The organism is Leisingera sp. ABD4_442, assembly GCF_056160905.1.
The window spans coordinates 112,143-167,602 of record NZ_JBSWYB010000001.1 but is presented as its reverse complement, the minus strand read 5'-3'; the positions used below and the strand labels follow the sequence as shown (position 1 = coordinate 167,602).

The window sequence follows — 55,460 nt, the reverse complement described above, 5'->3', positions numbered from 1 at the left end:
CGGCAGTGGGCTCGGTTGAGGCGATCAACCCGGCGCTGCAGGGCAATATCGGCGGCCTGGGCCTGCCGGTGCTGCTGGCCTGGCCTGCGGGCGGGCTGCTGGCGGCGGGTGCGGCCTGGCTGATCGGCAAGACTGCACTGGGCCTGCGCTCTGACTACCTGGCGATTGCCACGCTGGGCATTGCCGAGATCATCCTGGCGGTCTTGAAGAACGAGGACTGGCTGTCGCGCGGCGTGAAAAACGTGGTCGGCCTGCCCCGTCCGCTGCCCTATGAGGTCGATCTGCAAAACGATCCCGCCTTTGTGGAAAGCGCTGCGGGCTTTGGCCTGGATCCGGTTTTGGCCTCCACTATCTATGTCAAGGCGGGCTATGCGCTGTTGTTCACTGCGGTTCTGCTGGCCTTCTTGTGGATGGCGCAGATGGCCCTCAAAAGCCCCTGGGGCCGGATGATGCGTGCGATCCGCGACAATGAAACCGCGGCTGAGGCGATGGGCAAGGACGTGACCCGCCGCCATCTGCAGATTTTTGTGCTGGGCTCTGCTATCTGCGGCATTGCCGGTGCGATGATGACCACGCTGGACAGTCAGCTGACACCGGGCACCTACAACCCGCTGCGCTTTACCTTCCTCATTTGGGTGATGGTGATTGTCGGCGGTTCCGGCAACAACTTTGGCGCTGTGCTGGGCGGCATGCTGATCTGGTTCTTCTGGATCAAGGTGGAGCCGATGGGCATTCTGCTGATGGAGGCAGTCACCTCCGGCATGGCAGAAGGCAGCGCTCTGAAGGCGCATCTGCTGGAAAGCGCCTCGCATATGCGGCTGTTCACCATGGGGCTGATATTGCTTCTGGTGCTCAGGTTCAGCCCGCGCGGCCTGATCCCTGAAAAGTAACCTAAGACGCCGCCCTGACCGGGCGGCGTTTTTGCTTCTTTCTGGTGGAAAATACTCCTGCCGGAGGCACGGGGCTGGCTGCTGCCAGCCCCGTTTTGGATTCAGCGCCCCTTGAACAGGCTGCCGAGGATTCCGCGCACGATGCGGCGGCCGGTGGTGCCTTTCAGCTCCTTGATCACCGCTTCGGACATGGCAGAGGTGAACGTGTCCTTTTTGCGGTAGGTCCTGGAGGACGACCGGCTGACCCGCGAGCCGGAGAAACGCCGCGCCGCATTGAATTCCCGCGCCATCGGCTGCGGTGCGTCCTCTGCCGCAGCCTCGGATGCCTCCGCCTGCTGCGCTGCAGTCTGCGTGCGTTGCGCCAGAATCTCATAGGCTGAGCGCCTGTCCACGGGTGTGTCGTATTTTCCCGCCATGTCAGAAGATTTCAGGATGGCCGCGCGGTCCTGCGCGGTGAGCGGCCCAAGCTGGGAACTGGGCGGACGGATCAATGTCCGCTCCACAATGCCCGGCACCCCCTTCTTCTGCAGCATCGAGGTCACGGCTTCGCCAACCCCAACCTCGCGGATGGCATCCCCAGTCGAGAACCGCGGGTTTTCGCGGTAGGTCTCGGCGGCCAGTTTCAGGTTTTTGCGGTCCTTGGCGGTAAAGGCCCGCAGCGCGTGCTGAATGCGGTTGCCCAGCTGGCCAAGGATATCCTCAGGCACATCGGCAGGGTTCTGGGTAATAAAATAGATACCCACCCCCTTGGAGCGGATCAGACGGGCGACTTGCTCAACCTTGTCGATCAGGGCTTTGGGTGCGTCCTCAAATAAAAGATGGGCTTCGTCGAAGAAGAAGACCAATCTAGGTTTGTCTGGATCGCCGACTTCCGGAAGTTCCTCGAACAGCTCGCTGAGGAGCCACAAAAGGAAGGTGGAGTAAAGCCCCGGCGCGGCCATCAGTTTGTCCGCTGCCAGGATATTGACCATCCCCCTGCCTTGGGCGTCGCAGCGCATCAGGTCGCTCAGCGCCAGCGCCGGCTCGCCGAACAGGCCGGCGCCGCCCTGGTTTTCCAGCACCAGCAAACGGCGCTGAATGGCTCCGATGGACGCAGGCGACACATTGCCATACCGCAAGGACAGCTGGCTGCGGTTCTCGCCGATCCAAACCAGCAGCGCCTGCAGGTCCTTGAGGTCCAAAAGCGGCAGGCCTTCCTCATCCGCGAGCCGGAACGCGATATTCAATATACCTTCCTGCGCTTCACTCAGCTCCAGCAGCCGCGACAGCAAGAGCGGGCCCATTTCGGCCACCGTGGTTCGCACAGGATGCCCCTGCTGGCCGTAAAGGTCCCAGAATGTGACCGGACAGGAATGATAGCGGTAGTCCGTGAATCCGATTTTCCGCGCCCGTGCCGTGAAGGCCTCATGCAGCTTGTGGCTTTCGCTGCCAGGTTTTGCCAGGCCGGAAAGGTCCCCTTTGACGTCGGCCAAAATCACCGGGACGCCCGCGTTGGAAAACCCTTCCGCCAGGATCTGCAGCGTGACCGTCTTGCCTGTGCCCGTGGCCCCGGCAATCAGCCCGTGCCGGTTTGCATATTTCAAATCCAGTGCTTGCGGCGCGCCGTAGCCTTCGCCGCCGCCGCCCAAAAAAATGCTGTCTGCCATATCCGCCCCTGCCTTTATTTCCTGTGGATAACAATACAACGTTAACTTTTGCGTGCGATAGTCAAACTTGCCCGCCCCTGCAAATGCGGTTGCCGTGGCGGACATTTCCTCCCTGTCAGACTGGCCGTGCCTTGTGCACGGCCTTCTTTTTGCCGCAGCCGCCCGAAGAACGGGCGTTCTGCCCCGGCCCCTGCCCTGAACCACGCCAATTTTCCTTAAAATCCCGCCTCATTGCATTTTTTTGAACTTGCATGTTGACCGATGGCCAACCCTTTCGTAACGTCCTACGCAATAACTAAGTCGGCCAGTCCGACGGGGAGACGCAAACACGAAAAAGGGAACCATCGGGTTCCCTTTTTTGGTTTTATTCCAGCAACTTCAGGGATTGAACCCTTTTGCGCGGAATTCCCCGCCAATCATTTGTTATTGACCTGACAGTGACCCAGCGCCGTGGTACACGCCATAACAGCGTCTTTAGATAAATGAGGCATTCATGTTGAAGTCCCTGACCCCGATCACGCTTGCCGCTGTGCTCGCCATGACCGCGCCCCTGGCTGCGCAGGAAACCGCAGCAGAAGAGGCCGCCGGGGAAGAAACCTCAGAGCAGGCAGGCTCCACCGCGGATCAGCTGCTGGACCTTGGCGAACCGGTTGCTGACGGCCCGCAGCTGGGCGAGCGGTATTCCAAGGAAACCCATGGCGACTGGGATCTGGCCTGCATCCGCACCGAAGGCGGCACCGACCCCTGTTCGCTGCTGCAGGTCTTGTCCGGCCCGCAGGGCAATCCGATCGCCGAAGTCTCGCTGTTCCGCATTGACCAGCAGGGCGGCCAGGCTGTTGCCGGCGCCACTGTGATTGTGCCGCTGGAAACGCTGCTGCCCGCAGCGCTGACCATCTCCATTGATGGCGCGCCGGCCAAACGGTACAACTATTCCTTCTGCAACCAGCTGGGCTGCGTGGCGCAGATCGGCCTGACCCAAGGCGACATTGATGCCTTCAAAAAGGGCAACGAAGCGGTTCTGTCGCTGCGCCCGGCTCCGGCTCCGGATCAGGTTGTGCAGATGAAACTGTCTCTCAGCGGTTTCACCGCAGGCTATGACGTGGTGGACGTCGTCAAACAGTAACCGCAGGCTGAAGTCTGTAGATAAAACGCCGCGGCCGTTTAGCGCCGCGGCGTTTTTCTTTCCAGTGTCAGACTTTGCGCAGCGCAAGCACGGCGTTCAGCCCGCCGAAGGCGAAGGCGTTGGACAGCGCGACATCAACCCGGGCTTCCCGGGCTTCGTTCGGCACCACGTCCAGCGCGCATTCCGGGTCCGGTTCCTGATAGCCGATTGTCGGGGCGATCACGCCGTCGCGCAGCGCCATGATGCAGGCCAGCAGCTCCACCGCCCCGGTGCCGCCGATCAGATGGCCGTGCATCGATTTGGTGGAGGAGATCATCAGGCTGTCGGCATGCGGCCCGAAGACATCCGCCACCGCGGCGCATTCGGTTTTGTCATTTGCGGCCGTACCGGTGCCATGGGCATTGATATAGCCTACTTCAGAGCCGTCTATGCGCGCATCCCGCAGCGCACCGGAGATGGCCCGCGCCGCGCCTTGCTTGCTGGGCATCACGATATCTGCCGCATCGGAGGACATGGCAAATCCGATCACTTCACAGAGGATCTCTGCGCCGCGGGCCCTGGCGTGCTCGTATTCCTCGAAAACGAAAACGCCGGCCCCTTCGCCCTGCACCATCCCGTTGCGATTGGCGCTGAAGGGGCGGCAGGCATCCTTGGACATGACCCTCAGGCCTTCCCAGGCCTTCACGCCGCCAAAGCACAGCATGGACTCTGAGCCGCCGGTGATCATCACCGGGCTCATGCCGGAACGCACCATCTGGAACGCCTGGGCCATGGCGTGGTTCGAAGAGGCGCAAGCCGTCGAGACGGTAAAGCTTGGCCCCTTGAGGTTGAACTGCATGGAAACATGGCCGGCAGCTGCATTGTTCATCAGCTTGGGAACCACAAAGGGGTGCACCCGGTTTTTGCCGTCCTCATAGACGCTGCGGTAATTCTCATCCAGCGTCTGCATACCGCCGCCGGAGTTGCCCAGCACAACGCCGGCCTTGGCTGACAGCTCACCATGGAATTCCAGTCCGGACTGATCTATCGCCTCCTTGGCGGCGGTCAGGGTGAACTGGGTGAAGCGGTCGTAGAGGCTCATTTGCTGGCGGTTGAACCGGCCTTCGGCCTCGAAGCCGCGGACCTGGCCGCCAATGCGGATCGCCAGCCGTTCCACGTCGCGGAACTCCAGCTCCCCGATCCCGCAACGCCCTTCGCGCATGGCCTCCAGCGTCGCAGGCACCGAATGGCCCAGGGCGTTGATGGTTCCCGCCCCGGTTATCACGACTCGTTTCATTGCAGATTACGCTTTTTCCGAAACCAGCTTGCTGATGCCGTCCACGATTGCAGCAACATTGGCGATGCTGAAATCGCTCTTTTCCGGTTCGTTGGCATTGAAAGGGACCGAGATGTCGAACTCTTCCTCAATGGCAAAGATGCTCTCGACCAGCCCCAGGCTGTCGATCCCAAGGTCTTCCAGCGTGCTGTCGAGGGTCACATCCGACGGTTCCAGAACCGCCTGTTCGGCAATGATTGCGATGACCTTGTCCTGAATGCTCATGTAGCGATCCCCGATCGTTTAGGCTGAGGCAGATGTAGTAACTCGTCGGTTACTTGAAAACAGCCTTTTTTAACAATTCGATGTCACGCATCAACCGCGGCAGGCGGCGCTGCGCCTTATACATCTCGGTGTGGGTTTCCATCTTGACGCCCGGGTATCCCATGATGACGCGGCCTGCGGGCACGTTGGACAGAATCTTGGTGCCGCCGCCAGCAATCACCCCGTCACCGATAAAGATGTTGTCCACCACGCCGCACTGGCCGCCCAGAACCACATTGTTTCCGATATCCACAGAACCGGAGACGCCGGTCTGACCGCACAGCAGGCAATCGTTTCCGACGCGGGTGTTGTGGCCGACATGAACAAGGTTGTCGAGCTTGGTCCCGTTGCCGATCACCGTATTGCGGATTGTGCCGTTATCAATGGTGCAATTGGAGCCGATCTCAACATCATCGCTGATGGTAACGGCGCCCAAGGAGTGGATCCGGACCCAGGATTGCGCCTGCGCGCCGCCCTGATCCCCCATGGTTTTGCGGGCGTTTTCGGCACCGGAAACTTCTGGGGTCACATAGGAAAATCCATCGCCGCCGACACGTGCGCCGGGCTGTGCCCGGAACCGGTTTCCGATAACGGCCCTGGCACCGATTGAAACCATTTCCCGCAGTAATGCGCCTTCACCGATTTCAGCATCCGCGCCGATATAGCAATGCGGGCCGATCACCGAGCCCGCACCGATTTTTGCGCCTGCCGCAATTACCGTCAGCGGCCCCACTGAGACGCCTTCGCCCAGAACAGCCGCCGGATCGACAACAGCGGAAGGGTGAATGCCCTGGGAATACCCTTGCCCCTTGTCCAGCATCGCGGTTACGCCGGACATGGTCATGCGCGGGCGCGGCGCAAAAATGGCTGCTTTCAATCCAAAGGACTGCCAGTCCGCCCCTTCCCACAGGATGGCGGCCTGCGCCAGGCCGGACTGCAACCCGTCAGCGTACTTGGGCGCCATAGCCATAGCGATCTGGCTGGCGTCAGCATCCTGCGGCTCGGCCGCGCCCGCGATCTGCAGGTCCAGGTCGCCCTGGGCTTCTGCACCCAGGGACTCGGCGATCTGGCGGATTGTGAACATGGCAGGCCCTTTCAGAATTATCCTGTATGGGCCTGATATTTACCCCTGAACGCTGGGCAGCACCACCCCTGCCCGTTCCAGCGCAGCCCAGACCTTGGCGTCGCGGCCATAGACATCGCGGCGGAACTCCGCGCGGCCTTTGCCCGAGACAACCGCGGTCCGGTAGATGATATGCACCGGCACCTTCTGCTCCAGCTCAACCTTGGTCTCCTTGCCGGAGTTCAAGATTCGGTGGAAGAAATCCTTGGGGTTCTCGGTCTGTTTGGCCAGCAGCGCATAGGCAAACTCAAACGGTTGCGCCAGGCGGATGCAGCCATGCGAGAAAGCGCGCACCTCGCGGGCAAACAGGCTCTTTTGCGGGGTGTCGTGCAGGTAGATGTTGTATTTGTTCGGGAACATGAACTTGACCAGTCCCAGCGCGTTGCGGCTGCTGGGGGGCTGGCGCATGGAATAGGGGAAGTTGCGCGCAGTATATTGCGAAAAGTCGGCAGAACTGCGGTTTACCACCCGGCCGCGCCGGTCGGTGATCTGGATATGGCCGACCGCATTCGGGTTATTGCGCAGCTTGGGCAGGTATTCCTTGGTGATGATCGAGCGCGGCACGTACCAGCTCGGATTGATCACCATATGCTCCATCTCGTCAGAAAATTCCGGGCTGCGGCGGTCGTGGGTGTTCTTGCCGATCACCGAGCGGGTCTCAAACGTCACATCGCCGTTGTCGACGATTTTGGCGGTGAAATCGGTCTGGTTGACCAGAACATGGCGTTCGCCCCGGTCCGGGGTCAGCCAGCGCTCCCGCTCCATCGCGATGATGATGGATTTGAGCCGCTCGCTCACTGGTTTGTTGATTTCTGCAATCGTGCCGGCACCGGCAACGCCATCAGTTTCCAGCCCATGGTCCGATTGGAAATTCTGAACCGCCGTTTCCATGGCAGCGTCATAGCTGCCAGAGGCGCTGCGCTGGAGATAACCCATCGCCATCAGACGGTTCCGCAGCGCAACCACCGCTGCCCCCTGGTCACCCGGTTCCAGCTTTTTGGCCGTTACAACCGGCCCCCAGCCGCCGCCGGCCAGGATTTTTTCAAGCCGCAGTTTTTCCCGCATCAGGCCCCGGTATTGGGCCGAGGCCGGCACGAGGCTGCGCATATATGCATGGGGCTGCGCGTCCCGGATCCCCGCCAGGAAAGCGGAGCCATCGACGGTGTGCTTCTTGCGCACCATGCCATCGTCGATCCGCGACGGCACCAGCAAACCGGTCTGCAAGTCGGTGGCGTATTCGACCATCGCCTGGCTGAGCGCGGCCTCGACCGTGCCAACGTCGCGGGTAGTGCGTGCATCGCGCATCTGCTGCATAAGCGCGCCGACCTGGGCAGAGCGGTCCGGCAGGCCGTGGGCCTGGGTCTCGCTCAGCGCCGCGAGCAGCGCGCTGCGGCGTTGCCGTGCCGCCTCATCACTGCCGGTCCAGATCGCCTCATAGCCGGTTTCCCGGTAAAACCGGGCCACCGCATCGCTGGTGGAGGCTGCCTCAGCCACGGCCTGGCGGAAAGCTGCCGATACTTCGGCCTGGGCGGAACCGGCACCTGCCCCGGCGGTCAGGCTGCTCAATGCCAAGGCAAACAGGCCTGCTTTTAGTCCTGGCAAAAAAGGAGCTGCAGAAGCGCGCGTCATAATATCCGGTCCTCGAGACGATTTTTTCAATTTTGGCAGTGCCTACCTGAAATTCTGGTAAATGCCAGCCTTCGTTGTCCATTCACAATCGCGAAAAGTTAACTTTGATGCACTGTTGCCGCGTCTATGAAACCCGGTTGCAACAGTCGCGGGGAAAAGCACCGTCCGCCTCCCCTTTTGCGCAAGAAATTGCCGAAAAACGCCCCTAACGTTACAGAGCGGCAAAGAAATGTTGGAACCTGATTCAGGCTATGCCATACAAGCCGCACGTCAACTAGGACAGTTGGCGAGCCCGTAACATCGGGCGCTCAGGCAGGACTAAAAGCGTACGGGACGGCGCAGTGACAATGGCAAAAACCGCGGGCACGGGGATCTCCCGGCGTTCTATTTTGGGTGTATTTGCTGCAACCGCAGTGGCAGCGGCCCCGACTTTCTCCAATGCAGCAGGTTTCTTGCGCGGGGGCGGTGATATCCGCCGGATCCGCATGTATTCCGGCCGCACCGGCGAGCGTCTGGATATGGTGTATTGGATCGACGGCGACTACATCAAGGACGCGGTCAAGGAAATCAACCACTTCATGCGGGACTGGCGGACCGATCAGGTCAAGGACATGGACCTGCGCACCATCGACATCATGGCTGCCTCGCACAATCTGCTGGACGTGAACGAACCCTATATGCTGCTGTCCGGCTACCGCAGCCCCAAAACCAACGCCATGCTGCGCAGCCGCTCGCGCGGGGTTGCCAAGAACTCGCTCCACATGCGCGGCCAGGCGGCGGATCTGCGTCTTGCGTCACGCTCAGTCTCGCAGATGGCCAAGGCAGCCGAAGCCTGCCGTGCTGGCGGTGTCGGCAAATATCACCGGTCGAATTTCGTCCATATGGACTGCGGTGTTGTCCGCACCTGGCGAGGATAAACCTGCCAGCCATTGCAAGAATGCAAGCCTGCACGTCCCGGTGCAGGCTTTTTTGTTCTGAGACAGCTTCTGCCCGTTCAATCGCGCATGCGGGCATGAAATTGGAAACAGCCGGTTTTTTCCCGTTGCAGCGGTGGCAAACCACGGTTATACCCCGCTGTAACAACGCACCTGTAGCTCAGCTGGATAGAGCGCTGCCCTCCGAAGGCAGAGGCCAGAGGTTCGAATCCTCTCAGGTGCGCCATTTCTCTTATGTTTCAGCCCCTTACTGCATCAGGCAGCTGCTGTCTGATGACGTCCGCAAGGGCGTTCAGCAGGGCCATCTGGCGCGGCGTTTTGCCCAGGCTTGGCGGCCAGGTCAGCCAGTAGCCGTCAATGTTCACAAGCTCAGCAGCCGGCAGGCAGATCAATTGCCTGGATTGCAGCAGATTGGCGGCCAGGGCCTGAGATCCTAGAACGGCGCCCATTCCCAGCCGGGCCGCCCGCAGGGCATGGGCCATGGAATCCACCGAAACCGGCCCGGTCTCTGGCGGAGCCTCTCCCGTGACCCGCGCCCATTCGGCCCAGCCCGGGCGTTCGCCACGCAGTTCGATAGCTGGCAGGTTGCGCCAGTCAGCAGCAGTTTCGGGGGCGGCCATGGGCTGAAGCACCTCATTGGCCAGAAGAATGCCCTCCCGTCCTTGCCAGCCGCCGCGCCCGTAGCGGATGTGCAATGCTCCGTCCGCAGCCTCAAAATCCAGCCGCTTTGGCACGGTTTCCGTGACCAGCCTCAACTCGGGGTGAGCCTCGGAAAATGCTGCAAGCTGCGGCAGCAGCAGCATTTCCAGGTGCGAAGGCTGGGCCGCAATCCGCAGTTCCCGGACGCTGTGGCCGAACAGGTTCTCAGTGCCCTGCTCCAATGCCCGCAAGGAATCGTGAACCAGCGGCAGATAGCTTTCCCCCTCCACTGTCAGCGACACGCCACGCGCAGACCGGATGAACAATTGCCGGCCAAGCCAGGATTCAAGATTGCGAATCCGCTGGCTGACCGCGGCCTGTGTGGCGCCGAATTCCTCTGCGGCCGCGGTAAAGCTGCCATGCCGACCCGCGGCTTCGAAGACCTTGAGCCAATCGAGCGGCGGCAGGCCTTTCCGCGTGATTTTCCTGGACATTAGAAAACCTAACTCTCTTACCCCGATTTCCGTCGTTCTCTTGATGGCTCAGCCGCGATAGCAAGGCAAGCAAGAACCAGGCCAACCGGAGAGACCCCTATGCCCCGTTCCGTATCCGCCGACGCATCCGGCAGCTTTCTGACCCTGACATTCGAAGACGGCAGCGACAGCCGCTTTCACGCGATCTGGCTGCGTGACAACGCGCTGGACCCTGAGACCCGCTCGCCCGGTAACGGCCAGCGTCTGATTACCATCGGTGACATTCCGGCAGACACCAGGATCAGCACCGCACTGGTGGAAAACGGCGCGCTGACCGTTACCTTTGCGCCGGAAGGCAAGACCGTCACCTTCCCGGGAGACTGGTTGAAGGCACACGCCTATGACGTTGATCAGGCGTCTGAATTCGGCCGCATGGCGCCGGGTATCGAGACCTGGAACAGCAGCCAGCCCGCCCCCGCCTTTGACTGGAACGACGTTAAATCCGACCCGAAGGTCAAACGTGACTGGCTGGACGCGATTGCCCGCCTCGGCTTTGCCAAACTGGTGAACGGCCCGGTGACAGAAGGCGCGCTGATTGAGAACGCCGAAATGTTCGGCTTTGTCCGCGAAACCAACTACGGCAAGTATTTTGAGGTCCGCACCGAGGTGAACCCGACCAACCTCGCCTATACCGGCCTGGGCCTGCAGGCGCATACCGACAACCCCTACCGGGATCCGGTGCCGTCGCTGCAGATCCTCTATTGCCTGGAAAACTCGGCAGAAGGCGGCGAGAGCATCGTGGTCGACGGCTTTCGCGCGGCTGAGCGCCTGAAGGCGGAAAACCCCGAAGGGTTTGCCCTGCTGGCAGGCTACCCGGCGCGGTTCGAATACAAGGGCTCCGACGGCGTGCACCTGAAATCGCGCCGCCCGATGATCGAGCTGTCGCCGGATGGCGAGATGGTCGGCATGCGCTTCAACAACCGCTCCTCGGCGCCTTTTGTCGACATTCCGTTCGACAAGATGGAGGCCTATTACGCGGCCTACCGCCGCCTGGGTGAGTTCATCGACGATCCGGACATGGGCGTCTCCTTTAAGCTGGAGCCGGGCGAAAGCTTTATCGTCGACAACACCCGTGTGATGCACGCGCGCCTTGGGTATTCCGGGTCCGGTTCGCGCTGGCTGCAGGGCTGCTACGCCGACAAGGACGGGCTGCTTTCGACCCTGAACGTGCTGAACGCCCAACTGGAGGGCTGAGCCATGAGCAAGCCGGATTTCAGCAAGCTGACCCAAGAAAACATTGTTGCCTTCATCGGCGACATCTTCGACCGCCGCGGTGATGAGGAATACCTGGGCGAGCCGGTCACCATGACCGAACACATGCTGCAGGGCGCCACCATTGCCGAGCAGAACAAGCAGCCGGAAGAGATCATCGTGGGGGCGCTTCTGCACGATATCGGCCATTTCACCAGCGAGTTCGGCACTTTCAGCATGGATGACACCGAGGACCGGTTTCATGAGGAGGCCGGCGCCGAGGTTCTGGAACAGTTCTTCCCCTCGGTTATCACCGATTGCGTGCGCTACCACGTGGCGGCGAAACGCTATCTCTGCGCCACCAAACCGGAATATTTCAACCGTTTATCAGAGGCTTCCATCCATTCGTTGAACCTGCAAGGCGGACCGATGAACGCCGAAGAAGTGGCTGAGATGGAGAAGAACCCAAACCTCAAGCAGATCATCGCGGTGCGCTATCTGGATGAGGCCGGAAAGCGGGCTGATATGCAAACGCCGGACTATTGGCATTTTGCACCGATGGTGCAACGCATGGTCGACAAGCATATGGCTGCGGGGGATTCCGCAAAATGAGCGCGCCCGAGTATATCTTTGAAGCCAGCAGCAAACCTTCGCTGCCCTGGCACGAGGTGCCGCTGATCCGGGCCACCGAGGAAAGCGTCAGGGGCTACGGCTGCCTGGTGGATGATCCGGAGAACTTCGAGATCGAGATCGTGCAATGGCCCGCGCAAGGCTGGCGCCCGATCGACGATGGCACCGGGGACGAGGCAGGCTGGGTCGAGGGCACCTTCCGCGGCGACTGGCGCGGAGATGTTCTGTATGGCGAGAACGAAGCGGTCAACGGCAACTATGTGCTGGGCTGGTCCACCGACCCGCAGAATGCGCAGGTGGAGGCGCAGAGTGCACCGCGGGATCAGGTGCTGCTGTGGCACATGAACTACCACCCCGACGGCGGCCAGCTGTTCTATCCGCTGGACAACAAACCCTTCATCATTCCCGCGGCGCTGCCCGGGGATGATCTGAAACCGGAGAAGGTTGTGGCCTTCTGGTGCGATGGCTCCAAGGGGCTCTATATCCATCCGAACATCTGGCACGAAGGCATCTTTCCGGTGGAGGACAGCCAGCGGTTCCTGGACCGCCAGGGCAAAGTGCACGCGCGGGTCAGCTGCGATGTGGGGCAGGAGTTCGGAGTTTACCTGTCCTGCCCGATGCGGGCGGACAAGATCCAGGGCTAACGCACTGTACAAAAACAAAAAACGGCGCCCTCGAGGCGCCGTTTTCCTTTTGGCTGCTGTCCAGGATCAGGCGAACAATTCGTGCGCCAGTTCCAGCGCATCAATCAGCGTGTCGACTTCATCCTTGGTGTTGTAGAGGCCAAAGGACGCGCGGCAGGTGGCGGAGACCCCCAAATGGTCCATCAGCGGCCCGGCACAGTGATGCCCAGCCCGCACCGCCACGCCTTTTTTGTCAAGGATCGTCGAGATGTCATGCGCATGTGCGGCACCTTCCATGGTAAAGCTGAAAATCGCTGCTTTGCCAGGCGCTTGCCCCTGAACATTGATCCAGTTCAGGCCGGTCAGCCGCTCCAGTGCATAGTCGCGCAGGCCGCCTTCGTGCTTGGCGATGTTGTCCATGCCAAGATCCATCATGTATTCCAGCGCGACACCCAGACCGATGGTCTGCACGATGCCCGGCGTGCCGGCCTCGAATTTCATCGGCGGATCGTTGTAGATGATCCCCTCCTTGGAGACCTCCTTAATCATGTCGCCGCCACCGATGAAGGGGCGCATCTCGGCCATCCGCTCGGGCTTGATGTAGATCGCGCCAGAGCCAGAGGGGCCATAGAGCTTGTGGCCGGTGATCGCGTAGAAGTCGCAGCCGATGTCCTGAACGTCGACCGGCATATGCACGGCACCCTGCGAGCCGTCGACCATCACCGGCACGCCCTTGGCATGGGCGCCTTGGGTGATTGCCTTGACGTCCACCACGGTGCCCAGCACGTTGGAGCACTGGGTGACGGCCACCAGCTTGGTCTTGGGCCCAATCGCGTCGATCACCTTCTGCGGATCCAGGCTGCCGTCATCGGCCACATCGACCCATTTCAGTACCACGCCCTGGCGTTCGCGCAGGAAGTGCCAGGGCACGATGTTGGCGTGGTGCTCCATCACCGACAGGACAATCTCGTCGCCTGCTTCAAATCGTGGCATCGCCCAGCCATAGGCAACCAGATTGATGCCCTCGGTGGTGCCGGAGTTCAGCACGATGGTGTTTTCATCCCCGGCATTCAAGAAGCGCGCAATAATGCCGCGCACCGCCTCATACTTCTCCGTTGCGAGATTGGAAAGAAAGTGCAAGCCGCGGTGAACGTTGGAATATTCCTCAGCATACGCCTTGGTCACCGCATCAATCACCACCTGCGGTTTCTGGGCCGAGGCGCCGCTGTCGAGATAGGTCAGCGGCTTGCCGTTCACCTCCCGCGACAGGATCGGAAAGTCAGCGCGGATTTTGTCCAGGTCATACATTTTCGGGAAGTCCCAGATTGGCTGGGCCGATCAGACCCACGATAAAGAGAAGGGCGAACACCAGGATCATACTGGCCATTAAGACCACGCCAAGCGACCGCCATACGGAACCGAACCTGTGCGCCGCGTTGACAAAGTGCAAGAGGATAAAGAACACCAGGATGTTCGCTGCAATGTTGAGCAGGCCAGCCAGGGACGGCAGGATAAGGAACATCCCCACAATGGCGCCGTTCAACCCGGCTTGCAGCAATTGCAGCCAGGTGACAAGCGCAAGCAGCGATGCCAGGCTGCCTTGGCCGCCCAGCCAGCGGCCCGTTGTGGCCAGCATGGCGATGAACCCGATCTGCAATACCAGCACCACTGCAAAATAGGCGCCGGGCGAGAACCGCGGCAGCAGCACCTCTGGCGGCAGAGGAAACAGCACCTGCTGCAAAGTGTAGACGCAAGTGTTCAGCACCACAGACAGCAGGAAGGCAGTCCACAGCGCTTCGCGCGGCCAGTCGCGCGCCAGAATCTGCATCGCGGCATCGCGCGGCGATTTCACCGTAAGAAGGGCAAAGGCAGCCAATGCGTTCATGGTTTTGCCCAATATCCTTGGATCATGCCGGACAGCCAGAACCAAAAGAAAACGGCGCACCAAAGTGCCCCCACCAGGTTCAATGCCGCGCCGGGGCCAATGAAACCAGCGACCAGGCCATTCAGCAGCATCAGCGGGCTGGCGGCCAGGAACGCCCAGAACAGGGCCAGCCGCGCCCGGTAGGCATCGCCCTGTCCGCCAACGGCCCGGGCGATCCAATGCGACACCAGGGCCAGCACATACAGCAAAAGCGGCGCGATGAAGACCAGCGCCAGCAGCGATCCGCCCAGCAGCATGTTCAGCTCCTGGCCGGTCAGATGCGCCTCGCGCGCCAATTTTGGCATCTGCGCGACAAAGGTCAGCACACAACCGCTGAGCAGAAACACCAGCAGCCTGTCTTCGCGGGCACCCATGCTCAGAAGCCGCGCAAACACCTTGCGCGGCCCCTTGTAGGTTGCCGGGATATCCGTGGTAACGGACATCAGCGGCGCCGGGCCAGCCAGCCTTCGAGGCGGGAGACGATATCAGCGGCGATCTCCGCGTCCTCGATCTCATCCACCGCTTCGGCCAGGAAGGCCAGCGTCATCAGGTCGGTTGCCTCTGCGTGCGGGACACCGCGGGAGCGCAGGTAGAACAGGCCTTCCTCGTCGATCGCGCCGGAAGTGGAGCCATGCGAGCAAGCCACGTCGTCGGCGTAGATTTCCAGCTCAGGCTTGGCCAGGAACTGGCTGTCCTCATCCAGCAGCAGCGACTGGGAAATCTGATATCCGTCAGTCTTTTGCGCGCCTTCCTTCACCAGGATTTTGCCCTGAAACACACCAGTGGCCCCGTTGCGCAGCACCTTCTTGAACACCTGGCGGCTTTCGCAGTTCACCGCGTCATGGGTGATGAACACGGTGTCGTCGTGGTGGAAGTCGCCATCCCCCACGCAGGCGCCTGCGATATGGGCCACAGCGTCGTCGCCGGTCAGTTCAATCACCGCCTCGTTGCGGGTCAGCACGCCGTTCACGGTCAAGGTGAAGGACTTGAACACCGACTCGGTGCCCAGGCGGGCAAACAGATGGGTGGCGGCGCGGCGCTCGTGGTCGCGGCCCTGGGCGCGCACCAAATGCAGCTTGCCGCCGTCTGCAACGTCGATTTCCATGCATTTGTTAAAACGGGACGCAGCCGGGCCGTTTTCCAGAATGGTGGCCTCGGCGCCGGTTTCGACACGGATCACGTGGTGCAGGATCGCGTCGGAGTTTTCATCCGAATGCACATAGGTGAAGTTGATCGGCTTGGCGACCTTGCCAGTCACCCGGATCGCCACGCCATCACTAGCAAAGGCGGTGTTCAGCGCTGCCAGCGGACGTTCCACCGGGGTCTGGCCGCGCGCTTCAAGAACGCCGTACAAGTCCTTGGCCCAATGAATATCCTTGCAGCAGATATCCTCAATCCGGTCGATGGTCACACCTTCCAGAGTCAGATCGTCCGACGCCTCGGCATCAAACACGCCATCGACGAACACGATGTTCAAACGCTCAAACGCGTTGAACATAGGCGCCTCATCCGCTGCAAAAACCGCGGCCTTGGGGGCCTCAGCCTGCACCAGTGTGTCGGGGCGCGTGTATTTCCAGTATTCGTCGCGGCGCGACGGCAGGCCCATTGTCTGGACCCGCGACAGCGCGGCCTGACGGGCCGCCTTTAGGCAGCCGCCCTCGGGCAGCGCAAGGCCGGACAACCGCGCCTCGGTTGCGGTCAGTTTCGCTTCGGGCAGAGCCATTTACGCCTCCTCTGCCAGGATGCCGGCGTAACCGTTGTTCTCAACTTCCAGCGCCAGCTCGGGGCCGCCGGTCTTGACGATGCGGCCGTTTGCCAGGATGTGCACCACGTCCGGTTTGATGTGGTCCAGCAGGCGCTGGTAGTGGGTGATCACCAGGAAGCCGCGGCCTTCGTCGCGCAGGGCGTTTACGCCATCGGCCACCAGCTTCATCGCGTCCACATCGAGGCCGGAGTCGGTTTCGTCCAGGATGCACAGCTTCGGCTCCAGCATCGCCATCTGCAGGATCTCGTTACGCTTCTTCTCACCGCCGGAAAAGCCGACGTTGACCGGACGTTTCAGCATGTCGGCGTCGATCTTCAGCGTCTTGGCCTTGGCGCGCACTTCCTTCAGGAAGTCAGACGCGGACAGCTCCTCTTCGCCGCGGGCCTTGCGCTGTGCATTCACTGCAGTGCGCAGGAAGGTCATGTTGCCGACACCGGGGATTTCAACCGGGTACTGGAATGCAAGGAACATGCCCGCCGCGGCGCGCTCTTCCGGCTCCAGCTCCAGAATGTCTTCGCCTTCCAGGGTGGCGGAGCCTTCGGTCACTTCATAACCGTCACGGCCCGACAGCACATAAGACAGGGTCGACTTGCCCGAGCCGTTCGGCCCCATGATGGCATGCACCTTGCCAGCCTCGACCTTCAGGTCCAGACCTTTCAGGATCTGCTTGTCTTCATCTTCAAGTTTGACTTGCAGGTTTTTGATTTCGAGCATTTTTTCCTCGTCTCACATGTCTTGCAGGCCTGCGGCCCGCGATATTCCCATGGCCCTTCGGGGCCGTTTCATTCCTATCCCAGCACCACCGCGGTGCCGCTGGCCGAGACCATCAGCATGGACTGCCCGACCACTTCGTAATCCAGATCAACGCCCACAACGGCGTTTGCACCCTTGGCCCGGGCGCGGTCTTCCAGCTCTGCCAGCGCGGTTTCGCGCGCGTCCTGCAACTTGCTTTCATAGGCTCCGGAGCGGCCGCCGACGATGTCGGTGATGGAGGCAAAGACATCGCGCACCACATTGGCGCCCATGATCGCCTCACCCACCACGATTCCCTTGTATTCGGCAATCTGGTAGCCTTCGACAGAGTTTGTGGTTGTGACGATCATGCTCTTGCCCCTGATTTAACCTGCACAAACTTCGACAGACGCATTCCTTTGCGAACTTCAGTTCCGTAGGATCGCTTTCCCGTTCCAAGTTCCGCAACATCATTGGCGGAATGCCCTTCAAGTTCGGCTGCAAATTCAATTCCGAACAAGTGGATGGCCGTAACCATTTCACGCTGTTCGGCATTTTGGTAGCGATCTTTGAGGATTTCCGCCAACTGATCGGTCGTCATGATTACCCCACAGACCCTTCCAGCGAGATCGCAACCAGCTGCTGGGCTTCCATGGCGAACTCCATCGGCAGCGCCTGCAGAACGTCCTTGCAGAAGCCGTTGACCACCAGGGCCACCGCCTCTTCCTCGTCCATGCCGCGCTGGCGGCAGTAGAACAGCTGGTCGTCGTCCACCTTGGAAGTGGTCGCCTCATGCTCCACGCGGGAGGAGTTGTTCTTGACCTCGATGTAGGGAACCGTGTGCGCCCCGCATTTGTCGCCGATCAGCAAGCTGTCGCACTGGGTGTAGTTGCGCGAATTCTTGGCCTTCGGGTGCATCGACACCAAACCGCGGTAGGTGTTCTGCGCCTTGCCGGCCGAGATGCCCTTGGACACGATGCGCGACTTGGTGTTTTTGCCCAGGTGCACCATCTTGGTGCCGGTGTCGGCCTGTTGCATGTTGTTTGCAATGGCGATCGAGTAGAACTCGCCCTGGCTTTCCTCGCCGCGCAGGATGCAGGAGGGATATTTCCAGGTCACGGCAGAGCCGGTTTCCACCTGGGTCCACATCACCTTGGCGCGGTCGCCGCGGCAGTCGGCGCGCTTGGTCACGAAGTTGTAGATGCCGCCCTTGCCATTCTCGTCGCCCGGATACCAGTTCTGGACCGTCGAGTACTTCACCTCGGCGTCTTCCTCGATGATGATCTCCACCACGGCGGCATGCAGCTGCGCAGTGTCACGCTGCGGTGCGGTGCAGCCTTCGAGGTAAGAGACGTAGGAGCCTTTGTCCGCGATGATCAGGGTGCGTTCGAACTGGCCGGTGTTTTCCGCGTTGATGCGGAAATAGGTCGACAGCTCCATCGGGCAGCGCACGCCCGGCGGCACGTAGACAAATGAGCCGTCAGAGAACACGGCGGAGTTCAGCGTCGCATAGAAGTTGTCGGAGACCGGAACGACGGAGCCGAGGTATTTCTTCACCAGCTCGGGATGCTCGCGGATCGCTTCCGAGATCGAGCAGAAGATGACGCCCGCCTCTTTCAGCTCCTTCTGGAACGTGGTTCCGACGGAAACGGAGTCGAACACCGCGTCCACGGCAACCTTGCGGCCTTCTTCCGGGGTTTCACCCGCGCCTTCGACGCCAGCCAAAATCATCTGTTCTTTCAGCGGGATACCGAGCTTTTCGTAGGTGGCCAGCAGCTTGGGGTCGACCTCATCCAGCGACTTCGGCTTCACTTCCATCGACTTGGGACGGGCATAGTAATACTGGTCCTGGAAGTCGATTTCCGGGTAGCTGACCATCGCCCAGTTCGGCTCGTCCATCTGCTCCCAGCGTTCAAAGGCCTGCAGGCGCCATTCGGTCATCCACTCAGGCTCTTCGTTCTTTTCCGAGATCAGCCGGACAATATCGGGGTTCACGCCCTTGGGCGCGTATTCCATCTCGATATCGGTTTCCCAGCCGTATTTATAAGCACCGCCAACCTCGCGGACGGCGTCCACGGTTTCCTGGTCAACACCTTCTTTGACTTGGGTCTGGTCCAAAGCGGCCATTGTCATCTCCTCATTCACGCCGCGCGGGCGCGATGTTTCTTTTCTTTTTGCAGCCACGCCTCGGCAAAGCGCAGCACATCTTCTTCTGTCGTCTCAGGCCCCAGCGACACACGCACTGCGCCTTGGGCTGTAGCCTCGTCATATCCCATGGCGGTCAGCACCGCGCTGGCACGCACCTTGCCGCTGGAACAGGCGCTGCCCGCACTGATGGCAAACCCCGCAAGGTCCATCTGCATGACCTGGGTTTCGCCCTTCCAGCCCGGTGTCGCAAAACACAAAGTGTTCGGCAGCCGCTTCTGATCCTTCCCGACAAAAATAGTATGGCTTGCGCCAGACACAAGCGCCTTTTCTAGAATATTTCTAAGTTCCGCAACCCTATCCCAGACACCATTTGCCAGATCCTTGGCCGCAGCTTCAGCTGCGGCGCCGAAGCCCACGATTCCAATAACATTTTCGGTTCCGGAGCGGCGCCCCATTTCCTGGCCGCCGCCCTTGATCTGGGCCGGCAGATCGGTTCCGCGTTTCATAACCACAGCGCCGATACCCTTGGGGCCGCCCAATTTGTGGGCCGAAATCAGCGCGATTTCGGCGCCCAGCCAGTTGAAGGCCACCGGCAGTTTGCCAAAGGCCTGGGTGGCATCTGTTACCGCCAGCCCCTCCGGCAGTTTCTGCACAATGCCCGTTTCTGAGTTGGCCAGCTGCACAGCAGAACGCCCCGGTTCGGGTATGCCTACTACGCCGTCACTGGTCACGGCCAAGTCCTCAACCGTCCAGGCCCGCACCGCATCATGCTCCACCGGAGCCCCGTGCAAGCTGCGTCCCGATAACGCCAGCGCCGCGCCTTCAGTAGAACCGGAGGTAAACACGATGTCCGCACCATCCGCGCCAAAAGCCGCTGCAACCTGCGCCCGCGCCTTCTCAACCAGAGACTTGGCAGCCCGCCCCTCGGCATGTACCGACGACGGGTTGCCGCAGACGTCCATCGCCGCAATCATCGCATCCCGGGCTTCAGGACGCAGCAGCGCAGTGGCGTTGTGATCGAGGTAAACGCGTTTCATAGAGTCATCTTTTCGCGGGCAGCTGCCGCGTCATAATGCGTTTTGTACAAATCTGCAAAGGCTTCGGCGTAATCAAGACGAAGCCAATACTTGAAGCCAGATTGCAGGAAATACGGCGCCTGTCCGGCGGTGTCTTCAAACATCCGAATAAGCAGGTGACCGGGCACCTCGATGTGAGGCTTCGCCGGTCCAGTCAAGAAGTTGCAAAATTTACCCCAAAAATGACGCGACCGCGCCCAGGATTCCCTGGCTGAGGCAGTTGCCCGAAAAAGGAAAACGTAAACTTCGCTGGCAGTCATGCCTGCAAAGGCCAGCCGCTCAATCCAGGCGCCCCGCTTCGCTCGATCGCTTCCCTGGACAAGGTGCCGGTCCACAGAAGCCACGGACCCGAGCTTGGGTGCCAGCGCACCAAAAGCTTCGAAAGCTTCTGGGCTTTGTACGGACAGATCGATTCCATCCAATCCGCAGATAGCGGGATATTCAGAGAATTCCGGGTACACTCTCAGTCGTCCACGACCGCAAACAGGCTCGGCACTGCCGGGCATGGCGCCAGATCGTTCTTGATCACATCCGACAGGCGGGTCTGATGCAAGAACACATAGACATGCGCGCTCAGGCTCTCCCAAAGTCGGTTGGTCAGCGATTGCGCCCGGCTGCCGGACAGCGCCCCGGAAGCCCCTGCGCCCTTGTGCATCGCATCCACAGTTTCATCTACGGCAGACAGCACATCCACCACCCTGATTTCAGAAGGCACTATCGCTAGCCGGTAACCGCCGCCAGGCCCGCGCACCGACTCGACCAGCCCGGCGCGGCGCAGCTTGACAAACAACTGCTCAAGATACGGCAGCGAGATATCCTGCCGCTTGGAAATGTCTCCCAGCGGCACCAGATCGCCCTCTGGCTGCAGCGCAATATCCGCCAGCGCAACCATCGCATAGCGCCCTTTGGTGGAAAGCTTCATAATTTACCCCTCGAAACCAGGGCGCGAGTGCGAAAACATTGACCTTCCCCGCGACTGTGCGTATCTCAGCCTGACGGTGTGTGGCTTGGCCAGCGCCCTTGATTAGAACTGTTCTAAGATGCCTGACGGAACCCGTCAAGTATTCTGGGGGCAGCCCCGAAAACGAGAGTAGGATTTTAACCGCCCATGCCCGAGGTCATCTTTCCTGGACCCGAAGGCCGCCTCGAAGGCCGCTATCACCCGCAAAAAGAAAAAGACGCCCCGATCGCCATCGTCCTGCACCCGCATCCGCAGTTCGGCGGCACCATGAACAACAAGGTGGTCTACAACCTCCACTATGCGTTCTACAACATGGGCTTTACCGTCCTGCGGTTCAATTTCCGCGGCGTCGGCCGCAGCCAGGGCGAATACGACCAGGGCGTGGGTGAATTGTCCGATGCCGCTTCGGCGCTGGATTACCTGCAGTCGATGAACTCCAACTCCAAGCATTGCTGGGTTGCGGGATTCTCCTTTGGCGCCTGGATCGGCATGCAGCTCTTGATGCGCCGCCCGGAAATCACCGGTTTCATCTCTGTTGCGCCGCCCGCCAATATGTATGACTTCTCCTTCCTGGCGCCCTGCCCGTCCTCGGGCCTGATCATCAACGGCACCGCCGACCGCGTGGCACCGCCCGCGGACACCGCCAGCCTGGTGGGCAAGCTGCATGAGCAGAAGGGCATCACCATCACCCACACTGAGGTGGAAGGTGCGGATCACTTCTTCCAGGAGCCGCATATGGACACAATGATCGGCACAGTTTCCGATTACGTGAAGCGCCGCCTGACGGAGAACACCCGCTGATGAGCAATACTATCGAGGCGCTGGCCCAGAAACTGGCGGTCGATACACTCAAGGTGCAGGACGCTTCCGGCGAGGAGCGTCTGTATGTGGAGGTGGGCCAGGTTCTTGGCGCCGCCTCCCAATCGCTCGAGGAAGCCTTCCTGACGGAAATGCGCGTGCGCCTGGCAGAACGCAAGGCGCGCGACTTTCTCAACAAAAAAGTTGCCGGGCTGCAGGCCCAGCTTGGCGCCAAAGGTGAGGCGTGAGCGCCCGACTGCAAGCCCAGTTTGCCTTTCTGCTGGAAGCTGACAAGCTGCGCGGTGTTGAGCGGCAAAACCTGATCCTCGATTGCAGCCGCTGCGAAAACTCAGCTGAACACAGCTGGCATCTGGCGCTGTATGCGCTGGTTCTGGCCCCTTTTGCAGCGCCGGACGTGGATGTGTTCCGCGTTATCCGGATGCTGCTGCTGCACGACCTCGTTGAAATCGACGCAGGCGACCACCCGATTACCGATGAGGTCGACTGGAACGCGGTGGCCAAGGCCGAGCAGGCGGCGGCCCAGCGGCTGTTCGGTCTACTGCCAGCGGATCAGAGCGCAGAGTTTCTGTCCCTATGGCGGGAATTTGAGGCATCCGAGAGCCCGGACGCGCAGTTTGCCAAGCGGGTGGACCACTGTCAGCCGATTTTTCAAACGCTCTACGGCGTCAACCCGCTCGACTGGCATGTCGATGTGGTCCGGCAGAACCTGTTTGGCGGACGGGCAGCGGCTCTGGAACAGCACTTGCCGGAGGCATTCCACCAAGCGCTGTCGCTGCTGGGTGAGGATACAGAGTATGACTGCAGCCGGCTGACCGCCCGCCTGCCCTTCCTGAATGAGGCCGACAAGCTGAAGCTGATCAACCGCGCCTCCAAGCTTGGGGACGGTTCGCGGCACGAAAACTCGGCCGAGCACAGCTGGCACATCATGCTTTACGCTTGGGTGTTGTCAGAGCACAGCGCTGTGCCAGTGAACACAGACCGGGTGCTGCAGATGCTGCTGTTGCACGACTTGGTTGAGATCGACGCAGGTGACGCCCCGATCCACGGTGTGATTGCCCCCGCAGCGCTTGCTGCCCTGGCGGCCAAGGAACTGGCTGCTGCGGACCGGCTGTTCGGATTGCTTCCCGCAGAACAAGGACAGCCTATGCGCGCGGTCTGGGAAGAGTTCGAGGCAGCCGAAAGCCCGGATGCAGTCTTTGCCAAATCCATCGACCGGGTGCAGCCAGTGCTGTTGAACCTGCTGAACGGCGGTGGCAGCTGGGTCGATTATGACGTGAGCCTGCCGCAGCTCGACTCCCGCGTCGGCGGCAAGGTCGCCCGAGGCGCGCCTGACGTCTGGACCTATGTTCGAGCGCAGATTGAGCCCTGGTTCCGCGAAGCAGGCCGCTTGTAGACATTTTAGCGGCCCCGCCGCGGGGCTGCCTTTCACCCCAGAAACGGTTGAAACGGCTGAGTTTCCGCGCCTTTCGGTTTCAGCGTCAAAAACTCGCCCGGCTTCAGTTCGTTCCAGGCCTCTCCAGTGTCTTCCAGCGGCTCCGACACCACCGCCCAGCCTTGCATGCTTTGGCTCCAGCGATAGTAGACCGACGGCGCGATGCTGTCGGAAGAATAACGCGCGGCATACAATGTCTGCCCATCCGACATCGCCACCGACAGCCGCATGTGCGGCGTTGTGCCCCGCGCCCGCGACAAGCCTTCCATCCGGGCCACAGCCTGTTCCAGCGCCCCTTTAGGGTCCGCATCCAGCCCCTCCCGCAGGGCCAGCAGGAACAGAACCTCGCTGTCGGTTGCGCCCCTGCGGTGCTCATACAGCTCATCCGGGATGCACATGTCCGCGTGGCGGCGGAACCTCTCGAACCCCCCGACCTGGCCGTTGTGCATGAAGCTCCACTTCCCGGCCGTGAACGGGTGGCAGTTGTTGCGGCTGGTGGCGGACCCGGTTGAGGCCCGCACATGAGCCAGAAACAACCCGGATTGCACCTGATGCACCAGCGCCCGCAGGTTGCAATCCGACCAGGCCGGGTAGACATCACGGTACAGCCCCGGCTCAGTCCGCTGCCCGTACCAGGCAATCCCGAAGCCATCGCCATTGGTGGCTGTCTTGCATTCCACCGCCTTTTGGCTTTGCGCAATCAGCGAATGCGCAGGTGTTGATATGATGTCCTCCAAGAAGACGTCGGCACCCGTGTAGGCAGCCCAGCGGCACATGTGGAAATCCCCATTCCGTTTCCGGGAATCAGACCATTATTTCAATCTGACCACCATTATTAGGATGTTCTCCTAATTATTCTCCAATTCACAGTCCAGTGTGCCTGCGCACATTGACGTGTTCACATCAGGCGGCATGCGGATTCCGCCCTGACGATGCCGCTTCGGGACTTCCCCGGCCTTCATAGATCGGATAGGCGGGAGTTAGAGCTGCGGGTTTGCCCGCGGCAAGTGCTTGAGGGAGGCTGAGATGCCGGTTCACTACGTCTACCTGATCATTGCGGTGGCAGCAGAGACCATCGGCACCACGGCACTGCAGGCCAGCCAGCAGTTCAGCAAGCTTGGCCCGTCGCTGATCGTGCTGGTTGCCTATGCTTTCTCTTTCTACATGATGGGCCTGACCCTCAAGTTCATGCCGGTTGGTATAGTCTACGCCATCTGGTCCGGCCTTGGCATTCTGCTGATCGCGGTCATTGCCTTCATTGTCTTCGGCCAGAAGCTGGATTTCCCCGCCGTCATTGGCATGGTGCTGATCATGTCCGGCATCGTCATCATCCACCTGTTTTCCAAGTCTTCCGGCCACTGATCCGCATTTGCGGGGCTTTGCGGCGGTTTTCCTCTGGCCTTTGTGCGGGGTTCGGGCTATGCGCGGCCCAACTTCCTTACAAAGGCGAACGTCATGGACTTGCGCAACATTGCGATCATTGCTCACGTTGACCACGGCAAAACCACCCTGGTCGACGAGCTGCTGAAACAATCTGGCGCCTTCCGCGAAAACCAGGCTGTGGCGGAACGCGCCATGGACAGCAACGATCTGGAGCGCGAGCGCGGCATCACCATTTTTGCCAAGCCGACCTCGGTCGAGTGGAACGGCACCCGTATCAACATCGTCGACACCCCCGGCCACGCCGATTTCGGCGGCGAGGTGGAGCGGATCCTGTCGATGGTCGACGGCGTGGTGCTGCTGGTGGACGCGGCTGAAGGCCCGATGCCGCAGACCAAATTCGTGACCTCCAAGGCGCTGGCCCTGGGCTTGCGCCCGATCGTGGTGCTGAACAAGGTCGACAAGCCGGACGCCGAACCCGACCGGGCGCTGGACGAGTGTTTTGACCTCTTTGCCTCGCTGGACGCCACCGAGGACCAGCTGGACTTCCCGCATATGTATGCCTCGGGCCGCAACGGCTGGGCCGACAATGAGCTGGACGGCCCCCGCAAGGACCTGAGCGCGCTGTTCAACCTGATCGTGAACCACGTGCCCGAGCCCAAGCAGGTCAAGAAGCAGGACGACGATTTCCGCATGCTGGCCACGACCCTGGGCAGCGACCCGTTTGTTGGCCGCCTGCTGACCGGCCGGGTTGAAACCGGCACGCTCAAGGTCGGCGCCACCGTGCAGGCGATCTCCCGCATCGGCCAGAAGATCGAACAGTTCCGCGTCACCCGGATCCAGGCGTTCCGCGGCCTGGCCCAGCAGGACATCGAAGAGGCCCAGGCAGGCGACATCGTTTCCATCGCCGGCATGTCCAAGGCCACCGTGGCCGACACCATCTGCGCCCTGGCCGTGGATGAGCCGCTGGACGCACAGCCGATCGACCCGCCGACCATCACCGTCACCTTCGGAATCAACGACAGCCCGCTGGCCGGGCGCGACGGCAAAAAGGTGCAGTCCCGCGTGATCCGCGACCGCCTGATGAAGGAAGCCGAATCCAACGTCGCCATCAAGATCGCCGACACCCCTGGCGGTGAAGCGTTCGAGGTTTCCGGCCGCGGCGAACTGCAGATGGGCGTTCTGATCGAAAACATGCGCCGCGAAGGCTTCGAGCTGTCGATCTCCCGCCCGCAGGTGATCATGCGCGAAGAGAACGGCCAGAAGATGGAGCCGATCGAAGAAGCCACCATTGACGTCGATGACGAATACTCCGGCGCGGTGATCGAAAAACTGACCGGCGCCCGTAAGGGTGAGCTGGTTGAGATGAAGCCCGCAGGTGCAGGCAAGACCCGCATCATTGCTCACGTCCCCTCGCGCGGTCTGATCGGCTACCACGGCGAGTTCCTGACCGACACCCGCGGCACCGGCGTTCTGAACCGCGTCTTCCACGGCTGGGCACCGCACAAGGGCGCGATCCCGGGCCGCCGTGCGGGCGTTCTGATCTCGATGGAGAACGGCCAGTCGGTGGCTTACGCGCTGTGGAACCTGGAAGACCGCGGCAAAATGATGATCGGTGCCCAGGCCGACATCTACACCGGCATGATCATCGGTGAGCACTCCCGCGACAACGACCTTGAAGTGAACCCGCTGAAAGGCAAGAAGCTGACCAACGTGCGCGCCTCCGGCTCGGACGAGGCAGTGCGCCTGACCACCCCGATGACCCTGTCGCTGGAAGAGGCGATTGCCTATATCAACGACGACGAATTGGTCGAGGTTACGCCGAACAACGTGCGCCTGCGCAAACGCTACCTGGACCCGCATGAACGCAAGCGGATGTCCAAGGCCAGCGCCTGACGAACAGAAAACGGCGGCAGAGATTTCTGCCGCCGTTTTTCATTCTGGATCCGTCAAATGGGTGACGCTGCCGCCCAGGGCCACCCTGCCCGGCTGCAGCACTTCAGCGTACCAGCCGCCATGGCCGCGCATCGCGTTGTATCCTCCATGGCCCAGCACCTCCTCCATCCGCGAACAGGGCGGACAAGGGCCGGAAACCTGCAAAACCACGCCGCCGATTTGCAGCTTGGCTTTGCGCAAAGCAGCCAGGTTGATCCCAGAAATCACGAAATTCCGGCGCAATTGTTCCGGCTGCACTGCCTCCAGACGGGCAAGAGAGGCAATCACCGGCAGATGTTCTGCCTGGATCAAGGTGACTGCGCGTTTACCTTCCTTGCCGTGATCTCCGTCGAGACCGGCAAGCGAAACATCAACCGCTTCAGGCGTCAGCACATCCTCGCGCCGGCCGGGGCGCAAACCAATCCACGCCACCCGGCCCGTGGCCGCGTGACGTTTCAGCATTTCCGCAAAGGCGGTGACCATTATTCGGAGGTTTCCACCACCATCAGTTCACGTTCAGAGGCACCGCGCGCGTGGCTCAGCGCTTCCTGGTATTCCGGGCTGTGGTAGCAATCGACGGCGGCATCAACACTGGGGAACTTGGCGACTACATTGCGCGGGCGCTCTTTGCCTTCCAGCTGAACAAACCGGCCGCCGCGGGCAATGAAGGTCCCGCCATGCTTGGCGATGGCCGGGCCGGCCAATTCGGCATATTTGCCATAGGCATCGGCGTCGGTAACGGTCACATGAGCAATCCAAAGTGCGGGCATCAGAGCCTCCCCGTATTATGGTCTTTCCGGCAGCCTACGGTTTTTGCCGGAAAGACCAAGTGTTTTTTGACCAAATGGTCAGCCAGCCAGCAGCGCCTCTGCCGCCTTGATGGCTTCCTCGGCGCCGGAGAAATCCTTGCCGCCGCCCTGGGCCATATCCGGACGGCCGCCACCGCCCTTGCCGCCAACGGCGGGAACTGCGGCCTTCAGCACGTCAACGGCAGAAATGTCGCCCGTCAGATCGTCGGTGACACCAGCAGCCACAGCCACCTTGCCGTCGTCCTCTGCGATCAGCAGGATCACACCGGAGCCAAGGTTCTGCTTGTGTTTATCAATCAGACCGCGCAGGTCCTTGCCCGAAACCCCCTGCAGCGCCTGGGCCAGGAATTGCTTGCCATTGACGTCCTTGGCTTCGGCACCGCCACCAGAGCCACCGCCCATAGCGATCTGCTGCTTGAGATTGGAAATCTCGTTTTGCAGCGCTTTGCGCTCGTCCATCATCGCCTTAAGGCGGTCCAGCACTTCTGCAGGCTGCGCCTTCAGCGCGCCTGCGACCTCCGCCATCCGGCCTGCTTCGCGTTCCAGATGCTCAACCGCCGCCGCTCCGGTCAGCGCCTCGATCCGGCGCACACCGGCAGAGGATGCACTGTCGCCCAGGATAACAAAGGTGCCGATGTCGCCAGTCTGCTTCACATGGGTGCCACCGCACAGCTCGATCGAGTAGGTGTCACCATCGTGGCCCTTGCCAGTGGCTGCGCGGCCCATGGAGACAACACGGACCTCTTCGCCGTATTTCTCGCCGAACAGCGCCTGGGCACCGAGCTCGCGCGCGTCATCAGGAGTCATGATCCGGGTGGAGACCGGCGTGTTCTGACGGATGAAATCATTCACTTCCGAGCCGACCTTGGCCAGTTCATCCGTGCTCATCGCCTTGTTGTGGCTGAAGTCGAACCGCAGGCGGTCTTCAGCATTGAGCGAGCCCTTCTGCGCTACATGCTCCCCCAGCGCGTTGCGCAGTGCTTCGTGCAGCAGGTGGGTGGCGGAGTGGTTGGCGCGGATCTTGCTGCGGCGTGCGTGATCCACTTCCATCGCCGCGCCTTTGCCGACGGCAATCTCGCCCTCGGTCACTTCGGCGATGTGCAGGAACAGGCCCTCCACCTTCTTGGTATCGGTGATGCTGGCCGCGCCGCCTTCAACGGTCAGCACACCGGTGTCGCCCACCTGGCCGCCGCTTTCGCCGTAGAACGGCGTCTGGTTCAGGATGACCTGCACCGTGTCGCCCTTGGCCGCAGACTGCAGCTGCGCACCGTCCTTGACGATGGCCACGATCTGGCCCTCGGCCTTCTCGGTTTCATAGCCCAGGAAGTCAGTGGTGCCGGCTGCGTCGACGATGTCGAAGTAGACTTTCACATCCGCTGCTTCACCCAGACCAATGCCACCCGCACGGGACTTCTCTTTCTGCTCTTTCATCGCAGCGTCGAACCCATCGGTGTCGACCTCGATCTCCTTGGCGCGCAGGGCGTCCTGGGTCAGGTCGAGCGGGAAGCCGTAGGTATCATAGAGCTTGAACGCGGTTTCACCCGGCAGCACATCGCCCTTGCCCAGATCCGAGGAAGCTTCGTCCAGCAGTTTCAGGCCGCGATCCAGGGTCTTGAGGAAGCGGGTTTCTTCCTGCTCGAAGGTCTCCTCGATCAGGGCCTGGCCTTGGCCAAGCTCCGGATAGGCCGCGCCCATCTTTTGGACCAGCGACGGCACCAGCTTGTGCATCACCGGATCGGTGGCACCCAGCAGCGAGGCATGACGCATCGCGCGGCGCATGATCCGGCGCAGCACATAACCGCGGCCTTCGTTCGACGGCAGAACGCCCTCAGCGATCAGGAAGGAGCAGGAGCGCAGGTGATCGGCGATCACCCGGTGATGCACGTTCTGGTCGCCGAACGGATCGGTGTTGGTAACGTTGGCCGAGGCTTCGATCAGCGATTTGAACAGGTCGGTCTCATAGTTGTCGTGGGTGCCCTGCAGCAGTGCTGCAATCCGCTCCAGCCCCATGCCGGTGTCGATGGACTGCATCTCCAGATCTACCATCGAGCCGTCCGCGAACTTCTCGTTCTGCATGAAGACGAGGTTCCAGATCTCGATGAACCGGTCGCCATCTTCCTCCGGCGAGCCCGGAGGGCCGCCCCAGATGTGGTCGCCGTGGTCATAGAAGATCTCGGTGCAGGGGCCGCAAGGGCCGGTGTCGCCCATCTGCCAGAAATTATCAGAGGTGGCGATACGGATGATCCGCTCCTCCGGCACGCCCAGTTTCTTCCAGATTTCAAAGGCCTCGTCGTCAGTGTGATAGACGGTCGTATACAGCCGGTCCTTCGGAATATCGAATTCCTTGGTAATCAGCTCCCAGGCAAAAGGGATCGCCTCGTGCTTGAAGTAGTCGCCAAAGGAGAAATTGCCGAGCATCTCAAAGAAAGTGTGGTGGCGTGCGGTATAGCCGACGTTGTCAAGGTCGTTGTGCTTGCCGCCGGCGCGGACGCATTTCTGCGAGGTGGTGGCGCGCTTGTAGTCGCGGGTTTCCACCCCGGTAAAGCAGTTCTTGAACTGAACCATGCCCGAGTTGGTGAACATCAAGGTCGGGTCGTTGCGCGGCACCAGCGGGCTGGAGTCAACGACTTCATGCCCCTGTTTGGCAAAGTAATTCAGAAAGGTAGAGCGGATATCGTTGAGCGTCGGCATATGCGGGATCTCTTGCGGGCTTAAAACAAGCGTTCCGGGCAGGTTTACCCCCGCACCCGGGCGCTGTCCACAGCGGGAAGCGGCATCACCTGCGAAAAAGGGCGCAGCCTTCGCCACGCCCTTTCAATTTCAAAATTTGATCAGATTATCTGGCGCTTAAGCTTCCAGGATGTCATCCGCATCGCCCGTATCCGGACGTTCGAACTCAAGCCCGTGCGCGGCGCGGATCTTGTCTTCGATATCATAGGCAACCGATGGGTTCTCGCGCAGGAACACCTTGGCATTTTCACGCCCCTGACCGATCCGCTCATCCCCGTAGGAGAACCAGGCGCCCGACTTGTTCACGACCCCCGCCGCCACGCCAAGGTCCAGCAGTTCGCCCATTTTTGAGATGCCTTCGCCATACATGATGTCGAATTCAACCTGCTTGAAGGGCGGCGCCACCTTGTTTTTCACAACCTTCACGCGGGTCGAGTTGCCGACCACCTCATCCCGGTCCTTGATCGCGCCGATGCGGCGGATGTCCAGACGGACGGAGGAGTAGAATTTCAGTGCGTTGCCGCCAGTTGTGGTTTCAGGCGAGCCGAACATTACGCCGATCTTCATTCGGATCTGGTTGATGAAGATCACCATGCATTTGGAGCGGCTGATGGAGCCGGTCAGCTTGCGCATTGCCTGGCTCATCAGGCGGGCCTGCACGCCGACGTTGCTGTCGCCCATGTCGCCTTCAAGCTCCGATTTCGGGGTCAGTGCTGCCACCGAGTCAACGATCACCATGTTGACCGCGCCGGACCGCACCAGCGTGTCGGTGATTTCCAACGCCTGTTCGCCAGTGTCGGGCTGCGAAATCAGCAGCTCATCCAGATCGACGCCCAGCTTGGCCGCATACTGCGGGTCCAGCGCGTGTTCTGCGTCGACAAACGCGCAGACGCCGCCCTTTTTCTGCTGTTCCGCAATGCAATGCAGGGTCAGAGTCGTTTTACCGGAGCTTTCCGGGCCATAGATTTCAATGATCCGCCCCATCGGCAGGCCGCCGATCCCCAGCGCGATGTCGAGCCCCAGAGAGCCGGTCGAGCTCGCCTCAATCTCCTGCAGAGCAGTACCATCGCCGAGCTTCATGATCGAACCCTTGCCGAACTGCCGCTCAATCTGGGCAAGCGCGCTGTCGAGCGCCTTTTGCTTGTCACCGCTTACTTTATTTTTCATGGTCAAAAGATCCGCCATAGTCCCTTGTCCTTTTCTATGTGTCACACACCGGGGCGCGCGGCAATCACTGCTTTGTTCACCTCTTGTTCCTTATGAGATCAAAAAGAGAACATTGCAACAAGTTTCTGGTGTACCCACTTCGGGAGCTGGATGTTAATGAGTGGTTTATGGTTAAGAACAAGCAAGCATTTTTACCGGGCAGTTAACGGAATGATGATATTTTTCAAGGAACGGCTGGCACTTCTCTCCGTTCCCAAAACCGGCACCACAGCCTTGAACGCCGCGCTCAGGGACCGGGCCGACCTTGTGATCTCAGGACCTCCGGAGCTCAAGCATTCGCCAGTCTACCGCTACAACCGCTGGATCCGGCCCATGTTCGACAAGGTTTGCAGCGCCGAGCTGGAGCTTGCCGCAGTGATGCGGGAGCCGGTCAGCTGGCTGGGAAGCTGGCACAGATACCGCCAGCGTTCCGCCCTGGATGGCAAGCCGAACTCGACCAAGGGCATCGGGTTTGACGAATTCATTCACGCCTATTGCAAGGGCAAGCCGCCAGCGTTTGCAAACGTTGGCAGCCAGGCCAAATTCCTGAAAGGACAGCCGAATGGCTGTAAAGTCAGCCATTTGTTCCGCTATGAGGATCAATCCGCGCTCATCAGCTTTCTGGAACAGCGCCTGAACACTGAGATCCAGCTGGAGCGCAGGAATGTCAGCCCCCGTGCGGAGGCCGCATTCAGCCCGAAGGCAGAGACCCACCTGCGGCGCAAGCGCCCGGAAGAGTTCGCTCTGTACGAGTCGATACCGGTCAGGTGAGCCCGGCCGCCGCCAGGGCCTGTCAGTGCAGTTGCGCGTGGACCGTTTCTGTCAGCTGGTTCAGTGAAAACGGCTTCGGCAGGAATACCGAATTCGGCACATCCGGCTCCGCCTCGCCAAAGGCGCCCTCAGCATAGCCCGACACGAACACAACGCGGGTGTCCGGGCGCTCCTTGAGCGCTTCGCGCACCCAGCTGGGGCCATCCATGCCTGGCATCACCACGTCGGTCACAAAGACATCTACTGTCAGGCCCGGGTCTTCCAGCGTGCGCAGCGCGTCCTCAGCCGATTCAGCTTCCAGCACCGTATAGCCGCGCATTCTTAACGCCCGGGAGGCAAAAGCCCGCACTGGAGCCTCGTCCTCGACCAGCAGAACCACGCCTTCGCCGTGCTGCGTGGCGACCGGCTTTTCCGCGGTCCCGGCAGGCTGTTCTGCCGCGACCTGTTCTGCCTGCTGTTTGAAGACCGGGAAGAACAGGGTGAATTGGGTTCCGTGACCCTTGACCGAGTCGACGAAAATATAGCCGCCGGTTTGTTTGATGATGCCATAGGCCGTCGACAGCCCCAGGCCGGTCCCCTCGCCGGTCCGCTTGGTTGTATAAAAGGGTTCGAATACTTTCTGCAGCTTATCCGGGGCAATCCCGATACCTTCGTCAGAGACCTTGACCGTCACCCAATCGCCGGCAGGCACCGTGGCCCGGTCGCGTTCCAGCGGTTTGTCCAGTGACACCACTTCGGTTTCAACACGGATTTCACCGCCTTGCGGCATTGCATCCCGTGCGTTCACAACCAGGTTCATCAGCACCTGTTCCAGCTGGCGCTTATCGGCGCGGATCGCCTTCATTACCGGATCGTGGCTGAGTGTCAGCGTCACTTTTTCACCAACCAGGCGGTTCAGAAGATGTGTCAGGTCAGACAGCGTTTCCCGCACATCCAGGGTTTCCGGCTGCAGAGTCTGCTTGCGCGAGAACGCCAGCAGCTGGCTGACCAGCGAGGCCGCGCGGTTGGCGTTCTCATGGATCTGAATAAGATCACCATAGTCCTGATCCCCCTGATCGTGGCGCAACAGCAGCAAATCGCAATGGCCGGAAATCGCTGTGAGCAGATTGTTAAAATCATGCGCCACACCGCCCGCCAGCTGGCCGATCGCCTGCATCTTCTGGCTTTGCACGAATTGCGCTTCCAGGGTCTTCAACTCTGTCGCATCATTCAGAACGGCAATCAGAACCGGCGCGCCCTCTTCGACCACCCGGGTCAGCGTCACCTGCACAAAAACCTCTTTGTCGGCGCGCGACAGCCTCAGGAATTCGGACTTGTTCGGCGCCAGCCCGTCCGCGGTGTCGCGCAGCCAGTCCGACATCGGGCGGCCAAGCCCCTCCATCAGCTGACCAAGCTTCAGATTGGCGCAGCTTTTCACCCCCAGAAGGCGCAGAGCCATGCGGTTGCTGGTCAGGATCTCCCCGGTCGGCGCCACTTTGAGGAAGGGGACAGGCAGCGCTTCCAGCCCGGCCTGCGCGGAGTCAAAGCTGCCTTCATCCATCTCCATCAGGAACAGCTCGCTGCGGCCCTGGGTGCGGTTCTTTTCACTGACCAGAACCTGAACCGGCCCTTTCCTGGTGCTGAGCGTGTTGATCTGCCCCGGCATAACCGGGAGCGCAGGGAACAGCCGGTCGGTGGACTTCACCCGTTCGCCGATCAGGCTGCGGGCAGCTTCGTTCATGAACAGGACGGCGCCCGTCCGGCCGACGGTGATCATCGGAACCGGCATGGTCTCCGCGCCGCGGCCGTTGCCGCCGCGGTCCAGGATATCCTCAACACGCCACAAGAAACTGCCGCCATTCATCTGGTGAACCGCCAGCCGGACATGGCCGCGGCGCGTCACGATGTCCTCGCGCGCGGCGCCATCCAGGCGGGCGCGGCTTTGCATCCGGTAGAGAACCGCAGACGGGTTGGCCAGGATCGACCGCAATGTGCCTGCCAGCGTCTCCCGGCTGCCGTCCTGGAAGCGTTTCACGGCCGCACCGTTACAGGCGTGGATTGTACCGTCTTCATCGGCCACAAAGCTGGGCGTTGCGTCTTTCTCGATAAAACCAGTCAGCAGGTCGGCGGCCATCGCCCGGGCATTCAGCCGCATCCGGGTCTGGATCAGCATCAGAACGGCGACAGCTGCCAGTGTCAAACCAACCATAAGGAAGCCGCGCCCCATCCAATCCGGCAGAGGCAAGAGCCAGGGACCGAACATCAGGACAACCGACAGCAGCAGCGTTGCCGCCAGCCGGGCGTGCTCAGGGGCGTAAACGCGCAGTTCCGGAACGGAAGTTTCTTGGCGACCGGACATTACGGCTCCATGGACAGTGCAAAGTGCCGCCATAACGCGGCGGTTTAGGTTAAAACCACGTTAAGAAAAACAAAGGTTTTCCGGCGGCGACCCTAACAACCGTGCTTTGCGTGCGTCAACACGGCAACAAAGAAACCGTCGGTTCCGTCCTGCACCTGCCAGCCTTTTTGATCCGCCAGGTGCCAGTCGGGGTTTTCATCAGTAAACCGTTGAACCTGCGCGTTGTTTTCTCCATCCAGCATAGAGCAAGTGGCATAGGCCAGCACGCCGCCCGGCGCCGTCAACCGGGCGGCATTACGCAGGATTTCACCCTGAACCCGTTGCAGACCGGCCAGCCCTTCCGCGGTCAAACGCCATTTACCTTCGGGGGCACGCCGCCAGGAGCCGGAGCCTGAACAGGGCACATCGCACAACACCAGGTCAAACGGCCCGCTGCGGGCCAGGTCCGCCGTGTCAAGCAGCCTGACATTAGCCCCCGCCCGCGCGGCGCGCTCCGGCAGGTCCTTCATCCGCCGGGGGTCAGCGTCATGGGCGAAACTCCGGATTCCGGCCTTCGCCGCCATTGCAAGCGTCTTGCCGCCACCGCCGGCGCAGTAATCCAGAACCTTCATGCCATCCCGAAGGGGCAACCGCAAAACGACCGCTTGGCTTGCCGCATCTTGAAGCTCCACCAAGCCGTCCCGATACGGTTTGGTGTTGCGCAGCTTCCGCGCGCCGTCTGTCACTTCCAACGCCGTTGCCGCCGCCGGATGCGGCACGGTGGCAATTCCCTCGCCAGCCAAGGCCTGCGCTGCCTGTTCAACGGATCCGCGCGCGGTATTCACCCGCAGATGCACTGGTGCCCTGCTGCGCATCGCCATTGCCGCCGCTTCGGCCTGATCTCCCAGGCTGGCGCTGAAGTCCGGCCACAGCCAATCAGGAATATCCAGCGCCTCCGCCCCAGCAGGCGCGGACGGCAGCTCCCGTTCCCCGTCCGTCAAAAGCGCAGGCGCATGGCCCTGTCCGGTAAAGAACTGTTCCTGGTCCTGCCCCGCCTCGCGCAGCGCACCCAGGATCAGGCCGCGGCCGCTGCGGCAACCGCCCAAGGCCGCATGGGACCTCAGGCAGCGCACTGCGTCAAAAACGTGATCACGCACCGCCGCGCGATCCTTGGAACCGGCAAAGCGGCTGCGGCGCCCCCAAGAGGTCAGCGCCTTCTCTGCGGGTTCCCCCGCCAGCACCCGGTCCAGGATTTCGATGGCCGCCTGCAGGCGGGCGGCGGGGGTCATGCCCCTGCCCCATTCTTACGAGCAGCCATCATGGTTCTTAGCCCACCCGGTAGTTCGGCGCTTCGCGGGTGATCTGAACGTCGTGCACGTGGCTTTCCTTCAGCCCGGCGCCGGTGATGCGGACAAAGTTGCAGTTCTTGCGCATCTCATCGACGGTTGCACAGCCGGTGTAGCCCATCGCCGCCCGCAGGCCGCCTACCAGCTGGTGGATCACTGCGTTTGCACCGCCTTTATAGGGCACCTGACCTTCGATCCCTTCCGGCACCAGTTTGTCGCTGGCCGCATCTTTCTGGAAGTACCGGTCAGCTGAGCCGCGCGCCATTGCACCCATTGAGCCCATACCGCGGTAGGATTTGAAGGAGCGGCCCTGATAGAGGATCACCTCGCCCGGGCTTTCGTCAGTGCCGGCAATCATCGAGCCGACCATGGCGCAGGATGCGCCCGCCGCAATCGCTTTGGCAAAGTCGCCAGAGAACTTGATACCGCCATCCGCGATAACCGGCACATCGCCCGCAGCTCCGGCGCAGTCCATGATCGCAGTCAGCTGAGGCACGCCGACGCCTGCCACCATGCGGGTGGTGCAAATGGAGCCCGGACCGATGCCAACCTTGACCGCATCGGCGCCTGCGTCGATCAGCGCGCGGGTTGCTTCACCGGTGGCCACGTTACCAGCAATCACCTGGATGTTGCTGTACTGCGCCTTGATCCGCTTCACTGCGTCGATCACGCCTGCGGAATGGCCGTGCGCGGTGTCCACCACCACAACGTCCACGCCTGCGTCGATCAGCGCTTCCGAGCGCTCATACCCGCTATCGCCGACAGAGCTGGCGGCCGCAACGCGCAGGCGGCCCAGCTCATCCTTACAGGCGGTGGGGTTCAGAACCGCCTGTTCGGTGTCCTTGAGGGTCAGCAGGCCGGTCAGCTTGCCATCCTTGTCAGACACCAGCAGTTTCTCGATCCGGCGCGCCTTCATCAGGGACTTGGCCTCTTCCAGATCAGCCGGTTCCTGCAGCATCGCCAGATTGTCCGAGGTCATCATCACTGAAACAGGCGTGCTGGCGTCGGTGGCAAAGCGCATGTCGCGGTTGGTCACGATGCCAACGACACGGCCGGATCCATCAACAACCGGGAAGCCGGTGACGCGGTAACGCTCCTGCAGCGCCTGGGCATCGGCCAGGGTCTGGTCCGGGGTCAGCGTAATGGGGTTGTAAACAATACCGGACACGAACCGCTTGACCCGGCGCACTTCGCGGGCCTGCTCTTCGGTGTTCAGGTTCTTGTGAATGACGCCCATGCCGCCGGCCTGCGCCATCGCAATAGCCATCCGCGCCTCGGTCACGGTATCCATCGCCGAGCTCAAGAGCGGGATATTGAGGGCGATTGACTGGGTCACCCGTGTGCGCGTATCCGCAGTGTTGGGCAGAACGCTCGACGCGCCTGGCACCAGTAGAACATCATCAAAGGTGAGAGCCTCACGAATCTGCATTGGTCGTCCTCATGCATAACCCCGTTTGGCGGTGACCCTATGGCACAGAAGCATGCGGGTGGAAAGAGGCTGGCGCCAAGAATTCCTGCAGCGCAGCAATTCTTTGGCAGCAGGCTGATCTGGGTCAATGCGAAGCGCGCTGCCGCGGCTATCAGTAAAGCTGCAGCAATGATGCAGGATTTTGCCATGCCCGGCCCCTTGGAAAACATCACCATTCTGGACCTGACCCATGTTCTGGCAGGCCCCTACTGCTCGATGATCCTGTCGGACCTCGGTGCCAGGGTGATCAAGGTTGAACGGCCCGGCACAGGCGACGACACCCGCGCCTTCCCGCCTTTCAAAAACGGCAGCAGCGCCTATTTCGCCACCATCAACCATGGCAAGCAAAGCATCGCGCTGGATCTGAAAGCAACTGAGGACCGGCAGGTGTTCGAACGCCTGCTGGGCCAGGCTGATGTGCTCCTGGAAAACTACCGCCCCGGCGTGATGCAGCGGCTTGGCTACGGCTGGGACGACCTGCACGCCCGGTTCCCCCGGCTGATCTACGGTGCGGTCTCAGGTTTCGGCCACACCGGCCCCGACGCCCTGAAACCCGCCTATGACATGGTGGTTCAGGCGCGCGGCGGCGTGATGTCGATCACCGGAGAGAAAAACCGCGAGCCTGTGCGGGTCGGCGCCTCCATCGGGGACATCGTTGCGGGCATGTTCCTCGGCCATGGCATCCTCGCCGCGCTTTTGGACGTCCAGAAAACGGGCAAGGGCCGGTTCATCGACGTTGCGATGCTGGACAGCCAGCTGGCCCTCTTGGAACACGCCATCGCCATCACCTCCGTCACCGGCGAAGCGCCGCAGCCCTCCGGCGCGCGGCATCCGTCAATCACTCCGTTTGAAACCTTCCACGCTGCGGACGGGCTGTTCGTGATCGCGGCCGGCAATGACGCCCTGTTTGCCCGGCTCTGCGATGCCTTGCTGCTGCCGCTGGCCGCCGACCCGCGCTTTGCCACCAACCCGGCCCGCTGCGAAAACGCGCGCCTTCTAAAGCGCTTGATCGAAGCGGCGACATTGGATCAGCCTAAGGCCCATTGGATCGCCCTGCTGAGCGAGGCCGGCGTTCCGACCGGCCCGATCCAAACCGTGGATCAGGTGCTGCAAGACCCGCAGATCCTGGCCCGCAATATGGTTGTCGATGTGCTGGACGAGGACGGCTGCCCGGAAAATTTATCGGCCGGCAACCCGATCAAGATGAGCGGCCTGCCGGACCCGGATACCCGCCGCCCCGCCCCTCAGCTCGACGGCAACCGGGCAGAGATTCTGGCGTGGCTTGAGGAAGTTGAGGCACAGGCGGACGGCTGACCGTTCGCCAGGCCTTAAACCGCATTTCAAATTCATCAATTCTTCAAAAATGGCGCCAGCAGGCGGGAAAATGCCGCCCATTGCCTTTCGCTTGCCGCAAAAGCCCATATGCTCCGCCTAAATTGCGGAATGAGAAGGCCACAGGCATGACTGACGAACCCCTCGTTGTGTTTACCCCCTCCGGCAAGCGCGGGCGTTTCCCCGCGGGCACGCCGATCCTGACAGCCGCGCGGCAGCTTGGCGTCGACCTCGACTCGGTCTGCGGCGGCCGCGGGATCTGCTCCAAATGCCAGATCACACCCTCATACGGCGAATTCCCCAAGCATGGTGTCACCGTTGAAGACGGCGCGCTAAGCGAGTGGAACAAGGTCGAACAGCGCTACAAAGACAAGCGCGGCCTGATCGACGGCCGCCGCCTCGGCTGCCAGGCCACCGTGCAGGGCGACGTTGTGATCGACGTGCCGCCGGAAAGCCAGGTCCACCGCCAGGTGGTGCGCAAGCGCGCCGAGGCCCGCGACATTACCATGAACCCTTCCACCCGGCTGTATTACGTCGAGGTGGAAGAGCCCGACATGCACAAGCCCACCGGCGATATGGAGCGGCTGATTGAAGCGCTGGACGCCCAGTGGGACTTGAAGGGCGTCAAGACCGACCTCCATATCCTGAACGTGCTGCAGCCTGCCCTGCGCAAGGGCGGCTGGAAGGTCACCGTCGCAGTGCATCTGGGAGACGAGAACCACCCGCCCAAGATCATGCATATCTGGCCCGGCTACTACGAAGGCTCGATCTACGGGCTGGCGGTCGATCTCGGCTCCACCACCATTGCCGCGCATCTGTGCGACTTGAAATCTGGAGAGGTCGTTGCCTCCTCCGGCATCATGAACCCGCAGATCCGCTTTGGCGAAGACCTGATGAGCCGGGTCTCATATTCGATGATGAACAAGGGCGGCGACCAGGAGATGACCCGCGCCGTGCGCGAGGGCATGAACGCGCTGTTCACCCAGATTGCGGCTGAGGCGGAGATCGACAAGGCGCTGATCGTGGATGCAGTGTTTGTCTGCAACCCGGTGATGCACCACCTGTTCCTGGGCATCGACCCGTTCGAGCTGGGCCAGGCCCCGTTTGCGCTGGCGACCTCCAACGCGCTGGCACTGCGCGCAGCGGAACTGGACCTGAATATCCACCCGGCTGCCCGCGTCTACCTGCTGCCCTGTATCGCGGGCCATGTCGGCGCCGATGCCGCTGCGGTGGCTCTGTCGGAGGCCCCCGACAAATCCGAAGACTTGGTGCTGGTCGTCGACGTCGGCACCAACGCAGAGATCCTGCTGGGCAACAAGGAGAAGGTGCTGGCCTGCTCCTCCCCCACCGGCCCGGCGTTTGAGGGCGCCCAGATCTCCAGCGGTCAGCGCGCTGCCCCAGGCGCCATTGAACGCGTCGAAATCAACCCAGAGACCAAGGAACCCCGCTTCCGGGTGATCGGCTCCGAGATCTGGTCGGATGAGGTCGGATTTGCCGAATCCATCGCCACCACCGGCATCACCGGCATCTGCGGCTCCGGCATCATCGAGGCGATTGCGGAAATGCGTCTGGCAGGCGTGCTGGACGCCTCCGGCCTGATCGGCTCGGCGGAGCAGACCGGATCCGCCCGCTGCATCCAGGACGGGCGCACCAATGCCTATCTGCTGTGGGACGGCTCCGCCGAGGGCGGCCCGACGATCACCGTCACCAACCCGGACATCCGTGCGATCCAGATGGCCAAGGCGGCGCTCTACTCCGGTGCGCGCCTCTTGATGGACAAATTCGGAGTCGATACCGTGGACCGCGTGGTCCTGGCCGGCGCCTTTGGCGCGCATATCTCTGCCAAGCACGCCATGGTGCTGGGCATGATTCCCGACTGCGTGCTGGATAAGGTCACCTCGGCCGGCAACGCCGCAGGCACCGGTGCCCGCATTGCGCTTTTGAACACCGAGGCGCGCGGCGAGATTGAGGAAACCGTGCGCCGGATCGAGAAAATCGAGACCGCGGTTGAGCCCCGCTTCCAGGAGCATTTCGTGAATGCCTCGGCGATTCCGAACTCGGCTGAACCCTTCCCGATCCTGGAAACCGTCGTCACTCTGCCGCAGGTGAACTTCAACACCGGCGGCGGTGAAGGCGAAGGCGCCGGAGGCGGCCGCCGCCGGCGCCGCCGGGGCTGATCCGGAACCGGCAAGAATTTCGCTGCGGCGCCCTTGACCTTGGCGCCGCAGCGGCATACTCCTGCCTGCACAAGCGGGTATGGTGAAATGGTATCATGCGAGCTTCCCAAGCTTAAGGCGCGGGTTCGATTCCCGCTACCCGCTCCAGCCTTCCATATTTTCCAGACAGTTACCGCGCAACGCGGTGGTCTTCCTTCCTGACTGCTGTACCCGCGCGCTGTCCTGCTGTTTGTGGTAGACTGCCCCGGCAGGCCCGCATGTTTAGGGCTGCCAGTTTGGGAGGGTACCAGTATGACACGCCACTATTTTGCCGCCGCACTCCTGTGCGTCTTCAGCGCCGGAACCGCAGTTGCAGGCACAACCTGGGAACAGGGCGGTACCGGAACCGGCATTGCAAGCAACTCAGCCACGGAAATCGCCGACGGCCACATGGTGATTCAAACCAGCAGCTCCTACGAGAATGTCGAAATGGAAGACGCGGAGCACCCGATGAACGGCGCCGCCGGGCCATGTTTCGGCGCGGTTGAGGCTGCCCCATCCGGTGTCACCGGCGGCGGTATTTGTGCCTTCACTGACAAGGCCGGGGACAAGGTCGTGCTGCATTGGCACGCGGAGGGCATGGATTCATCCGGCGCCCTGACAGGCAGCTGGAAGCTGAGCGGCGGCACAGGGCCTTGGGCCGGGGCGGCAGGCGGCGGCACGTTTTCGTCGCTAACGGACCCGGCAAGCGGAAACTTTGTCAACACGATCACCAGCAGCGTAACGCTGCCCTGATCAGGGCCGCGGGGCGGTCCCGCCCCGCCGCTTCTCAAACCAGCCTCAGTTCCCGGCCCCGCGCACAAAACCCAGCAGGGCACGGGTTGAGCCATCCTTGCCCTCTGCGCTTTTCTCCCCGGCCAGCAAGGGCTCCAACGAATTTGCAAGCTCCTTGCCCAGCTCTACCCCCCATTGGTCAAAGGAGTTGATGCCCAGGATCACGCCCTCAACAAACACCCGATGCTCATAAAGCGCGATGACCTGCCCCAGAATATAAGGCGTCAGCTGCGGGTAGATCAGGGTAGTGGACGGGCGGTTGCCAGGGAATACCCGGTGACGCGCCTGCCGCTCCAGCTCCGCCCCCTCGTAACCTGCCTTCCTCATGAGCGCGCGTGCCTGTTCCAGGCTTCGGCCCCGCATCAGCGCTTCGGACTGCGCCAGGCAGTTGACCACCAGCAGCCTGTGGTGCTGTTCCAGCTCCGGTTCATGGCCCTTGGCAGCCACCATGAATTCAGCCGGAACAACAGATGTGCCCTGATGCAGCAGCTGATAAAAAGCGTGCTGGCCATTGGTTCCCGGCTCGCCCCAGACAATCGGCCCGGTCGGATAAGGCAGCGGTGCGCCGTCCATCGCCACCGATTTGCCGTTCGATTCCATCTCCAGCTGCTGCAGATAGGCCGGCAGCCGCCGCAGCCGCTGATCATAGGGCAGCACGGCCCGCGTCGGGTATCCGCAAACCTGATTGTGCCAAATCCCTGTCAGCGCCAGCATCACCGGCATATTCTGCTGCCAGGGAGCCTCCTGGAAATGGCGGTCCATGGACTTGCCACCGTCAAGGAACTCACGAAAACGCTCTGGCCCGACCGCCAGCATCAGGCTGAGACCGATCGGCCCCCAGACGGAATAGCGGCCGCCAACCCAATCTTCGAACCCGAACACCTGGTTGCGCGGGATGCCAAAGGCCGCGGTCTCCTTTTCCGATGTGGACAAGGCAAAAAACTGGCGTGCCGGCTCGCCGCCGCCGGCCTCGACCCAGCTGCGCGCGGTCGCCGCGTTGAGCATGGTTTCGGCCGTGGTGAAGGTTTTGGAGGCAACAATCACCAAAGTTGTTTTAGGGTCAATTCGTTGCAGAATGTCGTGAATGTGGGCGCCATCCACATTGGAGACAAAATGGCAGCGCGGCCCGTCATGATAAGGCGCCAGAGCCAGTGCAGCCATGACCGGCCCCAAATCCGAGCCGCCGATGCCAATATTCAAAACGTCGGTGAACCTGCCGCCAGGCCCGGTTTGCTTGCCAGAGCGGACCCGCTGCGCCAGACGCTCCATCCTGCCCAGCGTTGCGCGCAATGGTGCCCGGATGTCTTCGCCACCGACCAGCAGCTCCGCCCCGCCGGGATCGCGCAACGCGGTGTGCAATACAGCCCGCTGTTCGGTTTCGTTGATTACGCCGCCTTGAAACATCGCCGCGAGGCGGTCTGCAACGTTCTGACGCTCGCACAAGGCCGCCAGTTCCGAACGCACGCCGGCTGTGATTTGCGTCTTGGAATAGTCGAACAGCAGGTCTTCAAACCGCACGCTGAAATCTTTTGCGCGACCGGGATCCTGCTCGAACAGGTCAACAATACTGCCGCCGCACGTGTTTGCGCGCAGCGCCTTCAAAGCTTCAAACATATTATTTTTTCCTGAAATCAAGGCGCCCAATGCACGGACACCTCAGAAAGCACAGCCTGAACCGGCGCTGTTTCCGGCGGCAATGTCATCGCTTGCTCCAGCACCCGGCGCTTAGCGTCCCCGAAGATGACCAGATGTTTAGCAATCGCGGCATCCAGCACCCGCGCTGTCAGGCTGATCCGGGCTTCCGGCTGGCTGTCCGGCCGCAGCACGGCCAGGGACGGCGCATCCGCTGACAGCGCCGCTTCAATGCCAGCTGTGCCAGGGAAAAGCGAAGCAGTGTGCATGTCCCCCCCCATGCCCAGGAGAAGGACCGACAGCGGCAACTCCGGCACCACCAGGCTCTCCAATTCCGCCAGCACCTGCTCCGGCTCCCGTTCCGGCACGTGGAAGGGAAGAAACCTTGCGGCGCCAGCCCGGTTCTGCAGCAGCCGCTCCCGGATCATCCGCGCATTTGAGCGCTCATGATCTGCAGGCAGCCAGCGTTCATCGGTCGCCATCACATGGACCCGGTCCCATTCGATATCCGCAGCGCATAGATCGTCGAAAATCACGCCGGGCGTACTGCCGCCAGCCACAGCAAAAGACGCGCTTTCGTGATGCAGAAGATGGGTCTTCAAATCGCCGGCAATTTCGTTCGCCACTTCTATCGCCAGCATATCCTGATCTGGGTATTCGTTGAATTTCATGGGTTTATCCCTCTCCATTCACGCCCATCCCGGCGCATCAGCAAATCGGCATCCCCGGGTCCGGTGCTACCGCTTTCATAGGGTTTAGGCACATCTCCCCGGGACTTCCAGCCCGCAATCACGGGATCTGTCCAGGCCCAGGCGGCTTCCACCTCATCCCCTCTCATAAACAACGTCTGATTGCCGCGCACAACATCCATGATCAAACGTTCATAAGCATCTGGCGGATCGCCGCCTTCAGGCCCCAGTGCTTCGGCAAAGCTCATGTCCAAGGGCACGTCGACCAGCCGCATGCCGCCCTGCCCCGGTTCCTTGATCGTCACGCTGAGGGTGATGCCCTCGTTGGGCTGCAGTCGGATTTTCAGGTGGTTGGCGTGGCGGCCCGCTTCCGCACCGAAAATCGAATGCGGCGCATCCTTGAACATCACATTAATGACCGAGGACCGGTTCACCAGCCGCTTGCCGGTGCGCAGGTAGAACGGCGTGCCCGCCCATCGCCAATTGCTGATATGTGCCTTCAGCGCGACGTAGCTTTCAGTCGTGCTGCGCGGGTTGCCGACCAGTCCACGATAAGACGGATGCGGTGCTTCTGGGTCTAGCGACGCCTGATACTGCCCGCGCACGATGTGATGCGGCTCCACCGGATCCAGCGCGCGGATCACCTTGAGCTTTTCGTCGCGCACCGCGTCCGGGTCGAACTTGGCCGGCGGCTCCATCGCAATCAGGCACAAAAGCTGCATCAAGTGGTTCTGCATCATATCGCGCATCGCGCCTGCGCGCTCGTAATACGCCTCGCGCCCCTCAACCCCGACAGTCTCTGCAACGGTGATCTGGATGTGATCGACGTACTGGCTGTTCCATAGCGGTTCAAACAACATATTTCCAAACCGCACCGCCATCAGGTTCTGCACTGTTTCCTTGCCCAGATAATGGTCGATCCGGTAGATCTGGCTTTCGTCGAAATGGCTGGCCAGCGTCTGGTTCAAGTCCCGGGCCGACCCCAGGTCATGGCCAAACGGTTTCTCCACCACGATCCTTGTTTCGTCATTGGCCAGCCCATACTCATGCAGGCGGTCAGCCAGCGGGCCGAACAGGCCAGGGCCGACCGAAAAGTAAAAGATCCGCACCGGCGCAGCCCCGGCCGGGCGCAGCACTTCGGCAAGTTCAGGCCAGCCGTCCGGCCCCTCGGCATCAACGGCAGCATAGCTGACCCGGTCCAGAAACGCCTCAAGAGCGCCGCCGCCGCAGGCCTTGGGACCCGCATGGGCGCGCACTGCATCTGAAACCATGGCGCGGTATTCGCTGTCCGTCAGGCTGGTGCGCGCAGCACCGATGATCCGCTCGCCGCCCGGCAGCTGACCTGCACAATGGCGGCGGAACAGCGCCGGCAGGATCTTGCGCTGCGCCAGATCGCCTGTGCCGCCGAAAATCACCAGGTCAAACGGATCGACCGGAATGACGCGCGAAACCATCTTGTGTTCTTCTTCCTGTTACCGCCGGTGCAGGCACGGCACACTGCCGCTCACATCCCTGTCATGTGCCTGCCCGGCTGCTTTCATTTCCCGCCCAGTATAAGGTAGCTTGCCGCGAAAGGAACTGCCTCGAAGGACATCCGCATGAAAGACCTGCAAAAATCTGCCGCAAACCTAGGCAAGTTCCAAGACGCCTTTGTGACAGCAGACGGTCAGCAGCGCGCCTCCGTGCCGCTCAGCCATCCGGAAACCCTTTGGTTCAACACCGGCACCCTGTGCAACATCGAATGCAGCAATTGCTACATCCTCAGCTCTCCTACCAATGACGCGCTGGTCTATCTGACCGCGGCTGAGGTGAAGGACTACCTTGACCAGATTGCGGAGCGCAACTGGCCCGTCCGGGAAATCGGCTTCACCGGCGGTGAGCCCTTCATGAACCCCGAAATGATCGCCATGACCCGCGCCGCGCTGGAGCGGGGGTTCGAATTACTTATCCTAACAAACGCCATGCGCCCAATGATGCGCAAGACGGTCAAGGCGGGCTTGCTGGCCCTGCAAAAGGAGTTTGGCAGCAAACTGACCCTGCGCATATCGGTCGACCACCACAGCGAAGCGCTGCATGACAAGGAACGCGGCGCAGGCAGCTTTGCCAAGACCATCGAAGGCATGGAATGGCTCCGCGACAACGGCTTTGCAATGGCCGTTGCTGGCCGCACAGTCTGGGGCGAGAGCGAGGCAGAGGCCCGTGCGGGCTATGCCGCACTGTTTGAAAACCACGGCTTTGCCCTCGACGCACAGAACCCGGGCCAGACCGTGCTGTTCCCGGAAATGGACGAAACCGTGGAAGTCCCTGAAATCACCACCGCGTGCTGGGGCATTCTGAACAAATCGCCTGAAAGCGTGATGTGCGCCACCTCCCGCATGGTTGTGAAACGCAAGGGCGCGGATGCTCCCGCCGTCCTGGCCTGTACCCTGCTGCCTTACGAACCAGAGTTCGAAATGGGCGCAACCCTGGCCGAGGCCGAGCGGCCCGTCCAGCTGAACCACCCCCACTGCGCCAAATTCTGCGTTCTGGGCGGCGCCAGCTGTTCAGCATAAACGCTTCACAGAGATGAAGCCGCTTTGACCTGACGGCGGCAGAATGGCACCATGGTGCAGTATTCTCTGTCAGGTGTTGTGTAATGCGTTTTCTTTTTGCTCTGCTTCTTTGTTTCCTCCCCTTCTTTGCAGCCGCGCAAAGCCGCATGGCGCTGGTTATTGGCAACAACTCCTATTCCGACGTGCCTGAGCTGGCCAAGGCCCGCGCGGATGCGCAATCCATTGGCACGAAGCTCAATGAGCTGGGCTTCACCGTCACCACCGCGCTGGATCAGGACCGCCGCGGGCTGAACCGGAAAATCTCAGAATTCACAGCCCGGCTGGAACCCGGCGATGCGGCCTTTATCTTCTTTGCCGGCCACGGGGTGGAAATCGACGGCGAGAATTACCTGCTGCCCACGGACATCGCCGCCCCCAGCGCCGGCGGCAGCGACTTTGTGAAGTCCGAGTCCATCGCCCTGTCGGATCTTCTGGACCGCGTCCGCAAAACCGGCGCGCGCTCTGCGGTTGTGGTCATTGATGCCTGCCGCAACAACCCGTTTGAGCTGGTCGAGGGCCGCAGCATCGGAACCACCCGGGGTCTTGGCCGGATTGCCGCGCCCCAAGGCACCTTCGTGATCTTCTCCGCTGGCGCAGGCCAGCTGGCGCTGGACCGGCTGAACGAGACGGACACGGCAGAAAACTCCGTCTTCACCCGCGCTCTGCTGCCGCTCCTGTCCAAACCGGGACTGGAGCTGCGCACGCTGGTTGCAGGCCTCCGGCGCGAGGTGCGCGATCTGGCTCTGACAGTTCAGCACCGCCAAGTGCCCGCCTACTATGATGAAATGCTAGGGGAATTCTATTTCACGCAGGCCGTGCTCCCCGCGGAGCCTGCGCCGGCGCCAGCCCCCACAATACAATCAGATTTTGAACTCGCACGCTCCATCGGCACTCCCCAGGCGCTCGACAGCTTTCTTGAACGCTATTCGGGCCGTGAGGACGAATACACCTATACAGTTGCCTTGCAGCTAAGGCAGGGGCTGGAAACTGAACAGGCGCAGGCGGAGCCACCCTCCCGGGAAACGCCCGAAACCCCTGACGTTCCGGTCATTCCGGACTCAAAGGCGGTGATGCGGGACACACAGGCGGCGCTGAACGAAATCGGCTGCCAGGCCGGCCGCCCGGACGGAATTGCCGGCCCGCGCACCCGCAGCGCCTTTGCTGCCTATCTGGCAGCGTCAGACAGCACCCTCGGCGCCGATGATCTGGGCACCGCCCACGCACTGGAGGAACTGCGCCAAAAGTCAGGGGAAGTCTGCAAACCTGCGCCCAGAACTGCCTCTACCCCGGCACCTGTACCAACAAAAGCCGCTGCGCCGCTGGCAGGCGCCTGGAAGTTCAAGGCCACCTGTGCCCTGGTGGTCAAGGTCACTGGAAACGTCCATTACACCCATGCGGGCGGCAACAAATATCATGGGCGGCTCAGCGACTCCCTGGGCCAGAATGCCAACACAGAGGTCTACCTGAACGGCCAGCAGATCAGCGGCACGGATTATTTCCCCGGCATCACCGTTACCTGGCGCGGCCGCCTTGCCGCGGACGGGCGCAGTTTCACCTCCAGCGGCTCCACCGGCTGCGCGGTCTACGCCTGGCGCTGATCCTGCTCAGAAGATCCGGTCAGTGGATCTGGAACTCTCCGACCACATTGCGCCATTCGCCGGGGCCGATCATCTTGCGGTGATTGAACCGCACCGAGTGCAGCGGCCCTTCGATCTCGCGATGCCAGAATTCGATGAACTCAAACAGCCGCGGGTGGTCCGGCGCAAGGTCGTATTCCTGCCAGACAAAGGTGTTCAAAACATGGATGTGGTCCGGCATGTGGTAGGTGAATTCTGCCGTGGTCAGCCCGTATCCCTTGAGCATCAGCTCGGTTTCGCTGGTCTCCATCTCTAGCCTCCAATTCTTACCCCCTCTGATTGATGCTAGGGTGCAATTGGTTAATTTCCTCAAAAACAGTGCGTTACCCCCGCGTGAACGGTTGGTTTCCGGCTTTCGGAGGCTGTGTGCTTGCGCCTCATATACGGTCTCTGATAGGGTGCGAACACAATATATAGACCCAGAAGAAAGAGCGGGCAGCCAACGTGAGCGATACGCCGGAAACTCCTGAAAACATGGACGAAAATCTGCCGGAACGCCCGGCCTATGACGGGCCAACCGTTTCCATCGAAACCGAGATGCGCAACTCGTATCTCGACTATGCGATGTCGGTCATCGTCAGCCGGGCCATCCCGGACCTGCGTGACGGTCTGAAACCGGTTCACCGGCGGATTCTCTACGCCATGCACGAATCCGGCAACACCCATGACAAGGCCTACCGCAAGTCGGCCCGCCCGGTTGGCGACGTGATGGGTAAATACCACCCGCACGGCGACAGCGCGATCTATGACGCGCTGGTACGGATGGCGCAGGACTTTTCAATGTCGCTGCCGCTCTTGGACGGCCAGGGCAACTTCGGCTCGATGGACGGGGATAACCCGGCGGCAATGCGCTACACCGAGGTCCGCATGGACAAGCCCGCCGCGGCGATCCTGGCGGATATCGAGAAAGAGACCGTCGATTTCCAGGACAACTACGACGGCAAAGACCGCGAGCCGACCGTTCTCCCGGCCCGTTTCCCGAACATGCTGGTCAACGGCGCCGGTGGTATCGCGGTCGGCATGGCCACCAACATCCCGCCGCACAACCTGGGCGAAGTCGTCGACGCCACACTGGCACTGATCGAAGACCCGGACCTGACCAGCGAGCAGCTGATCGAGTATATCCCTGGCCCCGACTTCCCGACCGGCGGTGTGATGCTGGGTCGCTCCGGCGCCCGCAAGGCCTATCTCGAGGGCCGCGGCAGCGTGATCATCCGCTCCAAAACCCGCGTCGAGGAGATCCGCAAGGACCGCTATGCCATTGTCGTGGATGAGATTCCCTATCAGGTGAACAAGGCCGCGATGATCGAGAAGATCGCCGAGCAGGTCCGCGAAAAGCGGATCGAGGGCGTGGCCCACGTACAGGACGAATCCGACCGCAACGGTGTGCGGGTGGTGGTCGAGCTGAAACGCGACGCAACGCCTGAGGTGGTGCTGAACCAACTGTTCCGCTTCACCCCGATGCAGACCTCCTTTGGCTGCAACATGCTGGCGCTAAACGGCGGCCGGCCCGAACAGCTGACCCTGCGCAAGTTCCTGACCTCCTTCATCGATTTCCGCGAGGACGTCGTTGCCCGCCGCACTGCGCATCTGCTGCGAAAGGCGCGTGAACGCAGCCACATCCTGTGCGGTTTGGCTGTTGCCGTCTCCAACGTTGATGAAATCGTCGCCACAATCCGCTCTTCCGCGGACGCGGCCGAAGCGCGTGAAAAGCTGATGACCCGGCGCTGGCCGGCCGCCGACATCGCGGACTACATCCGCCTGATAGACGACCCGACACACAAGATGAACGACGACGGGACCTATAACCTGTCGGAGACCCAGGCCCGTGCCATTCTGGAGCTGCGCCTGCAGCGCCTGACCCAGATCGGCGTCAAGGAAGTCACCGACGAGCTGGAAGAACTGGCAGCCAAGATCAAGGAATACCTTGAGATTCTGTCCTCGCGCGAGCGCATCATGGGCATCATCGGCGACGAGCTGCGCGAAGTCCGCGACAACTTCGCCGTGCCGCGCCGCACCGAGATCGTCGACTGGTCCGGCGACATGGAGGACGAGGACCTGATCGAGCGCGAGGACATGGTGGTGACCGTGACCTCCGGCGGCTACATCAAGCGCACGCCGCTGGCCGATTTCCGCGCCCAGAAGCGCGGCGGCAAGGGCGTGTCGGGTATGCAGACCAAGGAAGAGGATGTGATCACCACCCTCTTTGTGGCCAACACCCATACCCAGCTTCTGTTCTTCACCACCGACGGCATGGTCTACAAGCTGAAGACCTGGCGCCTGCCGCAGGGCGGCCGCACCTCCAAGGGCAAGGCGATCGTCAACATCCTGCCGATCCCGACCGGGGTATCCATTGCTGCCATCATGCCGGTCGATGTGCCGGACGAGGAATGGGAAAACCTGCAGGTGGTCTTTGCGACTTCGGGCGGCGATGTGCGCCGCAACCGTCTGTCGGACTTCACCAATGTACGCCGCAACGGCAAGATCGCCATGAAACTGCCGGAGGACGGCTCCGTCCAACTGGTGAACGTGCGCATCTGCTCGGAAGACGACGACGTGATGCTGTTCACCAATTCGGGCCGCGCCATCCGCTTCCGTTCTACCGACGTGCGCGTGTTCAACTCGCGCGAGTCCACCGGTGTCCGCGGCATCAAGCTGACCGGCGAGGATAGCGTTGTCTCAATGTCAGTGATCCGCCACTCAAAATACACCCCGGAGCAGCGCACCGCATACCTCAAGATGCGCCGGGCGATGGCCGGTCTGACCGACGATGCCGAAGCTTCGGATGAGGATGCGGTTGAGGATCCGAACTTCTCCACCGAGCTCTATTCAGAGATGTCGGCAGCCGAGAATCTGATCCTGACCATAACCACTGGCGGCTCGGGCAAGCTGTCCTCATCGCATGACTACCCGGTGCGCGGCCGCGGCGGCATGGGTGTTACCGCGATGGACAAGGCGATGCGCGGCGGCGAGATTGTGGCCTCCTTCCCGGTTGAGCTGGACGATCAGATCATGCTGGCCACCTCCAAGGGCCAGTCGATCCGGGTGCCGGTCGATGGCATCTCCTTCCGCTCGCGTTCGGCTGGCGGTGTGCGGGTGTTCAACACCGGCAAGGGTGAGGAAGTGGTCTCTGTCGCTTGGATCGCTGAAAACGGCGAGGATGAGGACGGCGGCGAGGAATAAGCCGCATCCCATTGGAAACATTGAACGCCGCTCCGTTGCCGGGGCGGCGTTCGCATTATTAACCGGGTTCTAACCGGTATCTGCCATTCTTGCGGTCAAGTTCTGTTTTCTCAGAAAGGGTGTGCCCCATGAACTTGTACCACTGCTCCATCGACCTGCAGCACGAAGCCAAGGCGCTTTCATTTGCCAGCGCGGTCGATCAATGGATGGCATATCTGCAAGAGCGCGGCGTGGTTCTGGGCTGGCGCCTGCTGCGGCGCAAGCTGAACCTCGCCAGTGACAATTGCCGCGATTTCCTGCTGGAAATCGAATTCAAGGACATGACCCAGCTGGATCAGGCCTTCCGCGTTCTGGGCGAGCATGACGAGGAGGTCGAAAAGCTCTACTCTCACGTCACGGCCCTGATTGCCACGGCCGACATCGGCCTCTACCGCCCCTTCCCGGATCCTGAACGGGCAGAGCGGATGGCGCTGGTCTAACCTGGCGTCCTGCCGCTTCAGATCAGGGTCGGGGCCAGAACAAAGCTGGCAAAAATCAGATAGGCTACGGCTGTATGCATCAGTTTACTCACTTACTCACATCCCCATGAGCTTCTGAGAATAAACTTAAAATGCGGCATTTCCGGGGCAGGCAATTTCCCCTGCCCCTGGAAGGGTTTGCGCTAAACCAGACCTTATTGATCGTATAGCAGGCTGAACTTCTCTTCGAGATAGGCCAGCAGCGGTGTGTGGCTTGGCTCCATGCCCGCCGCATACACGATGGTATCGCGCGGGCTGCGCAAACCGCCATGCTGCTGCAGCTTGTCCTTCAGCCAGCCGGTTGCACCGCTGGTGTCACCCTCTGCCAGCTCTGCATCCAGCCCCGGCACATCCCGGCGCAGCGCCTGATAGAGACAGCCGGCATAGACATTGCCCAGCGTGTAGGTCGGGAAATAGCCGAACAGGCCCACCGACCAATGCACGTCTTGCAAACAGCCGTTCGACGGCTTGTCCACGGCATAACCAAAGTCCGCCTCAAACCGGTCATTCCAGGCCGCTTCCAGGTCCTTCACCGCCAGGTCGCCGCTCATCAGCGCGCGCTCCAGGCCGAACCGCATCATGATATGGAGGTTGTATTGCAGCTCATCCGCTTCTGTCCGGATATAGCCCTTATGCACCGAATTGACGGCCGCATAAAAGGCATCCGCATCGGCAATCCCGAAATCGCCAAAGGCGTCTTTCATCTCCTCAAACAGCCAGCCGGTAAAGGCGCGGCTGCGGCCGATCTGGTTTTCATAGATCCGGCTCTGGCTTTCATGCACGCCCATCGACACGCCGCTGCCCAGCGGAGTCAGCAGGTAATCGCGGCTGATGTTCTGTTCATAGGCGCCGTGGCCGACCTCATGAATGGTCGAATAAAAACAGTTGAACGGGTCGGTCTCGCTGGTGCGCGTGGTGATCCGCACGTCAAGGCCAGAGCCAGAGCTGAACGGATGCACCGCCTTGTCGACCCGTCCATGGGCCATGTCATAGCCAAAGACCTTGGCGATCTTGCGGGTCAGCTTCATCTGCGCGGCTTCGTCGAAACTTCCGCTCAGCCCCTTCGGCGCGGGCTTCGCCAGCACCTTCGCGCGCAGCTCCACCAGACCGGGGCGCATGGCATCAAAGATCTCGGCGATCCCTGCCCCGGTCATGCCGTGCTCATAGTCCTCGACCATGGCGTCATAGACATCGCCGCCCGCAGCCAGCGCCAGGCCTTCTTCGCGTTTCAGCGCGACAACTTCCTCCAGCACCGGCACAAAGGCGGCCACGTCCTCATCCGCCCGCGCCGCGGCCCATTGGCCCTGCGCCTCGGAGGTCACCTGTGCGATCTTCTTGGCCAGGTCGGCGGGAACCTTGACGGTGCGCTCATAGCTGCGGCGGATTTCGCGCAGCTGCGCATCTCCTGCCTCATTGGGGGCAACCGCTTGCTCCAGCCACTCCGCCACCCGCGGATCGCTGCGGCGGGCGTGCAGCACCGCCTCGATCGCGGCCATTTCCTCTCCTCGCTGCGGTGCCGCCCCGCGCGGCATCATGGTTTCCTGATCCCAGCCCAGACGGCCCGCAATCTGCCCCAGCGCCTGGGTTTCGCGCTGGAAGGCCATCAATTCGTCAAATGCGCTCATGGGTCAGTGATCCTTGATCGAGGTTGCAATGGGATAGGCAGACAGGAAACGGGCGCGCAAAATCAGCACCCAGACACCGATAGCCACCAGCTGATGGGTGATCGCGGCGTGCAGCGGCGCGGCGTAAACCACGGTGATGATCCCCAGCACCACCTGCACCGACAGCGCTGCGAAAACGGCGTTGAAGGCAAAGCGGGTGCGCGCGTGGGCAGAGCCGCGCCCGCGCAGCCAGGCCACCACGGCAAAGGCAAACAGCAGATACCCCGCCACCCGGTGGATGAATTGCACCAGCCCGGGGTTTTCAAAGAAGTTCTTCCAAACCGGCTCCAGCATGAAGGGGTTCGGCGGGATCACCTGCCCGCCCATCAGCGGCCAGTCGGTATAGGAGCGTCCGGCGTCGATGCCCGCCACCAGCGCGCCCAGCAGGATCTGCAGGAAAGCAAAATGCATCAGGCCGGTGGACAGGCTGAACAGCTTGGCCTCCTTGGCGCGGCGTGCCTGCATCAGCTCGCGCTCCTCGCGGCCCAGCATCAGCACATACCAGGCAATGAATCCGAGGATCACGAACGCCAGCCCCAGATGCACAGCAAGGCGGTAGGAGGCCACGGCGGTCATTCCCTCGCCCTGCGTGACGCCAGAGGCCACCATCCACCAGCCGATGGCGCCCTGAACGCCGCCCAAGACACCGGGCAGCAGCAGCCGGCCAGCCCAGCCGGCCGGGATCTTGCGCGCGGCCAGAAAGCCGAAGAACCCAAGCGCCCAGACCACGCCAATGAAGCGGCCCAGCTGGCGGTGGCCCCACTCCCACCAATAGATCTCTTTGAAATCAGCCAGTTCCATCCACTGGTTCTGGATGCGCCACTGGTCGATTTCCTTGTATTTGTCGAACTCTGCCTGCCACTCCGCCTCGGACATCGGCGGGACGGCCCCGGTCACGGGGCGCCATTCAGTAATCGACAGGCCGCTGTCGGTCAGGCGCGTCAGCCCGCCCACCACGATCATTGCAACCACCAGCGCAAACAGCACCATCAGCCAGGCGCGGATCGCCTTGCGGGCACCGCCACGGCCCCGGTCGATCAGACCCGGCTGCACCGCGGGCGCGTCTTTCTTCTCGCCCTCAACCTCTTCGAAAATGCTGCGCTTGCTCATGCTTGCCTCTTTTTCTCTGGTGCCAAGCTAGGGGCGGGTTATTCAAAGGTCCAGAGCAGCTTACTCGCCGCCGCGCTCTTTCCAGCGGACCATCTGGCGCATGATGCCGTGCAGCATCTGCACGTCGGAACGGGTCATCCGCATCCGGGACCACAGGTTGCGCAGGTTGGTCTTCATGCTGTCTGCCTTTTCTGGCGGGAAGAAGAAGCCCGCTTCGTCCAGCCGATCCTCATAATGTTCCACCAGTTTTTCGACTTCAACGCCGCTCGCCCAGTCGCCCTTGCGGCCCAGATCGGTTGTTTCATGCACGACTTCGCCCGATTGGCGCATCCATTCATAGCCGGTCAGCAGCACGCATTGGCCCAGGTTCAAGGAAGCGTAAAGCGGGTTCACCGGCACCGAGATGATGGCGTTCGCCTTGGCGATATCCTCATTCTCAAGGCCAGCACGTTCCGGCCCAAACATCACCGCGACCTTCTCGCCCGCTGCGATCTTCTCCGCCGCGATCTGCATGGCGCGTTCGGGGCTGTAGACCGGCTTGGTCAGCCCGCGCTGGCGGGCGGTGGTGGCAAACACATAGGTGCAGTCGCCCAGCGCCTCCGGCACGTCGGCGCACAGCTGCGCCTCATCCAGCAGTCGCCCAGCGCCAGAAGACATCGCCACCGCCTTGGGGTTCGGCCATCCGTCGCGCGGCGCCACGATGCGCATCCGGTCGAGACCGAAGTTCCACATCGCCCGCGCCGCGGCACCGATA

The 55,460-nt window shown here is 61.5% G+C and carries 51 protein-coding genes and 2 tRNA genes (2 of these 53 cut by a window edge); 21 read left to right on the top strand and 32 right to left on the bottom strand.

Going from position 1 to position 55,460, the window contains the following annotated elements:
• Nucleotides 1-890, top strand: partial view of a branched-chain amino acid ABC transporter permease gene (locus ACXAHG_RS00795; protein ID WP_475055426.1) — the 3' portion only. The gene continues 433 nt to the left of window position 1, outside the view; 890 of the gene's 1,323 nt are visible here — the last part of the coding sequence; its start codon lies beyond the left edge, outside the window; the stop codon is at nt 888-890.
• A gap of 101 nt (nt 891-991) precedes the next feature.
• Here ACXAHG_RS00795 and ACXAHG_RS00790 read toward each other — a convergent pair whose 3' ends face one another.
• The gene (locus ACXAHG_RS00790; protein WP_475055424.1) at nt 992-2,536 is read right to left on the bottom strand and encodes a helicase HerA-like domain-containing protein; all 1,545 of its coding nucleotides are present in this window, start codon (nt 2,534-2,536) and stop codon (nt 992-994) included.
• 493 nt (nt 2,537-3,029) lie between these two features.
• Here ACXAHG_RS00790 and ACXAHG_RS00785 point away from each other — a divergent pair, with 493 nt between their 5' ends.
• The gene (locus ACXAHG_RS00785; protein ID WP_475043298.1) at nt 3,030-3,659 is read left to right on the top strand and encodes an invasion associated locus B family protein; all 630 of its coding nucleotides are present in this window, start codon (nt 3,030-3,032) and stop codon (nt 3,657-3,659) included.
• Between the two features lie 67 nt (nt 3,660-3,726).
• Here the strand turns inward: ACXAHG_RS00785 and ACXAHG_RS00780 are convergent, their stop codons facing one another.
• From ACXAHG_RS00780 to ACXAHG_RS00765, 4 genes are read right to left on the bottom strand one after another with little or no spacing between them, the layout of a single operon-like run.
• Nucleotides 3,727-4,935 (bottom strand): beta-ketoacyl-[acyl-carrier-protein] synthase family protein, encoded by a 1,209-nt coding sequence (locus tag ACXAHG_RS00780; RefSeq protein ID WP_475055422.1) that lies wholly within the window; start codon nt 4,933-4,935, stop codon nt 3,727-3,729.
• A 6-nt stretch (nt 4,936-4,941) separates the two neighbouring features.
• A complete protein-coding gene (locus tag ACXAHG_RS00775; protein WP_475043301.1) occupies nt 4,942-5,199 on the bottom strand; it encodes an acyl carrier protein in 258 nt (85 codons plus the stop codon).
• Nucleotides 5,200-5,248: 49 nt separating this feature from the next.
• Entirely contained in the window at nt 5,249-6,322 is a 1,074-nt protein-coding gene (lpxD, locus tag ACXAHG_RS00770; protein WP_475043302.1) for a UDP-3-O-(3-hydroxymyristoyl)glucosamine N-acyltransferase, read from the bottom strand.
• Between the two features lie 39 nt (nt 6,323-6,361).
• Nucleotides 6,362-7,990: a L,D-transpeptidase family protein gene (locus ACXAHG_RS00765; RefSeq protein WP_475055420.1), complete on the bottom strand. Its 1,629-nt coding sequence runs from the start codon at nt 7,988-7,990 to the stop codon at nt 6,362-6,364.
• Nucleotides 7,991-8,337: 347 nt separating this feature from the next.
• Between ACXAHG_RS00765 and mepK the strand changes: the two genes are divergently transcribed.
• Nucleotides 8,338-8,907, top strand: a complete 570-nt coding sequence (mepK, locus tag ACXAHG_RS00760; RefSeq protein ID WP_475045287.1) for a peptidoglycan L,D-endopeptidase MepK — start codon at nt 8,338-8,340, stop codon at nt 8,905-8,907.
• 167 nt (nt 8,908-9,074) lie between these two features.
• Nucleotides 9,075-9,151, top strand: a tRNA-Arg gene (locus ACXAHG_RS00755).
• 13 nt (nt 9,152-9,164) lie between these two features.
• Here the strand turns inward: ACXAHG_RS00755 and ACXAHG_RS00750 are convergent.
• Nucleotides 9,165-10,058 (bottom strand): LysR family transcriptional regulator, encoded by an 894-nt coding sequence (locus ACXAHG_RS00750; protein ID WP_475043305.1) that lies wholly within the window; start codon nt 10,056-10,058, stop codon nt 9,165-9,167.
• Between the two features lie 99 nt (nt 10,059-10,157).
• Here ACXAHG_RS00750 and tmpA point away from each other — a divergent pair, with 99 nt between their 5' ends.
• The 3 genes from tmpA to ACXAHG_RS00735 are packed head-to-tail and all read left to right on the top strand — an operon-like array spanning nt 10,158 to nt 12,562.
• Nucleotides 10,158-11,291, top strand: coding sequence for a 2-trimethylaminoethylphosphonate dioxygenase (tmpA, locus tag ACXAHG_RS00745; protein ID WP_475055418.1), 1,134 nt, complete (start codon nt 10,158-10,160; stop codon nt 11,289-11,291).
• A 3-nt stretch (nt 11,292-11,294) separates the two neighbouring features.
• A complete protein-coding gene (gene tmpB / locus ACXAHG_RS00740; protein ID WP_475055416.1) occupies nt 11,295-11,900 on the top strand; it encodes a (R)-1-hydroxy-2-trimethylaminoethylphosphonate oxygenase in 606 nt (201 codons plus the stop codon).
• Nucleotides 11,897-12,562, top strand: a complete 666-nt coding sequence (locus tag ACXAHG_RS00735; RefSeq protein ID WP_475055414.1) for an ureidoglycolate lyase — start codon at nt 11,897-11,899, stop codon at nt 12,560-12,562. The genes tmpB and ACXAHG_RS00735 overlap by 4 nt, the downstream gene beginning before the upstream one ends.
• 66 nt (nt 12,563-12,628) lie before the next feature.
• Here ACXAHG_RS00735 and ACXAHG_RS00730 read toward each other — a convergent pair whose 3' ends face one another.
• The 11 genes from ACXAHG_RS00730 to iscR all read right to left on the bottom strand — a co-directional run bounded on the left by ACXAHG_RS00730 (nt 12,629) and on the right by iscR (nt 21,108).
• On the bottom strand, nt 12,629-13,849 hold the full coding sequence (locus tag ACXAHG_RS00730; RefSeq protein WP_475055412.1) for a cysteine desulfurase: 1,221 nt from the start codon (nt 13,847-13,849) through the stop codon (nt 12,629-12,631).
• Nucleotides 13,842-14,426 carry a YIP1 family protein gene (locus ACXAHG_RS00725; protein WP_475043314.1) on the bottom strand — a complete coding sequence of 195 codons (585 nt, stop codon included), beginning with the start codon at nt 14,424-14,426 and terminating at the stop codon, nt 13,842-13,844. The genes ACXAHG_RS00730 and ACXAHG_RS00725 overlap by 8 nt, the downstream gene beginning before the upstream one ends.
• Nucleotides 14,423-14,908, bottom strand: coding sequence for a YIP1 family protein (locus ACXAHG_RS00720; RefSeq protein ID WP_475043316.1), 486 nt, complete (start codon nt 14,906-14,908; stop codon nt 14,423-14,425). The genes ACXAHG_RS00725 and ACXAHG_RS00720 overlap by 4 nt, the downstream gene beginning before the upstream one ends.
• The gene (locus ACXAHG_RS00715) at nt 14,908-16,188 is read right to left on the bottom strand and encodes a SufB/SufD family protein (protein WP_475043318.1); all 1,281 of its coding nucleotides are present in this window, start codon (nt 16,186-16,188) and stop codon (nt 14,908-14,910) included. Before ACXAHG_RS00715 ends, ACXAHG_RS00720 begins: the two co-directional genes overlap by 1 nt.
• Nucleotides 16,189-16,944, bottom strand: coding sequence for a Fe-S cluster assembly ATPase SufC (sufC, locus tag ACXAHG_RS00710; RefSeq protein ID WP_475055410.1), 756 nt, complete (start codon nt 16,942-16,944; stop codon nt 16,189-16,191).
• A 74-nt stretch (nt 16,945-17,018) separates the two neighbouring features.
• Nucleotides 17,019-17,333: a YbjQ family protein gene (locus ACXAHG_RS00705; protein ID WP_039123659.1), complete on the bottom strand. Its 315-nt coding sequence runs from the start codon at nt 17,331-17,333 to the stop codon at nt 17,019-17,021.
• Nucleotides 17,330-17,563, bottom strand: a complete 234-nt coding sequence (locus ACXAHG_RS00700; protein WP_475043322.1) for an HTH-like domain-containing protein — start codon at nt 17,561-17,563, stop codon at nt 17,330-17,332. The genes ACXAHG_RS00705 and ACXAHG_RS00700 overlap by 4 nt, the downstream gene beginning before the upstream one ends.
• 2 nt (nt 17,564-17,565) lie before the next feature.
• Nucleotides 17,566-19,089 (bottom strand): Fe-S cluster assembly protein SufB, encoded by a 1,524-nt coding sequence (gene sufB / locus ACXAHG_RS00695; protein WP_475055408.1) that lies wholly within the window; start codon nt 19,087-19,089, stop codon nt 17,566-17,568.
• 14 nt (nt 19,090-19,103) lie between these two features.
• Complete coding sequence (locus tag ACXAHG_RS00690) at nt 19,104-20,147, bottom strand: cysteine desulfurase family protein (protein ID WP_475055406.1); 1,044 nt, start codon at nt 20,145-20,147, stop codon at nt 19,104-19,106.
• Complete coding sequence (locus ACXAHG_RS00685; protein ID WP_475055404.1) at nt 20,144-20,608, bottom strand: hypothetical protein; 465 nt, start codon at nt 20,606-20,608, stop codon at nt 20,144-20,146. The genes ACXAHG_RS00690 and ACXAHG_RS00685 overlap by 4 nt, the downstream gene beginning before the upstream one ends.
• Nucleotides 20,609-20,649: 41 nt before the next feature.
• Complete coding sequence (gene iscR, locus ACXAHG_RS00680; RefSeq protein WP_475055402.1) at nt 20,650-21,108, bottom strand: Fe-S cluster assembly transcriptional regulator IscR; 459 nt, start codon at nt 21,106-21,108, stop codon at nt 20,650-20,652.
• Between the two features lie 186 nt (nt 21,109-21,294).
• Here iscR and ACXAHG_RS00675 point away from each other — a divergent pair, with 186 nt between their 5' ends.
• The 3 genes from ACXAHG_RS00675 to ACXAHG_RS00665 are packed head-to-tail and all read left to right on the top strand — an operon-like array spanning nt 21,295 to nt 23,359.
• Nucleotides 21,295-21,948 carry an alpha/beta hydrolase gene (locus ACXAHG_RS00675; RefSeq protein WP_019296279.1) on the top strand — a complete coding sequence of 218 codons (654 nt, stop codon included), beginning with the start codon at nt 21,295-21,297 and terminating at the stop codon, nt 21,946-21,948.
• Nucleotides 21,948-22,193 (top strand): hypothetical protein, encoded by a 246-nt coding sequence (locus ACXAHG_RS00670; protein WP_475043329.1) that lies wholly within the window; start codon nt 21,948-21,950, stop codon nt 22,191-22,193. Before ACXAHG_RS00675 ends, ACXAHG_RS00670 begins: the two co-directional genes overlap by 1 nt.
• Nucleotides 22,190-23,359 (top strand): HD domain-containing protein, encoded by a 1,170-nt coding sequence (locus ACXAHG_RS00665; protein ID WP_475055400.1) that lies wholly within the window; start codon nt 22,190-22,192, stop codon nt 23,357-23,359. Before ACXAHG_RS00670 ends, ACXAHG_RS00665 begins: the two co-directional genes overlap by 4 nt.
• Nucleotides 23,360-23,391: 32 nt before the next feature.
• Here the strand turns inward: ACXAHG_RS00665 and ACXAHG_RS00660 are convergent, their stop codons facing one another.
• Complete coding sequence (locus tag ACXAHG_RS00660) at nt 23,392-24,174, bottom strand: class II glutamine amidotransferase (RefSeq protein WP_475043332.1); 783 nt, start codon at nt 24,172-24,174, stop codon at nt 23,392-23,394.
• Nucleotides 24,175-24,424: 250 nt separating this feature from the next.
• On the opposite strand from ACXAHG_RS00660, the gene ACXAHG_RS00655 reads away from it, so the two are divergent.
• On the top strand, nt 24,425-24,760 hold the full coding sequence (locus tag ACXAHG_RS00655; protein ID WP_475043333.1) for a DMT family transporter: 336 nt from the start codon (nt 24,425-24,427) through the stop codon (nt 24,758-24,760).
• Between the two features lie 93 nt (nt 24,761-24,853).
• Nucleotides 24,854-26,674, top strand: a complete 1,821-nt coding sequence (gene typA, locus ACXAHG_RS00650; RefSeq protein ID WP_475043335.1) for a translational GTPase TypA — start codon at nt 24,854-24,856, stop codon at nt 26,672-26,674.
• A gap of 39 nt (nt 26,675-26,713) precedes the next feature.
• Here the strand turns inward: typA and ACXAHG_RS00645 are convergent, their stop codons facing one another.
• The 4 genes from ACXAHG_RS00645 to recA all read right to left on the bottom strand — a co-directional run bounded on the left by ACXAHG_RS00645 (nt 26,714) and on the right by recA (nt 31,437).
• On the bottom strand, nt 26,714-27,196 hold the full coding sequence (locus tag ACXAHG_RS00645; RefSeq protein WP_475055398.1) for an MOSC domain-containing protein: 483 nt from the start codon (nt 27,194-27,196) through the stop codon (nt 26,714-26,716).
• Nucleotides 27,196-27,483 (bottom strand): DUF1330 domain-containing protein, encoded by a 288-nt coding sequence (locus ACXAHG_RS00640; RefSeq protein ID WP_475031449.1) that lies wholly within the window; start codon nt 27,481-27,483, stop codon nt 27,196-27,198. Before ACXAHG_RS00640 ends, ACXAHG_RS00645 begins: the two co-directional genes overlap by 1 nt.
• Before the next feature lie 78 nt (nt 27,484-27,561).
• Nucleotides 27,562-30,213, bottom strand: coding sequence for an alanine--tRNA ligase (gene alaS, locus ACXAHG_RS00635; protein ID WP_475043340.1), 2,652 nt, complete (start codon nt 30,211-30,213; stop codon nt 27,562-27,564).
• Between the two features lie 156 nt (nt 30,214-30,369).
• The gene (gene recA / locus ACXAHG_RS00630; RefSeq protein ID WP_475055396.1) at nt 30,370-31,437 is read right to left on the bottom strand and encodes a recombinase RecA; all 1,068 of its coding nucleotides are present in this window, start codon (nt 31,435-31,437) and stop codon (nt 30,370-30,372) included.
• Nucleotides 31,438-31,629: 192 nt separating this feature from the next.
• Between recA and ACXAHG_RS00625 the strand changes: the two genes are divergently transcribed.
• Nucleotides 31,630-32,229 carry a gamma-glutamyl kinase gene (locus ACXAHG_RS00625; protein WP_475055395.1) on the top strand — a complete coding sequence of 200 codons (600 nt, stop codon included), beginning with the start codon at nt 31,630-31,632 and terminating at the stop codon, nt 32,227-32,229.
• A gap of 22 nt (nt 32,230-32,251) precedes the next feature.
• On the opposite strand, the gene ACXAHG_RS00620 is transcribed toward ACXAHG_RS00625, so the two are convergent.
• From ACXAHG_RS00620 to guaB, 3 genes are all read right to left on the bottom strand, one after another.
• A complete protein-coding gene (locus ACXAHG_RS00620; RefSeq protein WP_475055394.1) occupies nt 32,252-34,567 on the bottom strand; it encodes an ATP-binding response regulator in 2,316 nt (771 codons plus the stop codon).
• Between the two features lie 92 nt (nt 34,568-34,659).
• Nucleotides 34,660-35,835, bottom strand: coding sequence for an RsmB/NOP family class I SAM-dependent RNA methyltransferase (locus ACXAHG_RS00615; protein WP_475055392.1), 1,176 nt, complete (start codon nt 35,833-35,835; stop codon nt 34,660-34,662).
• A gap of 37 nt (nt 35,836-35,872) precedes the next feature.
• On the bottom strand, nt 35,873-37,321 hold the full coding sequence (guaB, locus tag ACXAHG_RS00610; protein WP_475055390.1) for an IMP dehydrogenase: 1,449 nt from the start codon (nt 37,319-37,321) through the stop codon (nt 35,873-35,875).
• 186 nt (nt 37,322-37,507) lie between these two features.
• Between guaB and ACXAHG_RS00605 the strand changes: the two genes are divergently transcribed.
• The 4 genes from ACXAHG_RS00605 to ACXAHG_RS00590 all read left to right on the top strand — a co-directional run bounded on the left by ACXAHG_RS00605 (nt 37,508) and on the right by ACXAHG_RS00590 (nt 41,643).
• Nucleotides 37,508-38,674, top strand: a complete 1,167-nt coding sequence (locus tag ACXAHG_RS00605) for a CaiB/BaiF CoA transferase family protein (RefSeq protein WP_475055388.1) — start codon at nt 37,508-37,510, stop codon at nt 38,672-38,674.
• A 146-nt stretch (nt 38,675-38,820) separates the two neighbouring features.
• The gene (locus ACXAHG_RS00600) at nt 38,821-40,869 is read left to right on the top strand and encodes an ASKHA domain-containing protein (protein WP_475055386.1); all 2,049 of its coding nucleotides are present in this window, start codon (nt 38,821-38,823) and stop codon (nt 40,867-40,869) included.
• A gap of 73 nt (nt 40,870-40,942) precedes the next feature.
• Nucleotides 40,943-41,016: transfer RNA gene (locus tag ACXAHG_RS00595), tRNA-Gly, on the top strand.
• Nucleotides 41,017-41,160: 144 nt separating this feature from the next.
• Nucleotides 41,161-41,643, top strand: a complete 483-nt coding sequence (locus ACXAHG_RS00590; RefSeq protein WP_475043350.1) for a hypothetical protein — start codon at nt 41,161-41,163, stop codon at nt 41,641-41,643.
• A gap of 45 nt (nt 41,644-41,688) precedes the next feature.
• Here ACXAHG_RS00590 and pgi read toward each other — a convergent pair whose 3' ends face one another.
• The 3 genes from pgi to zwf are packed head-to-tail and all read right to left on the bottom strand — an operon-like array spanning nt 41,689 to nt 45,457.
• Nucleotides 41,689-43,296 carry a glucose-6-phosphate isomerase gene (gene pgi / locus ACXAHG_RS00585; RefSeq protein ID WP_475055384.1) on the bottom strand — a complete coding sequence of 536 codons (1,608 nt, stop codon included), beginning with the start codon at nt 43,294-43,296 and terminating at the stop codon, nt 41,689-41,691.
• Between the two features lie 17 nt (nt 43,297-43,313).
• Nucleotides 43,314-43,985, bottom strand: coding sequence for a 6-phosphogluconolactonase (gene pgl, locus ACXAHG_RS00580; RefSeq protein WP_475055382.1), 672 nt, complete (start codon nt 43,983-43,985; stop codon nt 43,314-43,316).
• Nucleotides 43,982-45,457, bottom strand: coding sequence for a glucose-6-phosphate dehydrogenase (gene zwf, locus ACXAHG_RS00575; RefSeq protein ID WP_475055381.1), 1,476 nt, complete (start codon nt 45,455-45,457; stop codon nt 43,982-43,984). The genes pgl and zwf overlap by 4 nt, the downstream gene beginning before the upstream one ends.
• A 144-nt stretch (nt 45,458-45,601) precedes the next feature.
• Between zwf and ACXAHG_RS00570 the strand changes: the two genes are divergently transcribed.
• Nucleotides 45,602-46,555, top strand: a complete 954-nt coding sequence (locus ACXAHG_RS00570; protein WP_475055379.1) for a radical SAM protein — start codon at nt 45,602-45,604, stop codon at nt 46,553-46,555.
• A gap of 146 nt (nt 46,556-46,701) precedes the next feature.
• Nucleotides 46,702-48,192, top strand: a complete 1,491-nt coding sequence (locus tag ACXAHG_RS00565; RefSeq protein ID WP_475055377.1) for a caspase family protein — start codon at nt 46,702-46,704, stop codon at nt 48,190-48,192.
• Between the two features lie 19 nt (nt 48,193-48,211).
• Here the strand turns inward: ACXAHG_RS00565 and ACXAHG_RS00560 are convergent, their stop codons facing one another.
• The gene (locus ACXAHG_RS00560; protein ID WP_019296257.1) at nt 48,212-48,481 is read right to left on the bottom strand and encodes an usg protein; all 270 of its coding nucleotides are present in this window, start codon (nt 48,479-48,481) and stop codon (nt 48,212-48,214) included.
• A gap of 224 nt (nt 48,482-48,705) precedes the next feature.
• Between ACXAHG_RS00560 and gyrA the strand changes: the two genes are divergently transcribed.
• On the top strand, nt 48,706-51,414 hold the full coding sequence (gene gyrA, locus ACXAHG_RS00555) for a DNA gyrase subunit A (protein WP_475055616.1): 2,709 nt from the start codon (nt 48,706-48,708) through the stop codon (nt 51,412-51,414).
• 128 nt (nt 51,415-51,542) lie between these two features.
• Complete coding sequence (locus ACXAHG_RS00550) at nt 51,543-51,893, top strand: DUF6614 family protein (protein WP_475055376.1); 351 nt, start codon at nt 51,543-51,545, stop codon at nt 51,891-51,893.
• 194 nt (nt 51,894-52,087) lie between these two features.
• Here the strand turns inward: ACXAHG_RS00550 and ACXAHG_RS00545 are convergent, their stop codons facing one another.
• The 3 genes in view from ACXAHG_RS00545 to ACXAHG_RS00535 are tightly spaced (at most 60 nt apart) and all read right to left on the bottom strand, a layout consistent with a single transcriptional unit that may run on beyond the window.
• Nucleotides 52,088-53,557, bottom strand: coding sequence for a carboxypeptidase M32 (locus ACXAHG_RS00545; protein ID WP_475055374.1), 1,470 nt, complete (start codon nt 53,555-53,557; stop codon nt 52,088-52,090).
• Between the two features lie 3 nt (nt 53,558-53,560).
• Nucleotides 53,561-54,706 (bottom strand): heme A synthase, encoded by a 1,146-nt coding sequence (gene ctaA, locus ACXAHG_RS00540; RefSeq protein WP_475055372.1) that lies wholly within the window; start codon nt 54,704-54,706, stop codon nt 53,561-53,563.
• A 60-nt stretch (nt 54,707-54,766) separates the two neighbouring features.
• Nucleotides 54,767-55,460 carry the 3' portion of an RNA methyltransferase gene (locus tag ACXAHG_RS00535; protein ID WP_475043367.1) on the bottom strand. It continues 59 nt past the right edge of the window, so only the last 694 of its 753 coding nucleotides appear in the window; the start codon falls outside the window, past its right edge; its stop codon occupies nt 54,767-54,769.

What these genes read in the sequence shown, in the direction of transcription:
- ACXAHG_RS00790 (WP_475055424.1), bottom strand. Translation starts at nt 2,536, where the DNA reads ATGGCAGACAGCATTTTTTTGGGCGGCGGCGGCGAAGGCTACGGCGCG.
- ACXAHG_RS00785 (WP_475043298.1), top strand. Translation starts at nt 3,030, where the DNA reads ATGTTGAAGTCCCTGACCCCGATCACGCTTGCCGCTGTGCTCGCCATG.
- ACXAHG_RS00780 (WP_475055422.1), bottom strand. Translation starts at nt 4,935, where the DNA reads ATGAAACGAGTCGTGATAACCGGGGCGGGAACCATCAACGCCCTGGGC.
- ACXAHG_RS00775 (WP_475043301.1), bottom strand. Translation starts at nt 5,199, where the DNA reads ATGAGCATTCAGGACAAGGTCATCGCAATCATTGCCGAACAGGCGGTT.
- lpxD (WP_475043302.1), bottom strand. Translation starts at nt 6,322, where the DNA reads ATGTTCACAATCCGCCAGATCGCCGAGTCCCTGGGTGCAGAAGCCCAG.
- ACXAHG_RS00765 (WP_475055420.1), bottom strand. Translation starts at nt 7,990, where the DNA reads ATGACGCGCGCTTCTGCAGCTCCTTTTTTGCCAGGACTAAAAGCAGGC.
- mepK (WP_475045287.1), top strand. Translation starts at nt 8,338, where the DNA reads ATGGCAAAAACCGCGGGCACGGGGATCTCCCGGCGTTCTATTTTGGGT.
- ACXAHG_RS00750 (WP_475043305.1), bottom strand. Translation starts at nt 10,058, where the DNA reads ATGTCCAGGAAAATCACGCGGAAAGGCCTGCCGCCGCTCGATTGGCTC.
- tmpA (WP_475055418.1), top strand. Translation starts at nt 10,158, where the DNA reads ATGCCCCGTTCCGTATCCGCCGACGCATCCGGCAGCTTTCTGACCCTG.
- tmpB (WP_475055416.1), top strand. Translation starts at nt 11,295, where the DNA reads ATGAGCAAGCCGGATTTCAGCAAGCTGACCCAAGAAAACATTGTTGCC.
- ACXAHG_RS00735 (WP_475055414.1), top strand. Translation starts at nt 11,897, where the DNA reads ATGAGCGCGCCCGAGTATATCTTTGAAGCCAGCAGCAAACCTTCGCTG.
- ACXAHG_RS00730 (WP_475055412.1), bottom strand. Translation starts at nt 13,849, where the DNA reads ATGTATGACCTGGACAAAATCCGCGCTGACTTTCCGATCCTGTCGCGG.
- ACXAHG_RS00725 (WP_475043314.1), bottom strand. Translation starts at nt 14,426, where the DNA reads ATGAACGCATTGGCTGCCTTTGCCCTTCTTACGGTGAAATCGCCGCGC.
- ACXAHG_RS00720 (WP_475043316.1), bottom strand. Translation starts at nt 14,908, where the DNA reads ATGTCCGTTACCACGGATATCCCGGCAACCTACAAGGGGCCGCGCAAG.
- ACXAHG_RS00715 (WP_475043318.1), bottom strand. Translation starts at nt 16,188, where the DNA reads ATGGCTCTGCCCGAAGCGAAACTGACCGCAACCGAGGCGCGGTTGTCC.
- sufC (WP_475055410.1), bottom strand. Translation starts at nt 16,944, where the DNA reads ATGCTCGAAATCAAAAACCTGCAAGTCAAACTTGAAGATGAAGACAAG.
- ACXAHG_RS00705 (WP_039123659.1), bottom strand. Translation starts at nt 17,333, where the DNA reads ATGATCGTCACAACCACAAACTCTGTCGAAGGCTACCAGATTGCCGAA.
- ACXAHG_RS00700 (WP_475043322.1), bottom strand. Translation starts at nt 17,563, where the DNA reads ATGACGACCGATCAGTTGGCGGAAATCCTCAAAGATCGCTACCAAAAT.
- sufB (WP_475055408.1), bottom strand. Translation starts at nt 19,089, where the DNA reads ATGGCCGCTTTGGACCAGACCCAAGTCAAAGAAGGTGTTGACCAGGAA.
- ACXAHG_RS00690 (WP_475055406.1), bottom strand. Translation starts at nt 20,147, where the DNA reads ATGAAACGCGTTTACCTCGATCACAACGCCACTGCGCTGCTGCGTCCT.
- iscR (WP_475055402.1), bottom strand. Translation starts at nt 21,108, where the DNA reads ATGAAGCTTTCCACCAAAGGGCGCTATGCGATGGTTGCGCTGGCGGAT.
- ACXAHG_RS00675 (WP_019296279.1), top strand. Translation starts at nt 21,295, where the DNA reads ATGCCCGAGGTCATCTTTCCTGGACCCGAAGGCCGCCTCGAAGGCCGC.
- ACXAHG_RS00670 (WP_475043329.1), top strand. Translation starts at nt 21,948, where the DNA reads ATGAGCAATACTATCGAGGCGCTGGCCCAGAAACTGGCGGTCGATACA.
- ACXAHG_RS00660 (WP_475043332.1), bottom strand. Translation starts at nt 24,174, where the DNA reads ATGTGCCGCTGGGCTGCCTACACGGGTGCCGACGTCTTCTTGGAGGAC.
- ACXAHG_RS00655 (WP_475043333.1), top strand. Translation starts at nt 24,425, where the DNA reads ATGCCGGTTCACTACGTCTACCTGATCATTGCGGTGGCAGCAGAGACC.
- typA (WP_475043335.1), top strand. Translation starts at nt 24,854, where the DNA reads ATGGACTTGCGCAACATTGCGATCATTGCTCACGTTGACCACGGCAAA.
- ACXAHG_RS00645 (WP_475055398.1), bottom strand. Translation starts at nt 27,196, where the DNA reads ATGGTCACCGCCTTTGCGGAAATGCTGAAACGTCACGCGGCCACGGGC.
- ACXAHG_RS00640 (WP_475031449.1), bottom strand. Translation starts at nt 27,483, where the DNA reads ATGCCCGCACTTTGGATTGCTCATGTGACCGTTACCGACGCCGATGCC.
- alaS (WP_475043340.1), bottom strand. Translation starts at nt 30,213, where the DNA reads ATGCCGACGCTCAACGATATCCGCTCTACCTTTCTGAATTACTTTGCC.
- recA (WP_475055396.1), bottom strand. Translation starts at nt 31,437, where the DNA reads ATGGCGGATCTTTTGACCATGAAAAATAAAGTAAGCGGTGACAAGCAA.
- ACXAHG_RS00625 (WP_475055395.1), top strand. Translation starts at nt 31,630, where the DNA reads ATGATGATATTTTTCAAGGAACGGCTGGCACTTCTCTCCGTTCCCAAA.
- ACXAHG_RS00620 (WP_475055394.1), bottom strand. Translation starts at nt 34,567, where the DNA reads ATGTCCGGTCGCCAAGAAACTTCCGTTCCGGAACTGCGCGTTTACGCC.
- ACXAHG_RS00615 (WP_475055392.1), bottom strand. Translation starts at nt 35,835, where the DNA reads ATGACCCCCGCCGCCCGCCTGCAGGCGGCCATCGAAATCCTGGACCGG.
- guaB (WP_475055390.1), bottom strand. Translation starts at nt 37,321, where the DNA reads ATGCAGATTCGTGAGGCTCTCACCTTTGATGATGTTCTACTGGTGCCA.
- ACXAHG_RS00605 (WP_475055388.1), top strand. Translation starts at nt 37,508, where the DNA reads ATGCCCGGCCCCTTGGAAAACATCACCATTCTGGACCTGACCCATGTT.
- ACXAHG_RS00600 (WP_475055386.1), top strand. Translation starts at nt 38,821, where the DNA reads ATGACTGACGAACCCCTCGTTGTGTTTACCCCCTCCGGCAAGCGCGGG.
- ACXAHG_RS00590 (WP_475043350.1), top strand. Translation starts at nt 41,161, where the DNA reads ATGACACGCCACTATTTTGCCGCCGCACTCCTGTGCGTCTTCAGCGCC.
- pgi (WP_475055384.1), bottom strand. Translation starts at nt 43,296, where the DNA reads ATGTTTGAAGCTTTGAAGGCGCTGCGCGCAAACACGTGCGGCGGCAGT.
- pgl (WP_475055382.1), bottom strand. Translation starts at nt 43,985, where the DNA reads ATGAAATTCAACGAATACCCAGATCAGGATATGCTGGCGATAGAAGTG.
- zwf (WP_475055381.1), bottom strand. Translation starts at nt 45,457, where the DNA reads ATGGTTTCGCGCGTCATTCCGGTCGATCCGTTTGACCTGGTGATTTTC.
- ACXAHG_RS00570 (WP_475055379.1), top strand. Translation starts at nt 45,602, where the DNA reads ATGAAAGACCTGCAAAAATCTGCCGCAAACCTAGGCAAGTTCCAAGAC.
- ACXAHG_RS00565 (WP_475055377.1), top strand. Translation starts at nt 46,702, where the DNA reads ATGGCGCTGGTTATTGGCAACAACTCCTATTCCGACGTGCCTGAGCTG.
- ACXAHG_RS00560 (WP_019296257.1), bottom strand. Translation starts at nt 48,481, where the DNA reads ATGGAGACCAGCGAAACCGAGCTGATGCTCAAGGGATACGGGCTGACC.
- gyrA (WP_475055616.1), top strand. Translation starts at nt 48,706, where the DNA reads ATGGACGAAAATCTGCCGGAACGCCCGGCCTATGACGGGCCAACCGTT.
- ACXAHG_RS00550 (WP_475055376.1), top strand. Translation starts at nt 51,543, where the DNA reads ATGAACTTGTACCACTGCTCCATCGACCTGCAGCACGAAGCCAAGGCG.
- ACXAHG_RS00545 (WP_475055374.1), bottom strand. Translation starts at nt 53,557, where the DNA reads ATGAGCGCATTTGACGAATTGATGGCCTTCCAGCGCGAAACCCAGGCG.
- ctaA (WP_475055372.1), bottom strand. Translation starts at nt 54,706, where the DNA reads ATGAGCAAGCGCAGCATTTTCGAAGAGGTTGAGGGCGAGAAGAAAGAC.